General features: G+C 70.9%; 46 protein-coding genes and 1 riboswitch (1 of these 47 running past the window's edge). Of the genes, 12 read left to right on the top strand and 34 right to left on the bottom strand.

Going from position 1 to position 57,671, the window contains the following annotated elements:
* The 6 genes from ADX84_RS02060 to ADX84_RS02040 form a co-directional block, all read right to left on the bottom strand.
* Positions 1 to 287, bottom strand: partial view of a diacylglycerol kinase family protein gene (locus tag ADX84_RS02060; RefSeq protein WP_049566459.1) — the beginning only. 610 nt of this gene lie to the left of the window's left edge; the window shows 287 of its 897 coding nt (coding positions 1–287); its start codon is at positions 285 to 287; its stop codon lies off the left edge, out of view.
* Between the two features lie 95 nt (positions 288 to 382).
* Positions 383 to 808 carry a DUF397 domain-containing protein gene (locus ADX84_RS02055; RefSeq protein ID WP_026129308.1) on the bottom strand — a complete coding sequence of 142 codons (426 nt, stop codon included), beginning with the start codon at positions 806 to 808 and terminating at the stop codon, positions 383 to 385.
* A gap of 148 nt (positions 809 to 956) precedes the next feature.
* Positions 957 to 1,808, bottom strand: coding sequence for a twin-arginine translocase subunit TatC (gene tatC, locus ADX84_RS02050; RefSeq protein ID WP_049566455.1), 852 nt, complete (start codon positions 1,806 to 1,808; stop codon positions 957 to 959).
* Positions 1,809 to 1,957: 149 nt separating this feature from the next.
* A complete protein-coding gene (tatA, locus tag ADX84_RS02045; RefSeq protein ID WP_049566451.1) occupies positions 1,958 to 2,302 on the bottom strand; it encodes a Sec-independent protein translocase subunit TatA in 345 nt (114 codons plus the stop codon).
* A gap of 66 nt (positions 2,303 to 2,368) precedes the next feature.
* Complete coding sequence (locus tag ADX84_RS25195; protein WP_082206250.1) at positions 2,369 to 2,554, bottom strand: hypothetical protein; 186 nt, start codon at positions 2,552 to 2,554, stop codon at positions 2,369 to 2,371.
* A 60-nt stretch (positions 2,555 to 2,614) separates the two neighbouring features.
* Complete coding sequence (locus ADX84_RS02040; RefSeq protein WP_049566448.1) at positions 2,615 to 4,666, bottom strand: YafY family protein; 2,052 nt, start codon at positions 4,664 to 4,666, stop codon at positions 2,615 to 2,617.
* Positions 4,667 to 4,774: 108 nt separating this feature from the next.
* On the opposite strand from ADX84_RS02040, the gene ADX84_RS02035 reads away from it, so the two are divergent.
* Complete coding sequence (locus tag ADX84_RS02035; RefSeq protein ID WP_049566445.1) at positions 4,775 to 5,869, top strand: DUF3866 family protein; 1,095 nt, start codon at positions 4,775 to 4,777, stop codon at positions 5,867 to 5,869.
* On the opposite strand, the gene ADX84_RS02030 is transcribed toward ADX84_RS02035, so the two are convergent.
* The 6 genes from ADX84_RS02030 to ADX84_RS02005 form a co-directional block, all read right to left on the bottom strand.
* Positions 5,856 to 6,929, bottom strand: coding sequence for a methionyl-tRNA formyltransferase (locus ADX84_RS02030; RefSeq protein WP_049566443.1), 1,074 nt, complete (start codon positions 6,927 to 6,929; stop codon positions 5,856 to 5,858). The genes ADX84_RS02035 and ADX84_RS02030 overlap by 14 nt on opposite strands.
* Positions 6,930 to 7,141: 212 nt before the next feature.
* Positions 7,142 to 8,245 carry an FKBP-type peptidyl-prolyl cis-trans isomerase gene (locus tag ADX84_RS02025; protein ID WP_049566440.1) on the bottom strand — a complete coding sequence of 368 codons (1,104 nt, stop codon included), beginning with the start codon at positions 8,243 to 8,245 and terminating at the stop codon, positions 7,142 to 7,144.
* Between the two features lie 214 nt (positions 8,246 to 8,459).
* Positions 8,460 to 9,818, bottom strand: coding sequence for a Pup--protein ligase (pafA, locus tag ADX84_RS02020; RefSeq protein ID WP_049566437.1), 1,359 nt, complete (start codon positions 9,816 to 9,818; stop codon positions 8,460 to 8,462).
* A gap of 108 nt (positions 9,819 to 9,926) precedes the next feature.
* Positions 9,927 to 10,652, bottom strand: coding sequence for a proteasome subunit alpha (gene prcA, locus ADX84_RS02015; protein WP_049566434.1), 726 nt, complete (start codon positions 10,650 to 10,652; stop codon positions 9,927 to 9,929).
* Positions 10,653 to 10,707: 55 nt separating this feature from the next.
* Positions 10,708 to 11,559, bottom strand: coding sequence for a proteasome subunit beta (gene prcB / locus ADX84_RS02010; protein ID WP_049566432.1), 852 nt, complete (start codon positions 11,557 to 11,559; stop codon positions 10,708 to 10,710).
* A 173-nt stretch (positions 11,560 to 11,732) separates the two neighbouring features.
* Positions 11,733 to 11,933, bottom strand: a complete 201-nt coding sequence (locus ADX84_RS02005; protein ID WP_017544817.1) for a ubiquitin-like protein Pup — start codon at positions 11,931 to 11,933, stop codon at positions 11,733 to 11,735.
* A 686-nt stretch (positions 11,934 to 12,619) separates the two neighbouring features.
* On the opposite strand from ADX84_RS02005, the gene ADX84_RS02000 reads away from it, so the two are divergent.
* On the top strand, positions 12,620 to 13,771 hold the full coding sequence (locus ADX84_RS02000) for a S1 family peptidase (protein WP_049566429.1): 1,152 nt from the start codon (positions 12,620 to 12,622) through the stop codon (positions 13,769 to 13,771).
* A 553-nt stretch (positions 13,772 to 14,324) separates the two neighbouring features.
* Positions 14,325 to 15,473: a S1 family peptidase gene (locus ADX84_RS01995; protein WP_049566419.1), complete on the top strand. Its 1,149-nt coding sequence runs from the start codon at positions 14,325 to 14,327 to the stop codon at positions 15,471 to 15,473.
* Positions 15,474 to 15,620: 147 nt separating this feature from the next.
* Here the strand turns inward: ADX84_RS01995 and ADX84_RS01990 are convergent, their stop codons facing one another.
* Together ADX84_RS01990 and ADX84_RS01985 are read right to left on the bottom strand one after the other, a co-directional pair.
* Positions 15,621 to 17,234 carry an amidohydrolase gene (locus tag ADX84_RS01990; protein WP_049566414.1) on the bottom strand — a complete coding sequence of 538 codons (1,614 nt, stop codon included), beginning with the start codon at positions 17,232 to 17,234 and terminating at the stop codon, positions 15,621 to 15,623.
* 82 nt (positions 17,235 to 17,316) lie between these two features.
* Positions 17,317 to 18,612: an MFS transporter gene (locus ADX84_RS01985; RefSeq protein WP_049566411.1), complete on the bottom strand. Its 1,296-nt coding sequence runs from the start codon at positions 18,610 to 18,612 to the stop codon at positions 17,317 to 17,319.
* Positions 18,613 to 18,782: 170 nt separating this feature from the next.
* Here ADX84_RS01985 and ADX84_RS01980 point away from each other — a divergent pair, with 170 nt between their 5' ends.
* Entirely contained in the window at positions 18,783 to 20,288 is a 1,506-nt protein-coding gene (locus ADX84_RS01980; protein ID WP_049566408.1) for a PucR family transcriptional regulator, read from the top strand.
* Between the two features lie 99 nt (positions 20,289 to 20,387).
* Here ADX84_RS01980 and dop read toward each other — a convergent pair whose 3' ends face one another.
* The 3 genes from dop to ADX84_RS01965 all read right to left on the bottom strand — a co-directional run bounded on the left by dop (position 20,388) and on the right by ADX84_RS01965 (position 25,241).
* Entirely contained in the window at positions 20,388 to 21,911 is a 1,524-nt protein-coding gene (gene dop / locus ADX84_RS01975; protein ID WP_049566404.1) for a depupylase/deamidase Dop, read from the bottom strand.
* A gap of 260 nt (positions 21,912 to 22,171) precedes the next feature.
* The gene (arc, locus tag ADX84_RS01970; RefSeq protein WP_082206249.1) at positions 22,172 to 23,941 is read right to left on the bottom strand and encodes a proteasome ATPase; all 1,770 of its coding nucleotides are present in this window, start codon (positions 23,939 to 23,941) and stop codon (positions 22,172 to 22,174) included.
* 301 nt (positions 23,942 to 24,242) lie between these two features.
* Positions 24,243 to 25,241 carry a tRNA (adenine-N1)-methyltransferase gene (locus ADX84_RS01965; protein ID WP_082206248.1) on the bottom strand — a complete coding sequence of 333 codons (999 nt, stop codon included), beginning with the start codon at positions 25,239 to 25,241 and terminating at the stop codon, positions 24,243 to 24,245.
* A gap of 197 nt (positions 25,242 to 25,438) precedes the next feature.
* Here ADX84_RS01965 and ppgK point away from each other — a divergent pair, with 197 nt between their 5' ends.
* On the top strand, positions 25,439 to 26,194 hold the full coding sequence (gene ppgK / locus ADX84_RS01960; protein WP_049566400.1) for a polyphosphate--glucose phosphotransferase: 756 nt from the start codon (positions 25,439 to 25,441) through the stop codon (positions 26,192 to 26,194).
* Between the two features lie 284 nt (positions 26,195 to 26,478).
* Here ppgK and ADX84_RS25895 read toward each other — a convergent pair whose 3' ends face one another.
* Positions 26,479 to 26,814, bottom strand: coding sequence for a hypothetical protein (locus tag ADX84_RS25895; protein ID WP_199776449.1), 336 nt, complete (start codon positions 26,812 to 26,814; stop codon positions 26,479 to 26,481).
* A 302-nt stretch (positions 26,815 to 27,116) separates the two neighbouring features.
* On the opposite strand from ADX84_RS25895, the gene ADX84_RS01950 reads away from it, so the two are divergent.
* Positions 27,117 to 28,472 (top strand): helix-turn-helix transcriptional regulator, encoded by a 1,356-nt coding sequence (locus tag ADX84_RS01950; RefSeq protein WP_082206255.1) that lies wholly within the window; start codon positions 27,117 to 27,119, stop codon positions 28,470 to 28,472.
* A 32-nt stretch (positions 28,473 to 28,504) separates the two neighbouring features.
* Positions 28,505 to 28,978 carry a hypothetical protein gene (locus ADX84_RS01945; protein ID WP_049566392.1) on the top strand — a complete coding sequence of 158 codons (474 nt, stop codon included), beginning with the start codon at positions 28,505 to 28,507 and terminating at the stop codon, positions 28,976 to 28,978.
* Positions 28,979 to 29,037: 59 nt separating this feature from the next.
* Here the strand turns inward: ADX84_RS01945 and ADX84_RS01940 are convergent, their stop codons facing one another.
* Positions 29,038 to 30,207, bottom strand: coding sequence for a site-2 protease family protein (locus ADX84_RS01940; protein WP_049566390.1), 1,170 nt, complete (start codon positions 30,205 to 30,207; stop codon positions 29,038 to 29,040).
* 121 nt (positions 30,208 to 30,328) lie between these two features.
* Here ADX84_RS01940 and ADX84_RS01935 point away from each other — a divergent pair, with 121 nt between their 5' ends.
* From ADX84_RS01935 to ADX84_RS01920, 4 genes are all read left to right on the top strand, one after another.
* Positions 30,329 to 31,165: a RecB family exonuclease gene (locus ADX84_RS01935; protein WP_049566387.1), complete on the top strand. Its 837-nt coding sequence runs from the start codon at positions 30,329 to 30,331 to the stop codon at positions 31,163 to 31,165.
* Positions 31,166 to 31,280: 115 nt separating this feature from the next.
* Positions 31,281 to 32,018, top strand: a complete 738-nt coding sequence (locus ADX84_RS01930) for a response regulator transcription factor (protein WP_082206247.1) — start codon at positions 31,281 to 31,283, stop codon at positions 32,016 to 32,018.
* Between the two features lie 217 nt (positions 32,019 to 32,235).
* Positions 32,236 to 33,666, top strand: coding sequence for a threonine/serine exporter ThrE family protein (locus ADX84_RS01925; protein WP_234003817.1), 1,431 nt, complete (start codon positions 32,236 to 32,238; stop codon positions 33,664 to 33,666).
* A gap of 228 nt (positions 33,667 to 33,894) precedes the next feature.
* The gene (locus ADX84_RS01920) at positions 33,895 to 34,083 is read left to right on the top strand and encodes a DUF5999 family protein (protein ID WP_017544800.1); all 189 of its coding nucleotides are present in this window, start codon (positions 33,895 to 33,897) and stop codon (positions 34,081 to 34,083) included.
* Between the two features lie 50 nt (positions 34,084 to 34,133).
* Here the strand turns inward: ADX84_RS01920 and ADX84_RS01915 are convergent, their stop codons facing one another.
* The 14 genes from ADX84_RS01915 to ADX84_RS01850 all read right to left on the bottom strand — a co-directional run bounded on the left by ADX84_RS01915 (position 34,134) and on the right by ADX84_RS01850 (position 53,982).
* Entirely contained in the window at positions 34,134 to 35,405 is a 1,272-nt protein-coding gene (locus tag ADX84_RS01915; protein ID WP_049566381.1) for a tetratricopeptide repeat protein, read from the bottom strand.
* A 273-nt stretch (positions 35,406 to 35,678) separates the two neighbouring features.
* The gene (gene gcvP, locus ADX84_RS01910; RefSeq protein WP_049566377.1) at positions 35,679 to 38,576 is read right to left on the bottom strand and encodes an aminomethyl-transferring glycine dehydrogenase; all 2,898 of its coding nucleotides are present in this window, start codon (positions 38,574 to 38,576) and stop codon (positions 35,679 to 35,681) included.
* A 97-nt stretch (positions 38,577 to 38,673) separates the two neighbouring features.
* A riboswitch (glycine riboswitch) is annotated at positions 38,674 to 38,764 on the bottom strand.
* 150 nt (positions 38,765 to 38,914) lie between these two features.
* Positions 38,915 to 39,415 (bottom strand): MerR family transcriptional regulator, encoded by a 501-nt coding sequence (locus ADX84_RS01905; protein WP_049566375.1) that lies wholly within the window; start codon positions 39,413 to 39,415, stop codon positions 38,915 to 38,917.
* 413 nt (positions 39,416 to 39,828) lie between these two features.
* Positions 39,829 to 40,302, bottom strand: coding sequence for a bifunctional nuclease family protein (locus ADX84_RS01900; protein ID WP_049566372.1), 474 nt, complete (start codon positions 40,300 to 40,302; stop codon positions 39,829 to 39,831).
* Positions 40,303 to 40,471: 169 nt separating this feature from the next.
* Positions 40,472 to 41,014 (bottom strand): FHA domain-containing protein, encoded by a 543-nt coding sequence (locus tag ADX84_RS01895; protein WP_049566369.1) that lies wholly within the window; start codon positions 41,012 to 41,014, stop codon positions 40,472 to 40,474.
* Positions 41,015 to 41,888: 874 nt separating this feature from the next.
* Positions 41,889 to 44,393 (bottom strand): mannose-1-phosphate guanyltransferase, encoded by a 2,505-nt coding sequence (locus tag ADX84_RS01890; protein WP_049566564.1) that lies wholly within the window; start codon positions 44,391 to 44,393, stop codon positions 41,889 to 41,891.
* A gap of 224 nt (positions 44,394 to 44,617) precedes the next feature.
* Positions 44,618 to 45,373: a CDP-alcohol phosphatidyltransferase family protein gene (locus ADX84_RS01885; RefSeq protein WP_049566366.1), complete on the bottom strand. Its 756-nt coding sequence runs from the start codon at positions 45,371 to 45,373 to the stop codon at positions 44,618 to 44,620.
* Positions 45,374 to 45,574: 201 nt separating this feature from the next.
* Complete coding sequence (locus ADX84_RS01880) at positions 45,575 to 46,975, bottom strand: NAD(P)/FAD-dependent oxidoreductase (protein WP_049566363.1); 1,401 nt, start codon at positions 46,973 to 46,975, stop codon at positions 45,575 to 45,577.
* A gap of 176 nt (positions 46,976 to 47,151) precedes the next feature.
* A complete protein-coding gene (locus tag ADX84_RS01875) occupies positions 47,152 to 47,634 on the bottom strand; it encodes an SRPBCC family protein (RefSeq protein WP_049566360.1) in 483 nt (160 codons plus the stop codon).
* A gap of 341 nt (positions 47,635 to 47,975) precedes the next feature.
* On the bottom strand, positions 47,976 to 49,160 hold the full coding sequence (locus tag ADX84_RS01870) for an amidohydrolase (RefSeq protein WP_049566357.1): 1,185 nt from the start codon (positions 49,158 to 49,160) through the stop codon (positions 47,976 to 47,978).
* 108 nt (positions 49,161 to 49,268) lie between these two features.
* Positions 49,269 to 50,198 carry a DUF2382 domain-containing protein gene (locus tag ADX84_RS01865; RefSeq protein WP_049566354.1) on the bottom strand — a complete coding sequence of 310 codons (930 nt, stop codon included), beginning with the start codon at positions 50,196 to 50,198 and terminating at the stop codon, positions 49,269 to 49,271.
* Between the two features lie 257 nt (positions 50,199 to 50,455).
* The gene (gene thyX / locus ADX84_RS01860) at positions 50,456 to 51,253 is read right to left on the bottom strand and encodes an FAD-dependent thymidylate synthase (protein WP_049566352.1); all 798 of its coding nucleotides are present in this window, start codon (positions 51,251 to 51,253) and stop codon (positions 50,456 to 50,458) included.
* A gap of 250 nt (positions 51,254 to 51,503) precedes the next feature.
* On the bottom strand, positions 51,504 to 51,644 hold the full coding sequence (locus tag ADX84_RS26220) for a GPGG-motif small membrane protein (protein WP_026129297.1): 141 nt from the start codon (positions 51,642 to 51,644) through the stop codon (positions 51,504 to 51,506).
* A 124-nt stretch (positions 51,645 to 51,768) separates the two neighbouring features.
* Entirely contained in the window at positions 51,769 to 53,982 is a 2,214-nt protein-coding gene (locus ADX84_RS01850; RefSeq protein ID WP_049566347.1) for an anthranilate synthase component I, read from the bottom strand.
* Positions 53,983 to 54,350: 368 nt separating this feature from the next.
* Here ADX84_RS01850 and ADX84_RS01845 point away from each other — a divergent pair, with 368 nt between their 5' ends.
* Complete coding sequence (locus ADX84_RS01845) at positions 54,351 to 56,636, top strand: ATP-binding domain-containing protein (RefSeq protein ID WP_049566344.1); 2,286 nt, start codon at positions 54,351 to 54,353, stop codon at positions 56,634 to 56,636.
* A gap of 48 nt (positions 56,637 to 56,684) precedes the next feature.
* On the opposite strand, the gene ADX84_RS01840 is transcribed toward ADX84_RS01845, so the two are convergent.
* On the bottom strand, positions 56,685 to 57,515 hold the full coding sequence (locus tag ADX84_RS01840; RefSeq protein WP_049566341.1) for a hypothetical protein: 831 nt from the start codon (positions 57,513 to 57,515) through the stop codon (positions 56,685 to 56,687).
* Positions 57,516 to 57,671 lie beyond the last annotated feature (156 nt).

Below are 57,671 nucleotides of genomic sequence, written 5' to 3'. Positions count from 1 at the left end.
ACGTCGTTGCCGCTGCCCGCCGGGATGACCGCGAGGGGTACGCCGCTGCCGACGACTCCCTGAAGAACCTGGTGTACCAGGCCGTCACCGCCCACCGCGACCAGTGCGTCGGGGCGGTCAGCGGCGGCCAACCTGGCCAGCCTGCGGCTGTCCGCGGCCGAACGGCCCGTGTAGACGTGAACGCGCGCGCCCTGGGCGCGCAGGGCCTCCTTCAGCCTCACCGCGATGACGGCGGCGCGACGACGGCCTGAGGCCGGGTTGACCAGAAGGGCGATATGAGGGGACATATGCCGGTCCTTAGCTACCCACATTTGGGAACGAAGGGTGTACGGGGTCAGGTGAGGAGCCCGTACACCCGCGCGCCCGGGTGTGGGTGCTCCGGTCAGTCGTCCTCGGTCGTGGACTTCCGCTCGGATTCCTCACGTTGGCGGCGATGGTACTCCTCCATCGCCTCCGGCGTGTTCAGTGGGGAGGGAACCCAGGTCGCCTCGACCTCGGTCTCGCCGCGCTGGATCGCGATCTCCTCCTCGGTGAGGTACTCCTCGGGGATGTCGAACTCACCGTCACGGGCGCCCAGGACGAACGCCTCCCACTCGGCGGGCGTGAAGAACAGGGTGCCCTTCTCCGGGGACTTGCCGTCCCGCACGGCGCGGAAGCCGTCGTCGAACTCGGCGACCTCCACGACCGCCTCGGACTCCTCCTTGGACAGGGAGGAACGCAACCACACGGCGTGCGTGGTGTCGTGCCACTTCTCGTTGCCCATGGCCTCGGGCGGCAGGTCCCTCTTGGCCTCAGTCTGCTCGCTCATCAGCACTTCCTAGTCCGGGAGCCCGTTCGGGGGAAGGCTCCTTGGTGTCCCAGCGGGAGACGGGTCGGTGTCGGACGGGCGGCGGCCGCGCCCGGCCCGGAAGGCGGCCGACGGCCCCCGGCCGAACCCTAGCGCGTCACCGAGCTGCTCAGGAACGCTTGCCGGAACCGCCGTCGGAGTCGGTCTCCTCGAGCGGGGTGGGAGAGTGGTCCAGCTCCGAGAGCTGGTCGTCCAGCTCGGAGATCTCGTCGTCGTCCAGCTCGCTGGTGGGGTCGCGGCGCTTCTTGCGACGGTCGTTGAAGTAGCAGAACACCTCGGCGATCTCGAAGAGGATCACGAGGGGGACGGCCAGGGCGAGCATGGAGATCGGCTCGGCCGGGGTGATGATCGCGGCGACCAGGAAGGCGCAGAAGATGATGACCCGGCGCCACTTCGCGATGGCCTCGTGGGTGACGATGCCGACGATGTTGAGCAGGACCACCAGCAGCGGCATGACGAAGCCCAGGCCGAACATGCTCATCATGATGAGCATGTAGCTGAGGTACTCGCCGATCGTGAGGTAGGGGTCGGCGTCGTCGGGCAGGAACCCGAAGAGCATCTGGAGCGCGAGCGCGGTGATCGAGTACGCGAGGGCCGCGCCGGAGACGAAGAGGATCCCGGCCAGCGGGGCGAAGATGTAGGCGTACTTCTTCTCGCTGCCGTGCAGGGCCGGGGCCACGAAGGCCCACAGCTGGTAGAGCCAGAGCGGGGCCGTGACCAGGGCACCGACGAAGATCCAGACCTTGAAGGCGACGAAGAAGGCGTCGAAGGGGCCGGTGACGATCAGGGAGCAGCCGCCGCCTTCGACCACCTGGGAGGCGGGAAGCGAGCAGTAGGGCCTGGTGAGGAAGTCCCAGATCTGGTCGTAGAAGACGAAGCCGACCACAGCTCCCAGGCACAGGATGAGCAGCGCCTTGGCCAGCCTGTTGCGCAGCTCGCGCATGTGGTCCATGAGCGGCATCCGGGCATCCGGGTTCGCCGACCGGCTTCGGGACCTCATCTTTCGGTCACTCTCTTCTCCTTGGGCCCGCCGCGGGGGCGGGCGCTCCCCGCTGGCGACAGCCGACCGGCGCGGCACCCGCCGGTACCACGCCGGTCCACCGGAACGGTCTAGTTGTTGTAGGTCTGGTTGGTCGGCTCACCGGACTCGTTGACGATGCGCTGACCGGGGGGCAGCTGCGGGTAACCCTGCTGCTGCGGCTGCTGCTGGTTCTGCTGCGGAGCCGGGTTCTGCTGGGCCTGCTGCTGCGGCTGCTGCTGGTTCTGCTGTGCCTGCTCGCCCTGCTGGCCCTCGGACTCCTTGTTCTCCTCGTCGACCAGGCCCTTGCTCTCGGCCTTGAGGATGCGAGCACTGCGCCCCAGGGAGCGGGCCAGGTCCGGAAGCTTCTTGGCTCCGAACAGCAGGATGGCCAGGATCACCAGGATGGCGATGGTAGGTCCGTTGAACGGTCCCATGGTTCTACCTCTCTGTGGGGCGCGACCAAGCGCCTCTGATGGTACGCGCGTTCGTCCGCGGGGCCGTCATGTCCCAGCACCGCCATGGCGCACGCGCTCACGCAGGTCAGCGCTGCTCGCGTGGTACCCGCCCGCCGCCCGTGTCACCCCTTCGGACAGCGCGGAGGCCGCGCGGCGCACCCTCAGTCCGAGGGCGCCGACGACGAGCACTCCTGCGCAGAAAACGCCGCAGAGGACAGCGAAGGCGATCACGAGTTCACCATATCCCTTCCGTCATGACCTGTACCCCACCCCCCGGTGAACGGGTACGCGTCACTCCGGAGACGAAGTGGTCTCGACCAATTCGGTTCGGTTTCGAACAGTACGGTAGTGCTCCAGAGCCCGCTCCGCCTCGGCACGGACGTCCTTGGCGAGGGCTGCCGGTGACACCACGCGCCCCTCCCGTCCCAGCGACAACGCCAGTCGGGCCACCCACGCGGGCGCCGGGGTGCGCAGGGTGGCCCGGGCCTCCCCGTCGGGCATCTCGGTCACCGACTCGCACACGTAGTCCTCGGTCACCCAGCGCGCGGAGGGCTCCAGTGCCAGCGTCACCAGGGCGTCGCGCTCGGAGCGCTGGAGCACCCCGGCGGACAGGTCGCGGCGGACCACCCCCTCGGGCACCTGGGCCGCGAAGGGCAGCACGGTCAGTTCCAGGACCCGGTCCAGGCGGAACAGCCGTACGTCCCCGCGCAGGTGGCAGTAGCCCTCCAGGAAGGTCTGGCCGTCCTGGACCACCAGGCCCATGGGATCGACGTCACGCTCGGTCACCTGGTCCAGGTACCCCGAAAGGTACCGCAGGTGCAGGCGCTGGCCGCCGCTGAGGGCGTCGGCGCAGCGCCGCTGGGTCATGGCCACCTGGTCGTCGACCTCGACCCGCACCTGCACGGCGTCGGCCAGGTCGCTCACGGCAGAACCCGCGGCCGTACGCAGTTTCTCCCCCACCCGCTTGAGCGCGCCGCCCTCGATCCCCTGCGCCTCGGGCAGTGCCTCCAGCAGGGACAGGCCCACGACCAGGCTGGCCGCCTCGTCGGCGGTCAGGCGCAGCGGCTGGGCCAGTGTGTCGGCGTTGGCGATGATGATCTCGCCGGTCTCGCGGGCGGCGTCGAGGTCGACGTCGATCAGGTCGCCGGGGGTGTACCCGGGCAGACCGCACATCCACAGCAGGCTCAGGTCGGAGACCACCTGCTTCTCGCTGAGTCCGAAGTGCCGGGCCACCTCCGGCACGCGCACGTCGCGACCGAGCGCGTAGGGCACCAGCATGAGGAGTCGGCGCAGCTGGTCGGCGGAGCGTGGACCGCGCGCCGGCGCGTCGGTGCCGTCCGTCCCCTCGGCGGTGTCGGCCTCCTCCGCCGCGATGGTGCCCTCGACCACCCCGGCCAGGTGGTCGGCCATCGCCGCGCGGACCGGCTCGGGTTCCACCACCATCGCGCGCGAGCCGTGAGAGGCCACCTTGCGCACCAGCCCCGTGGTGCTGGTGAAGGGCAGGGTGAGGGTGTCCCAGCCGTCGCCCGTACTGTCCCGCTCTCCCGGAACCACGCGCAGCGCGAGACGGCGCAGGTCGTGGGCGGCCTCGGTACGCACCCGCAGCGTGGCGGTGCGCTCGGGAACCGCGCTCTGCTGGGAGACCACCGAGCGCAGGTCCACCCCCTCGGGAACGACGACGTCCGGGCCGGTACGGACCACGGTGACACCGCCCCGCATCCGACCGAGACGGAACACCCGGCGGGCGTCGCGGAGCCGGTCGTGGCCGACCACGTACCAGTGGCCGCGCAGGTTGACGATGCCCCACGGCTCGACCTCGCGCCGCTGGGCCCCGTTGTCGCCGGGCTTGCGGTAGTCGAAGGAGATGGGACGGCGGTCCCGGATGGCCTGCCACACGGGACCGAAGGCCGGTTCGTCGGTGCGCATCGCGGGGGTCAGCCCCGGAGCGGCCTCGGTGTCCACCGGAACCCCGGCCGAGCGGAGCTTGAACAGGGCGTTGGCGGCGGCCTCGCCCAGGGAGGCGTGGCGCCAGGCGCGGGCGGCCAGACCCAGCACGACCGCTTCGTCGGGCAGGAGCTCGATCTCGGGCAGCTCGTAGTCGGAGGGGGAGATCCGGTAACCCTCCTCGCCGCTGAAGGCGTCCCCGGTGCCGACCTGGATGGGGATACCGCTGTCGCGCAGCTCCCGTTTGTCCCGCTCGAACATGCGCTTGAACGCCGACTCGGTGTCGGCCTCGGCGTACCCCTGGACCGTCGCCCTGATCTCCTGGGCGGTCAGGTGGCGCCGCGTGGACAGGAGGCAGATGACCAGGTTCAGTTGCCGTTCGGTCTTCCTGCGCGACATCGTCCGCACTCCCCTTGCCCGCTGTGTTGCACGCTGTGGTGGACCGGGCGGGGCCGCGAGGGCGCGTCCTCCCACCTTCGGTTCAGGTCCGACGGTACCGTGCCCAGCATGATCCGGTGGCGCCGCGGTGAAGTCCTACAGATCCTGCCCTCCTGGCCCGGGGTCCGCGTGTGTGCGGTCTCGGTACCGGTCAGAGGGAACGGAGCCGAAGAGACCGCGACCTGCACGGCCCTGGCCTACACCGACCTCGTGGGCGCCCCCGAGGTGGGGGATCTGGTCCTGCTCAACACCGGGGCGCTCGACCTGGGCCTGGGTACGGGCGGCTACGCCCTGGTGGTGGCGGTCCCCGACCGCCTGCCTGACGACCGCGAGGGCCCCGGACACCTGGTGAAGGCCCGCTACACGCCTCTCCAGGCCACCGTTCTGGGCGCGGACGAGCAGGGTTCTCCCCACCACGAGGCGCTGCGCGCGGCCGAGGGGATCGACGGGATGCCCGTGGTCGTGGCCGACCTCCACTCCGCTCTGCCCGCCGTCCTGGCCGGGGTGCGCGTCGAGCGCCCCGGGACGCGGGTGGTCAACGTGATGCTCGACGGCGGCGCACTGCCCGCCGCCTTCTCTCGGATCGTGGGCGCACTGAGGGAGGACGGCCTGCTCAGCGGGTGTGTGACCACCGGTCAGGCCTTCGGCGGTGACCTGGAGGCGGTCACGGTGCACTCGGGACTGCTCGCGGCCCGGCACGTGCTGGACGCTGAGGTCGCGGTGGTCTGCCAGGGCCCGGGCAACCTGGGCACCGGCACCCCGTGGGGGTTCTCCGGTGTGTCCTGCGGCGAAGCGGTCAACGCCGCCGCCGTCCTCGGTGGTCGTCCCGTGGCCAGCCTGAGGGTCAGCGAGGCCGACCCCCGCGAGCGGCACCGGGGGGTGTCCCACCACAGCCTGACCGCCTACGGGCGGGTGGCCCTGGCCCCGGCCGACGTGGTGGTGCCCCGGCTGCCGGGCTTCTTCGGCGAGCGCGTCCGCGACCAGGCCTGGAACCTGGGCGAGCGCCACACACTCGTGGAGGTGTCCGTGAGCGGTTTGGATGACGAGGTGCGCGCGCTTCCCGTGAAGGTGTCAACGATGGGGCGCGGGCTGGACGAGGACCGGGCGGCCTTCCTCAGCGCGGCCGCCGCCGGGCGCCACGCCGCGACGCTCATCGGTGGTTGAGGCCGCGCGGTTCGTCCTGACCGACCCGGTGGTCGGAGTCGTGGTCCCCGCGGTACTGGGCTCCCAGGAAGGGCAGTTCCGAGCCGGGGAGCGGGGTGCGGCGGGTCGCGGCCATCATGTGTTCGGAGGGTACGTCGAAGTACCGCCCGGGCCGGAACATGGCCAGGGAGGTCGGTTCGGCGCGCACGCCCTCGTCCACCCGGAGTGATTCGGGCACGAACACGCTTCCGTCCCCGCAGGTCACACCCCACTCACGACCCGGACCGGCGGAGACGATCTGCCCCGGGTCCCCGCCCACGGCCTCCTCGGAGAGTCGGCCTCCGCACAGGGTGATGCGCGCTCCGCCGAACATCGCGAAGGCTCCGGGGTAGGGATCGGCCAGGGCGCGCACCATCCGGTCCACGTCCCGCCCGGCCGCCGAGAGGTCGAGGTGCCCGTCGCTGGGGCGGCGCCGGGGCCACACCGAGCCGTGGCCCGCCTGGGGGCGCCGGGGGGCGCGTCCCGTCAGGAGGGCGTCCAGGTTGCGCACGAGGAGTTCGGACTGGAGTTGCCCGGTCCGCTCGTAGAGGCCGGTGGCGGTGACGTCCTCGGCCACGTCGAACCAGATTCGGTCGACTATGTCGCCTGAGAAGGCCTCGCGTGTCAGGTGGAAGAGGCTGACGGCGCTGGAGCGCATGTCACGCAGGATCGTCCACGGGATGGGCGCGCGGCCCTGGCCGACCGGGAGCGGGGAGGGGTGCAGGCCCACCCCGCCCAGCGGCAGCGAGGCCAGGACCTCGTCGTGCACCAGCTGCGACCAGCCAGCGACCACCATGAGGTCGATCCGGTGGGCGCGGAGGGCGTCGCGCACCTCGTCGGTGTTGATGTCGGCCGCCCGCAGGTGCGGCAGGCCGTGGCGACGGGTGAGCTCCTCGAAGTCCGTGTATCCGCAGCGGTGCGCCAGTTCCGCCGGGTAGGACACCACCAGGCTCGGTGGACGCCCCTGCGCGCAGAGCTCCTCCAGGGCCGGTACCCCCAGGCGCAGACCCGACACGTAGCAGTACCGCCGCTGGTCTGGCATGGTTCCCCCTCGCCCCATACGCACCGTGGGCAACCGACTCTACGCATGCCCGCCGCCGCTCCCCCGCAGCCCGGCCCCGCTCTGCGTGTCTCCTCCGCCGCCCGGACCGGCCTGCCGAGGCTGGGGACCGGACGGCCCCGGACACGAACGCACCGCCGCTCCCGCGGCTCGGGGCGCGGGGGCGACGGTGCGTGTCGTCTGTGGGGAGGTGACTACTCCTCGGACTCCTCCGGGTCTTCGGCGACCTCGTCGCCCCCGGCGTCCTCCGCGGTCTCCTCGGTCTGCTCCTGCTCGGGCGGCGGCGGGTTGTCGTAGGCGCCCAGCACGTCGACCACGAACACCAGGGTCCCCGCGGGGGCGCCCATGGCCTCCTCCTCGGACTCCCCGTAGGCCAGGCCACCGGGGACGACCAGCATGACGCGGCTGCCGACCTTCTGGCCGACGATGCCCTCGTCCCAGCCCTCGATGACCGCACCTGCGCCGATGGTGGTGTCGAAGGGGACGCCGCCCTGGTTCCACGAGGAGTCGAAGACCTCGTTCTCGCCGTTGTCGTCGGCCTCCCAGCGCACGCCCGTGTACTGGACGATGACCTGCTGGCCCTCCTCGACCTCGGCGCCCTCACCCTCGATGAGGGGGGTGACCTCGAGTTCGTCGGGAGCCTCGGCGTCGGGGACCTCGATCCGGGGCTGGCTGTGCCCTTCCTGCGTCACCGTGGGCAGGTCGCCGCCGCCGTCGTTGGTCTGCTCGCCCGGGACGACCGCACCCTTGCTGTACCGGTCGACCATGTCGATCACCAGGACGCTCGCGCCCTCGGGGGCGGGCTGCCCCATGGACTCGGCCTGGGCCTTCTCCTCCTCGGTCAGCGCCGGGAAGACGTAGACCGCGCGGCTGCCGATGGGCTGGCTGACCAGGGTCTCGGTGATGTACTCCGGCATCTGGTCCATGCGGATCAGGTCCGGGGCACCGTTCTCGTAGCTGGACTGGCCCTCGACCGGCTCGCCCTCTCCCGGAGCGGTCCACTGGTACTGGACGACGTTGGCGATGACCAGGTCGTCCGCCCCGACCAGGGCGTCCTCACCCGCACCCTTGCTCACGACACCGGAGATCTCCTCGTCCGGAGGCTCGATGTCGGGGAAGGCGATCTCGGGCTCCTCGCCGACGTCACCGGTGACCTGGGGCAACCGGGAGTCGAGCGTGTCGTCGTTCATGCGGAGGAAGGCGGGGGTACGCCAGTCCTCCGGGAGCGATGAGCAGCTGGAGACCGCCAAGGCGATGGCGGTCAGTGGCACCGCGAGGGCGGCAGCACGTCGGTGCATGGGTCACAACCTCTGATTTCCGGCTCAGGACAGGGTCACACTACCGAACAGTCGGAGTGTGGCCAGCCCCTGGGAGCAACCCGTTCCGGTTTTCGGCCCACGGGAAACCGGCACCGTCGGCCACCGAAAGCGAACGTGCAGGTGGGAGGGCAGCCGAAGGCCCCGGGGGTGGCCGTCTCCGGCCGACCTCCGGGGCCTTGGGTACCGGCCGGACTCACATCCCGGCGATCAGCTTCTCCACCCGTTCGTCCACCGACTTGAAGGGGTCCTTGCACAGCACGGTGCGCTGCGCCTGGTCGTTGAGCTTGAGGTGCACCCAGTCCACGGTGAAGTCGCGCCGCTGCTCCTGTGCCCGGCGGATGAACTCCCCGCGCAGCCGGGCACGCGTGGTCTGCGGGGGCACCGACTTGGACTCGAAGATCTTCAGGTCCCCCACCACACGGTCCATCTGACCGCGCTTCTGCATCAGGTAGAACAGGCCGCGCTCGCGGTGGATGTCGTGGTAGGTGAGGTCGAGCTGGGCCACCCGCGGAGAGGAGAGGGTGAGGTCGTGCTTCTCCCGGTAGCGCTCCAGCAGCATGTACTTGGCCACCCAGTCGATCTCGCGCTGGACCGTCTCCAGGTTCTGGGTCTCCACCGCCTCCAGGGTGCGCTGCCACAGGTCCAGGACGCGCTTGCCGACGGCGTCGGTGCCGTGCCGGTCGACGTAGCCCTGCACCTTCTCCAGGTACTCGCGCTGGATCTCCAGGGCGCTGGCCTCGCGGCCGTTGGCCAGGCGCACCTTGCGGCGGCCGGTCATGTCGTGGCTGATCTCGCGGATCGCCCGGATCGGGTTCTCCAGGGTGTAGTCGCGCATGACCACCCCGGCCTCGATCATCCGCAGAACGAGGTCGGTGGAGCCGAGCTTGAGCAGGGTGGTGGTCTCGCTCATGTTGGAGTCGCCCACGATCACGTGCAGGCGGCGGAACCGCTCGGCGTCCGCGTGGGGTTCGTCGCGGGTGTTGATGATGGGGCGTGAGCGGGTGGTCGCGGAGGAGACGCCCTCCCAGATGTGCTCGGCGCGCTGGCTGACGCAGAACAGTGCCCCTCTGGGCGTCTGGAGCACCTTGCCCGCACCGCAGATGATCTGCCGGGTGACCAGGAAGGGGATGAGCACGTCGGCCAGGCGGCCGAACTCCCCGTGACGGCCGACGAGGTAGTTCTCGTGACAGCCGTAGGAGTTGCCCGCCGAGTCGGTGTTGTTCTTGAACAGGTAGATGTCCCCGGCGATGCCCTCCTCGTGGAGGCGCTGCTCGGCGTCGACCTGCAGCCCCTCCAGGATGCGCTCACCGGCCTTGTCGTGGGCCACCAGGTCCACGAGGCTGTCGCACTCGGGGGTGGCGTACTCGGGGTGGCTGCCCACGTCCAGGTACAGGCGGGCGCCGTTGCGCAGGAACACGTTGCTGCTGCGCCCCCAGGAGACCACCCTCCGGAAGAGGTACCGGGCGACCTCGTCCGGCGACAGGCGGCGCTGCCCCCGGAAGGTGCACGTGACCCCGTACTCGTTCTCCAGCCCGAAGATCCGTCGTTCCACGCGGCCTCACCAACTTCCGTCACCGTGGCGTGGACGACGGGGCCGCGTCGCCCACACCAGCCCGGCCGGTGCGGCGCCCGGGTGGCGCCGCACCGTTGTGCTGTCAGATCACTCGTCGGCCTCGTCCCCGGTGGTGCCCCGTTTGCCCTGCTCGATGAGGGCGGTCAGGCGGTCACCGTGGATGCGGCGGAACTTGCGGTGCTCCCTGGAGCGTTCCAGGACGGCGACCTCCAGGTTGGCCGCCTCCAGTTCGCGCTCCTCGCCGTTCTCGTGCGCGAGGGCGTGGGTGGCCGCGTTCAGCGCCGCACTGAGCGGAGCGTTCGCGGCGAACCGGTCCTTGAGCTGGCTGGACACGTGCTCGGAGGAGCCGCCCACCGCGACGAAGCCCTGTTCGTCCACGATGGAGCCGTCGAAGGTGATGCGGTAGATCTCGTCCTCGGCCGCCGTGTCACCGACCTCGGCGACCACGATCTCGACCTCCCAGGGCTTGAGGCTCTCACTGAAGACGGTGCCCAGGGTCTGGGCGTAGATGTTGGCGAGCTGACGGCCGCTGACGTCACGGCGGTCGAACTGGTACCCGCGTACGTCGGCGAAGCGCACGCCCATCAGGCGCAGGTTCTCGAACTCGGGGTAACGCCCGACCGCGGCGAAGCCGATGCGGTCGTAGAGCTCGCTGATCTTGTGCAGTGTGCGGGACATGTTGTCCGCCACCAGCAGGATTCCGCCCTCGTACTGAAGGACGACGGCGCTGCGGCCGCGCGCGATGCCCTTGCGCGCGTAGTCCGCCTTGTCCTTCATCTGCTGCTCGGGGGCGACGTAGAACGGCATCGACACCGCGGATCGTTCCTTACCTAGTCGGGAGAGGTCTGGGGTGGAGGCCCGGGTGGCCTCAGCTCAGGCGGGCCTTCGGACCGTCGGGGTCGGCGGCTCGTCCTTCGACGACCTCCGTCGCCAGGCGGGCGACCTCGTCCGCGCCGATCCTCCGGTGCCCGTCCTCGGTGATGACGTCGACGAGGGGGAAGATCCTGCGGTGCAGGTCGGGGCCGCCGGTGGCGGAGTCGTCGTCCGCGGCGTCGTAGAGCGCCTCGAGCGCGACCCTGATCGCCGTGGTCTGGTCCAGGTCGTCCCGGTAGAGCTTCTTGATGGAGCCCTTGGCGTAGACCGACCCGGATCCGACCGAGTAGTAGCGCTGTTCCTCGTAGCGGCCGCCCACGGCGTCGTAGCTGAACACCCGCCCCTGTTCGGTGTTCTCGTCGAACCCGACCAGGAGGGGGACCACGACGAAGCCCTGCATGGCCATGCCGAGGTTGCCGCGCACCATCTGCGCCAGCTTGTTCGCCTTGCCCTCGAGCGAGAGGGAGCGCCCCTCAAGCTTCTCGTAATGTTCGAGCTCCACCTGGTAGAGCTTGGCGAGCTCGATGCCGATCCCCGCCGAACCGGCGATGGCCACCGCGGAGAACTCGTCCGTCCGGAACAGCTTGTCCATGTCCCGGTTGGCGATGACGTTGCCCTGGGTGGCGCGCCGGTCGCCGGCGAGCAGGACACCGCCGGGGAAGGTGAGCGCGACGATGGTCGTCGCGTCCGGGGTGAGGTGCTCGGCCGTGCCGGGGGCGCCGGCCGATCCGGTGTGGTGGGCGGGCAGCAGCTCGGGCTTGACCTCCCGGAGAAACTCGGTGAAGGACGAGGTCCCCGCACTCATGAAAGCGGCCGACATCCGTCCGCCCTCGAAGCCTTCGAACACGCGACTCCCTCCGCTCGCGCCCCACCCCGTCACGGGGGCGGGTGGGGCGCCTGTCGTCCGTCTGTCTGTCGTTCCCGTGGTGGCCGGGGGTGGTACCGGCCGATGGGATCGACCCTAGTCCCGTGCGCCCCGGGGCCGGTGACGGCCGGGTGCGCTGTCAGCGAACCGGTTGGTCACTGACCGCCCTTCTGTACGAACTGGCGCACGAAGTCCTCGGCGTTGCTCTCCAGCACGTCGTCGATCTCGTCGAGGATGTCGTCGACGTCCTCGTCCAGCTGTTCGTCGCGCTCCTGCGCCTCGGGCGCTGCCTCGGTCTCCTCGACCTCCTCGTCACGCCGCGAGGAGTGCTTCTGGCCGCCGTTGTCATTCGCCATCTGTCGTTACCTCCCGTTCGGGGCCCTCGCCCTTATCTTGGCCCAACGGTCCCCTCCTCAACCGTCTTCCACAGGCCCGATACTCGCTAGTTACCTCGAATCGTCCGGCCGGGGCGCGCGCGGCGCGGGCACGAGGATCGACTCCGCTCCGGGCGTGTCCTCGTCGGGAGGCGCCAGCGCGGCCCGGACCGCGCCCGTGACACTACGTCGCACCCTCGCTCCCACCTCAATGACGACATGCGCACACATGTTCACTTGTCGAACATGATCTTCACCCTCCGCGATGCCCTGACCATGCTGTGTACGTCTACGTAGCGCCGCCATCACGGATGGCACCCGGTTCCAGTGTCCGCATCCGGCCACTCAACTCCCCTTGTTCTACTGGCGGGTTTGTGATCCACGTACAGCCAGTCATCAAAACAGGAGGTCAGACACCACGCGACGCAGAGTGATGCCCCTATTGAGTCCAATGATCGGATGATCCTCTTGTCAGCTGAGTGAATTATCCATTTCATGGGCTTTCGCTGCCCAAGATGTTCACTTATGGTTTGGATTCGTTTACCGAGCGTCTCGGTAGACGAATGAGTTCTCCGGCTCGCCCGAAGGACTCACCCCGGGGACCGGTCTCGCCCTCAGGTGTGGCCGAGCCCCGACCCCCGTCAATTCCCCAAGGAGAGTAGGGATCAATGCGACCCTCCCCCGTCATCTCCGCGATCGGCACGGGAGCACTGGCCTTCGGGCTCGCGCTCTCGGTCGCGCCCGGCGCCTCCGCCGTCACCGCACCCACCGAGCCCGCGCCCCAGGGCGAGGCGGCCACCATGCAGGAAGCGCTTGAGAGGGACTTCGGCCTCACCCCGTTCGAGGCCGAAGACCTGCTCGAAGCCCAGAATGACGCTCTCGGGATCGACACGGCGGCGGCCAAGGCCGCCGGTGACGCCTACGCGGGCTCCGTGTTCGACACCGACACCCTGGAACTGACCGTCCTGCTCACGGACGCCGGAGCCGTGTCGGACGTCGAGGCCACCGGCGCCGGGACCGAACTGGTCTCGTACGGCACCGAGGGCCTGGCGGAGATCATGGACGAGCTCGACGCAGCCGGCGCCCAGCCGGGTGTCGTCGGCTGGTACCCGGACCTCGCCGGCGACACCGTCGTCATCGAGGCCACCGACACCTCCGAGGCCCAGAGCTTCGTCGAGGCCGCGGGCGTGGACTCCTCCGCCGTCCAGGTGGAGCAGACCGACGAGGCGCCGCAGCTGTACGCCGACATCGTCGGCGGTGACGCCTACTACATGGGCGGCGGGCGCTGCTCGGTCGGATTCGCGGTCACCGACAGTTCCGGCAACGACGGATTCGTGACGGCCGGCCACTGCGGCACGGTCGGCACCTCCGCCGACAGCGAGGACGGCAGCGGCTCCGGTGTGTTCGAGGAGTCCATCTTCCCGGGCAACGACGCGGCCTTCGTCAGTTCGACGTCCAACTGGACCGTCACCAACCTGGTCAACATGTACAGCTCGGGTGGCACCCAGTCCGTCGGCGGCTCCAGCCAGGCCCCGGTCGGCGCGGCCGTCTGCCGTTCCGGCTCCACCACGGGCTGGCACTGCGGGTCCATCGAGGCCCGCGGGCAGTCGGTGAGCTACCCGGAGGGCACCGTCACCGACATGACCCGTACCGACGTGTGCGCCGAGCCCGGCGACTCCGGCGGTTCGTTCATCGCCGACGACCAGGCCCAGGGCATGACCTCGGGCGGCTCCGGCAACTGCTCCTCCGGTGGTACCACGTACTACCAGGAGGTCGGCCCGGCGCTGAGCACCTGGAACCTCAGCCTCGTCACCAGCTAGGCCCGTTCGGGAACCGAGTGGTTCCCGCGCGACCGCGCCCTCGTCCGCCGTTCGGCGGGCGGGGGCGTTTGCCGTTCACGGACCTCTACACCCTCTTGCGCGTGGTCACGCCCGGTCGCCCGTCTGAGGCGCACGAGACCGCCGCCCGTCGAACAAGGGGGCGCTGTGCGCACGATCGGGAGGCCGCGAGCGAAGCCGTGACCACTGCTGTTACGCCTGTGTGTCCGAGTGGACACGGTTGGCACCCGGTACCGCTGTCCGCATGTGGCCAGAATGCCCCCCTTGCGACGCGAGGCCGGATTCGGTCGGTAGCGCATCGACTCCGACAACCGCGAGGTGGCCACTCGCGTCGCCACGTTCTGCGACGACCTCGTGACCGATCATCGGTTGACCCCACCGCGTTCTGAATGCTTCACCGTTCTGACGGTCTTTCCCTCACCAAAACGTGCACCTATGGTTAGGCGTTGTTTACCGAATGTCTCGGTGAACGACAGGGGTCGAAGTGATTTCGACCCCGATCCCCCGTTAATCCCCCCTGGAGAGTAGGGACCTCATGCGACCCTCCCCCGTTGTCTCCGCCATCGGAACGGGAGCCCTGGCCTTCGGCCTGGTGCTGTCCGCCGCCCCGGGAGCCTTCGCGGCCACCGGACCACTCCCCCAGTCACCCACCCCGGAGGCCGACGCCGTCTCCATGCAGGAGGCGCTCCAGCGCGACCTCGGCCTGACCCCGCTTGAGGCCGATGAACTGCTGGCCGCCCAGGACACCGCCTTCGAGGTCGACGAGGCCGCGGCCGCGGCCGCCGGGGACGCCTACGGCGGCTCCGTCTTCGACACCGAGACCCTGGAACTGACCGTCCTGGTCACCGACTCCGCCGCGGTCGAGGCGGTGGAGGCCACCGGCGCCGGGACCGAACTGGTCTCCTACGGCATCACGGGCCTCGACGAGATCGTCGAGGAGCTCAACGCCGCCGACGCCGTTCCCGGCGTGGTCGGCTGGTACCCGGACGTCGCGGGTGACACCGTCGTGCTGGAGGTCCTGGAGGGTTCCGGCGCCGACGTGGGCGGCCTGCTCGCCGACGCCGGCGTGGACGCCTCGGCGGTCGAGGTGACCACCACCGAGCAGCCCGAGCTGTACGCCGACATCATCGGCGGTCTGGCCTACACCATGGGCGGCCGCTGTTCGGTCGGCTTCGCGGCCACCAACGCCGCCGGTCAGCCCGGGTTCGTCACCGCCGGTCACTGTGGCCGCGTGGGCACCCAGGTGACCATCGGCAACGGCCGGGGCGTCTTCGAGCAGTCCATCTTCCCGGGCAACGACGCCGCCTTCGTCCGCGGAACGTCCAACTTCACGCTGACCAACCTGGTCAGCCGCTACAACACCGGCGGCTACGCCACCGTCGCCGGTCACAACCAGGCGCCCATCGGCTCCTCCGTCTGCCGCTCCGGCTCCACCACCGGTTGGCACTGCGGCACCATCCAGGCCCGCGGCCAGTCGGTGAGCTACCCCGAGGGCACCGTCACCAACATGACGCGGACCACCGTGTGCGCCGAGCCCGGCGACTCCGGCGGCTCCTACATCTCCGGCAACCAGGCCCAGGGCGTCACCTCCGGCGGCTCCGGCAACTGCCGCACCGGCGGGACCACCTTCTACCAGGAGGTCACCCCCATGGTGAACTCCTGGGGCGTCCGTCTGCGCACCTGATCCCCGTTGCCGGCGGACCACCGGTCCGCTGACCTGAGAAACCAGGCGTCCCCGTCCGCGTGCAGCGGGCGGGGACGCTCGCGTCCGCTCCGGGGAACCGGTCACCGGCCACGGCCCCACCCGTGACCGGCTCCGATCCCCCTCCCCTCAGGCCGCCCGGTGGACAACCTCGCCGTCCAGGACCGTCAGCCAGGCGTTCACCTCGCGCAGCCGGTCCTGCGGCAGGGACTCCACGTCCGCGTCGAGGACGACCAGGTCGGCGAGGTAGCCCGGGCGCAGCGCGCCCAGACGGTCCTCGACCCCCAGCGCGTGCGCGGCGTCCAGGGTGTGGGCGCGCAGCGCCTCGTACAGGGTGACGCCCTGCTCCCGACCGATGTCGGCCCCCTCCCGGGTGGTGCGGCACACCGCGTTGGCCACGGTGTCCATCGGACGCAGGCTGGAGACGAAGGAGTCGCTGGACAGCACCGGGCGCAGTCCCAGGTCGATCTCCTCGCGCATGGGCTGGAGCCGGTGCGCGCGGTCCCCCAAGCGGCGCAGGAAGTCGCCGCCGCTGTCGTACAGGAAGTTGGGCTGGTTGACCGGGATGACCCCGTGGTCGGTGAAGCGCTTGGCCTGCTCCACCGTCGGGTAGCCGCAGTGCTCGATCCGGGGGCGCGGGTCCGGGCCCGACACCCGCGCAGCCGAGGCGATGGCGTCCAGGGTGTGCTCCATCGCGGCGTCGCCCTGCGTGTGGATCGCGACCTGCCACCCCTCCTTGGCGGCCCTGGTCACCAGGTCCACCAGCTGGTCGGGGTGGTGGTAGAGGCTCCCGGGGAACTGGCCGTGCTCACCGTAGGGAACGCTGAACTTCGCGGTCCCGCCCAGGAGGGTGCCGTCCGAGTAGAACTTCATCCCGGTCAGTCGGAGCCAGTCGTCACCGAACGGGCTCGCGAGGCCGGCGTGGGTGAGGGAGTCGAGCTGGTGCGAGAGCGGCATGCCGAAGGTGCGCAGCGGCAGGGTTCCGGCGGCGCGCGCTGCCCGGTACACCCGCAGCTCGCGGGCGGAGACCTGCGGGTCGCACACCGTGGTCACACCCGCCGACAGGTACGGCTCGGCCGCGTCGGACAGCCAGCCGAGCAGGTGCTCGGTGGGCAGCGCCGTGTGGAAGTTGGGTCCGTGGCAGCCGATGTCCACGGCCAGCGGCAGCAGGAGTTCCATCGCCGCGTCCGTGACCATCCCGGTCAGCCGTCCGCCCTCGTCGCGGACGAAGGAGCCGCCGGCCGGGTCGGGCACGTCCTCGCCGATCCCGCTCCAGGCCAGCGCGGCGGAGTTCACCACGGCCTGGTGGCCGGAGACGTGGTAGACGATGACCGGGTGCTCCGTGGTGGCCTCGTCCAGGTGGCGACGGGTGGGCCGACCGCCCGGATACTTGGCGTCGTCCATGGAGAACGCGCGGATCCACTGGCCCGCCGGAGTGCGCTCGGCCTCGGCCGCGATCGCGGCGACCAGGTCGGCGGCGCTGCCCACCCGGGGGTAGCGCGCGTCCACCGCCGCCAGGGACTCGGCGGTGGAGAGCAGGTGGTTGTGCGGGTCGATGAAGCCGGGCAGGACGGTCCGTCCGCCCGCGTCCACTTCCACGGCTCCGGGTCCGGCCGCGGCCCGGGCAGCCTCGACGCCGCCGACCAGACGGACCCGGCCCTCACGTACGGCCACGGCGGGCGCGGTCGGGTTGGTGTCGTCCATCGTCAGGACGCGGGCGTTGTGGATGAGCAGACCGGTCACGGGTCGATCCTCCTCAGGAGTGGGTGGTACCGCCGTCCCGCGGGACGGCGGTACCGGGGCGGTTGGGGAGCGGGGGGACGGGTCAGGCCGAGGTGAGCAGGTCCGAGTCCTGGTAGCGGGGCGCGTGGGCCAGGCAGACCACGCTCAGCACCACCATGCCGATCAGGAGCCCGACCACGGAGAGGATGCTCCCGGTGGCGGCGAACAGGGCGGTGCAGGCCAGCGGGGCCAGACCGCCGAAGATCGCGCCCGCCGTCTGGTAGGCGATCGAGATGCTGGTGTAGCGGGCCTGGGGCGGGTACATCTGGGCGAGCACGCGGGCGATGGGACCGTAGACGGTGGCCATGGCGACGCGCATCACGCAGAGCATGAGGACGATGAGCAGCGTGCTGCCGGTCTCCAGGATCAGGAACTGCGGCAGGGCCAGCACGCCCACGCCCACCAGGCCGATGGTGACGACCCGGACGGTGCCGTAGCGGTCCCCCAGCCAGGAGACCCCGAGGGTGACCACCAGCTCCACGAAGGCCGCGATGCTCAGACCCGTGAGGATGACCTGTTCGCTGATCCCGACCTCGGTGACCCCGTAGGCCTGGAGGAACGTGGTGACGATGTAGTAGCCGCCCACAGCCACCGGCAGGACACCCACGCCAAGCAGGAGGGTGCGCCAGGAGGTGCGCAGGGCGTAGCCGAGCGGGAGGCCCCGGGGCTGGTCGTCCTGCACGGCGTCGAAGACCGGGGACTCCTCCACCTTGAAGCGGATGACCATGCCGACGACCACGAGCAGGACCGAGGCGAGGAAGGGCAGGCGCCATCCCCAGTCGTAGAGGATCTCGGTGTCCCAGGCGGCGATGAGGCCGAAGGAGCCGGTTGCCAGCAGCGCCCCCGCCGGGTTGCCGAGCTGGGCGAAGGCACCGTAGAAGGTCTTACGGTTCTCCGGGGCGTGCTCCACGGCCATGAGCACCGCGCCGCCCCATTCACCACCCACGGCGATGCCCTGCACGAACCGCAGCACCACCAGCAGCAGCGGGGCGAGGAACCCGACCTGTTCGTAGGTGGGCAGCAGGCCCACGCTGAACGTGGCCACGCCCATCATCAGCAGGGTGATGACCAGCGCCGACTTGCGGCCGAGCCGGTCACCGTAGTGGCCGAACAGGAGGCCGCCCAGCGGGCGGGCGAAGAAGCCCACCGAGAAGGTGGCGAAGGACGCCATCAACCCGACCATGGGGTCGATGTCGGCCGGGAAGAACAGGGTCGCGAAGACCAGGCTGGCCGCGGTCGCGTAGATGTAGAAGTCGAACCACTCGATGGTGGTGCCGACGAAGGCCGCCACAGCCGCACGTGCGGGGTGCGGTGACGTGGGGGCGGTCCGCTCTGACATGGGAACTCCGATGGCGCTTGGCGTGGTCGTCGGCGACCACGACCGATGTGATCCGGTGTGTTGTTGTGACCGTAGACACCCCCCGGCCACCGACGTCGGGTTGGTTCGCACAGGTTGTAACGTGACAAAAGTGCAGGTCGCACAGCAGGAGGGAAGGCGGGAGGCTGCCCGTGGCCATCACCGTTCGCGACATCACCGCGTCACCGCACCTGGAGGTCAGCGCCTCGGCCGGGCTCGCCGGGCTGGACCGCGTGGTGCGGTGGGCGCACGTGACGGAGCTGCCCGACCCGGTGCGCTGGCTCCGCGGCGGTGAACTCGTGCTGACGGCCGGGCTCGGTCTGGGCGGTGACGCCGCGGGGCACCGCGCCTACTTGCGGCGCCTCCACGGAGCCGGGTGCGCGGGCCTGGCGTTCGCCATCGACATCTGGCTGAGCGAGATCCCCTCCGAGGTCCTGGACGAGGGCGACCGGCTGGGCTTCCCGGTCCTGCGGGTCGAGGGCGAGACGTCGTTCGTCGCCGTGGTGGAGACCGTCGCCGACCACTACGCCGCCGAACGCACCCGTGAACAGGGCCGTGTCCTGGCGGCCCAGGACGCCATGGCGCGGGCGGCCCTGCGCTCGGGCCCGGCCGGGGTGATGCGCGAACTGGCGTCGGCCACCTCAGGTGAGTGCCTGCTGCTCGACCGCAACGCGATGACGAGTCGGGCGGTCCCCGAGCGCGAACCGGGCTGGCACTCGCTGGTGCGCTCCGAGGTGGTGGGGGCGGCCCCCACCCCGGGCATGCGGGTCCTGGCCGACGACGGGTCGTCGATCCTCCTCCAGACACTCGGCACCAGCGGGCGCACCCTCGGATGGGTGGCGCTGCGCTGCGACGATCCCTCGCCCAACGTCCGGGTGCTGGCCAACCACGCCGCGTCACTGCTGGCCGTGGACCTGCTGCACTCACGCGACGCTCGGCGGGCGATGTTCGGCGAACGCGCTCCGCTGCTGCGCGCGGCAGCGCTGGGGCAGACGGTGGGGGTACCGCTGACGCTGCCCTCCCCACCGTGGGAGGTCGTCTGCCTGCGTACCTCCGAGCCGCGTTCGCTGGACGACGCGGCCGACGCCCTGGTCGACGTGCTGGGTGACACTGAGGCGGCCAGGTCGAGCGGGCTGTGCCACCTCGGTGAGGTGCTGGTGGCGGTGCTTCCCGACACCGGCCGTCCGCACGCGGGTGAACGGTTGCTCTCCCTGGTCGAGGGCGTGTCCGCGGCGGGGGCGTGCCGTGCGCGGGGGCCGGGCGAACTCGCCTCTGCGGTGGCCCGGGCTCGCGGGGCCGTCCCGGCCGAGGGGTACCGGCACATGGACGAGGCCGACGCCTGGGCGCTGTTGCGGTCGTCCGTTCCCGAGAGCGGGTCGAGGGCGTTCACCGAGGCGGTGCTGGGACCCGTCGTGGAGCATGACGCGCGCAACGGGACGGAACTGGCGCACGCCCTGCGCCACTACCTGGACAGCAGTGCCCATGTGGAGGAGACGGCCCGGGAGCTCGGAGTGCACCGCAACACGCTGCGGGCCAGGCTACGCACAGCCGAGCGAGTGCTCGGCCGCGACCTGCGCGACCCCCGTACGCGGCTGGAGCTGTGGACGGCGCTGAGCCTGCGACCGATGCGCTGCGCGGACGGTACCTGGCACGACTGACGGACCGGGCGCCCGCACGACGGGTGCGGTGCCTCCGACGCCGTCACGCCGGGGCGCGGTGCCCGGCGCCGGAGGGGCAGCCGGGGCACCGCGCCGCGATCACTTCCTGCGGTTGCCCGCGAGGACGGCCACCAGCTCGGCGGCGGTGGCGGAGGCGTCCAGGAGCCCGCCCACGTGCTCCTTGGTTCCCCTGCGCGGCTCGAGGGTGGGCACGCGCTGGAGGGAGTCGTAGCCCGGCAGGTCGAAGATGACCGAGTCCCAGGAGGCGGCGGCCACCTCGTCGGCGTACTTCGCCAGGCACCGGCCCCGGAAGTAGGCGCGGGTGTCCTCCGGCGGTTCGGTGACGGCCCGGGCCACCTCGGTCTCCTCCACGAGGCGCCGCATCCGTCCCCGCGCGGCCAGGCGGTTGTAGATGCCCTTGTCCCCGCGCACGTCGGAGTACTGGAGGTCGACGAGCTGAAGCCTGGGGTGGGACCACTCCAGCCCGTCACGGGACCGGTACCCCTCCAGCACCTTGAGCTTGGCGACCCAGTCCAGCTCGGTGGCCAGGTCCATCGGGTCGGAGGCCAACCGCGACAGGACCGACTCCCAGCGGTCGAGGACGTCTGCGGTGTCGGGGTCCACGTCGGTGCCGAAGCGGTCCTCCACGTACTTGCGCGCCTGGTCCAGGTACTCACCCTGGAGCTCCAGCGCGGTCATCCGGCGCCCGTCCCGCAGCCGGACCCGGTGGGTCAGCCCCGGGTCGTGGGAGACCTCCCGCAGGTCCGCCACCGGAGTCTCCAGGGACAGGTCCGCGCTGAGGAAGCCGTCCTCGATCATCGACAGCACCAGCGCGGTGGTCCCCAGCTTGAGGTAGGTGGAGACCTCGCTCATGTTGGCGTCACCGATGATGACGTGCAGGCGCCGGTACTGGTCCGGGTCGGCGTGCGGTTCGTCCCGCGTATTGATGATGGGACGCTTCAGGGTGGTCTCCAGGCCCACCTCGACCTCGAAGAAGTCCGCCCGCTGGGAGATCTGGAAACCGCTGCCCTGGCCGTCGGAGCCGATCCCGACCTTGCCCGCGCCGCAGATCACCTGCCGCGAGACGAAGAACGGGATCAGGTGCCGGACGATGTCGCCGAAGGGCGTCGACCGGTTCATCAGGTAGTTCTCGTGGCACCCGTACGAGGCGCCCTTGTTGTCGGTGTTGTTCTTGTACAGCTGGATCGGCTCGATCCCCGGGGTGGCCCCGGCTCGGGCGGCCGCGTCGGCCATCACCCGCTCGCCCGCCTTGTCCCACAGCACCGCGTCGAGGGGGTTGGTGACCTCCGGCGCCGAGTACTCGGGGTGCGCGTGGTCCACGTAAAGGCGCGCGCCGTTGGTGAGGATGACGTTGGCCAGCCCCAGGTCCTCGTCGGTCAGCTGGGTGGGGTCGGCGACCTCGCGCGCCAGGTCGAACCCGCGGGCGTCGCGCAGCGGGTTCTCCTCCTCGAAGTCCCAGCGTGCCCTCCTGGCCCGTGCCGCCGAGGCGGCCAGGTAGGCGTTGACCACCTGTGTGGAGGTGACCATCGCGTTGGCTCCGGGGTTTCCCGGCACGGAGATCCCGTATTCGGTCTCGATACCCATAATCCGCCGCACACTCATGATGAGAGGTTATCCGCCACGGACCTGTCTTGAACGCTTCCGCGCCAATTGTGGCCTAAGCGCCGTCTTCCCGGGCGTTTCCACCGGGCTTCGACGGGCGTGTCATCGCAGTTCAGGCGGTTTCTCCCGGCTTCTCGAAAAATCAAACCGGATCCGGATCGGAGGTTCCCGGGCCACTCCCCCATTGTGTCCGGCAATCCCCCACCAACGGCGGAGCGGGACCCGCCGAATCGTGCGCGGGCCCCGCTCCGAACGATTTGCTACAGGTACTGGCCGGTGTTGGCGACGGTGTCGATGGACCGACCGGAGTCGGCCCCCTTCTTCCCGGTCACGAGAGTCCGGATGTAGACGATCCTCTCGCCCTTCTTGCCCGAGATCCGCGCCCAGTCGTCCGGGTTGGTGGTGTTGGGCAGGTCCTCGTTCTCGCTGAACTCGTCGACGCAGGCCTGGAGCAGGTGGGAGACGCGCAGCCCCTTGGACTGCTGGTCGATGTAGTCCTTGATAGCCATCTTCTTGGCGCGCGAGACGATGTTCTCGATCATCGCGCCGGAGTTGAAGTCCTTGAAGTACAGGACCTCCTTGTCACCGTTGGCGTAGGTGACCTCCAGGAAGCGGTTCTCCTCGCCCTCGGTGTACATCCGCTCCACGACCCGCTGGATCATGGCGTCCACCGTGGCCCGGGTCGAACCACCGTGTTCGACCAGGTCGTCCTCGTGCAGAGGGAGGTCCTCGGTCACGTACTTGCCGAAGATGTCCCGGGCTCCCTCGGCGTCGGGGCGCTCGACCTTGATCTTGACGTCCAGGCGGCCGGGCCGCAGGATCGCCGGGTCGATCATGTCCTCCCGGTTGGAGGCGCCGATGACGATGACGTTCTCCAGCCCCTCCACGCCGTCGATCTCGCTGAGCATCTGCGGGACGATGGTGTTCTCCACATCGGAGGACACACCCGAGCCGCGGACGCGGAAGATCGAGTCCATCTCGTCGAAGAAGACGATGACGGGGGTGCCCTCGGAGGCCTTCTCCCGTGCGCGCTGGAAGACCAGGCGGATGTGCCGCTCGGTCTCACCCACGTACTTGTTGAGCAGCTCCGGGCCCTTGATGTTCAGGAAGAAGCTCTTGCCGACGTCCTTGCCGGTGCGCTCGGCGACCCGCTTGGCCAGCGAGTTGGCGACCGCCTTGGCGATGAGCGTCTTTCCGCAGCCGGGCGGACCGTAGAGCAGGACACCCTTGGGCGGGGTGAGCTGGTGCTCGCGGAAGAGGTCCTTGTGGAGGAAGGGCAGCTCGACCGCGTCGCGGATCATCTCGATCTGACCGGTGAGGCCGCCGATGTCGGTGTAGGAGATGTCGGGGACCTCCTCGAGGATGAGCTCCTCGACCTCCGACTTGGGAATGCGCTCGTACACGTAGCCGGAACGGGGCTCCAGCAGCAGGGAGTCGCCCGGCCGGATCGGCTCGTCGCGCAGCGGTTCCGCCAGGCGGACGATCTTCTCGTCGTCGTGGTGCGAGATGACCAGCGCGCGCTCGCCGTCCTCAAGGAGCTCCTTGAGCATGACGACCTCGCCGACCGTCTCGAACGACTCCACCTCGACGACGTTGAACGCCTCGTTGAGCATGACCTCCTGGCCGGGACGCAGGTGGTCCAGGTCCACGGAGGGACTGACGTTCACCCGCATCTTGCGGCCGTTGGTGAAGATCTCGACGGTGTCGTCCTCGCGCGAGCCGAGGTAGACGCCGAAGCCCGACGGCGGCTGAGAGAGCCGGTCGACCTCCTCCTTGAGCGCGACGATCTGTTCGCGCGCCTCCTTCAACGTGGAGACGAGCCGTTCGTTCTGCCCGTTGGCGCCCGCGAGACTGGCCTGGGCCTCTCGCAGCCGCTCCTCCAGCAGACGAACATGTCGGGGTGAGTCGGCGAGCTTACGCCGGACCACGCCGAGTTCCTTCTCCATGTAGGCCACCTGGGCCGTGAGCTCAGCGACTTCACGGTCCCGATCGCCCTGACGCTCGTCCTCACGTTCGGCCACGTCCGCCACCTCCCTGTAGGAACTACTCGGGAACCTACCTACCCATGCCCGTTTCCTAACCTGTAACCCCGCACGAGTGTCGCGGACCTCATGTGGGGATCTTGCGTCCGTCCAGGTCACAGTGGTAGCGAAGGGCCCGACGTAATGAGAAAGTAACCTCCGAGGCGGGGTCGGGGCAAGCACCTTCCAGGGGTCGCGACCACCTCGGGCGACAGGGCGCCGCCCTTTCCGGACGCGCTCGAACACGCGGAAGGGGCCCGCCCGGATCGTCTCCGGACGGGCCCCTCCACACTCGGGTGCGGCGCGGTCCCTACTCGCCGCCCTCGGTCGCCTCGCCGGGCTCGTTCACCTTGCCGCCCTCGGTCACCTTGCCGGGCTCGGCGTCCGCCGTCGGGGCGGTCGCGGGCGCGGCCGCCCTCGCACCGGCGTCGGCGGCCGCCTTGGCGGCCTCGTAGTCCTTGCCGTAGGCGCCCTTGGCGGGACGGCGGCGGCGCTCGGGGGCCTCCACACCGTCGGCCAGACGGCGCGCGACCACGAGGAAGCCGGTGTGCCCGATCATCCGGTGGTCCGGACGCACGGCCAGACCCTCCACGTGCCAGGTGCGCAGCATGGTCTCCCAGGAGCGCGGCTCGTAGAAGCGGTCGTCCGCCCGCAGCTCCTCCACCACGCGGGACAGCTGGGTGGTCGTGGCCACGTAGCAGCACACCAGCCCGCCGGGGATCAGCGCCCCGGCGACAGCGTCCAGGCACTCCCAGGGCGCGAGCATGTCCAGGAAGACCCGGTCCACGTCGGTCTCGTCGAGCTCCTCGACCAGGTCGCCCACGGTGAGCTTCCACGCCGGGTGCGGTCCCCCGTAGAAGTTCTCGACGTTCTTGCGAGCGATCTTCGCGAAGTCCTCGCGGCGCTCGTAGGAGTGGACCATGCCCTGTTCCCCGACCGCGCGCAGCAGCCAGTTGGACATCGCGCCGGAACCGGCGCCCGCCTCCACCACCCGGGCGCCCGGGAAGATGTCGGCCTCGACCATGACCTGGGCGGCGTCCTTGGGATAGACGATGGTCGCGCCGCGCTTCATGGAGAGCGTGTAGTCGATGAGCAGGGGGCGCAGCGCCACGTAGGCCGTGCCGGTGTTGGAACGCACCACGCTGCCGTCGGGCTCACCGATGAGGTCGTCGTGTTCGACCTTGCCCTTGTGCGAGTGGAAGGTCCCACCCTCGCGCAGTGTGATGGTGTGCATGCGACCCTTCGGGTCGGTCAACTGCACGGTGTCGCCGTCGGTGAAGGGGCCGCGGCGGCCATGGATACCGGTCAACGTCGCTCTCGTCTTCCCACGTCGCGTTTGGTCTGGGCAGTCGCCCAGCGTATCGGCCCCCGAGCACCACGACGAACGGTCGGGGCCCACGGACCGGGTCGGGCGGGCGTGCGAAAAGCCCGCCCGTTGGGCAGTATCAGGCGTGTGGTCACGCACCACGCCCATCCGGAACACGAGGACCTCGGGAGACACGACCCATGTCACAGCAGACCACGGGCCTGGGAATCGACATCGGTGGCAGCGGGATCAAGGGCGCACCGGTCGACCTTGTCTCCGGCGAGTTCCTGCGGGACCGCCTGAAGATCCTCACCCCCGAGCACGCGGACCCCGCCACGGTGGCCGGGATCGTCGGCGAGATCGCCGCGCACTTTCCCGAGACCGAGGGAGCTCCCCTGGGCGTCACCTTTCCCGGGGTGGTCCAGGGCGGGGTGGTGCGTACCTCCGCGAACCTGGACAAGAGCTGGGTCGACACCGACGCCAGCGCCCTGTTCGCCGAGGCCGCGGGCCGCCCCGTGCGAGTGCTCAACGACGCCGACGCCGCCGCCCTGGCGGAGAACCGCTACGGCGCCGCCCGGGAGGTGAGCGGCACCGTCCTGCTCACCACCCTGGGCACCGGGATCGGCACCGCGCTGGTCGTGAACGGCCGCCTGGTCCCCAACACCGAGTTCGGCCACCTGGAGATCGACGGCCACGACGCGGAGTCGCGCGCCTCCTCCGGCGCCAAGGAGCGGGAGGGGCTCTCCTACCACGACTGGGCCAAGCACCGCCTCCAGCGCTACTACCGGACCATCGAGGACCTGGTGTGGCCGGACCTGATCGTCGTCGGCGGCGGGGTGAGCCGCAAGGCCGACAAGTTCCTCCACCACCTGCACATCCGCACACCGATCGTGCCCGCGGAACTGCGCAACACGGCCGGGATCGTCGGGGCGGCCCTGTCCGCCGCGGAGGTCTAGGGGTCCTCCGCGGCGGACCATCAGGGGGTGAGGGGCCCCGCCCCGGGGCAGAGGCCGGGCCCCTCAGGGGTGGACACAACCGCCCCCGCCGGGAGCACCGGCCGGGAGGCGTGACCAGCGGGGCGTTCCCGCTTCGGGTGTCGAAGGGGGCCGGGGCCCGCGCAGAGGGAGACTGGGGCACGGGCACACCCAGGACACCGTTCCGACACCCGGGACCGTGCGCGTGCACAGCCCGCTCTGGGGTCCGGATGCGGCGGCCGCTGCCGTGCATCCGGACGTGTCCGTCAGCCGCCCTCCGCCGTGGTGGTGAGGGCGCCGACGATCCTTCGGGCCGCGTCGGAGGTACGGGTCACCGGGGTGAGCGGAACCCCGCGCAGCTCAGAGGGGAGGCCGTCCTGGCAGGGCCAGCGCATCCACCACCAGAGGTCACCCCGGTGGGGGCGCAGGAGGGCGCGCTGCGGCCGCGTGGCCGGTCCGGCGTCGACCACGCCGAACACCCCGTCCTCACGGGCCTCGACCCCGCGCGCCCGCAGTTCGGCGGCCAGGCCGCGCAGGGCGAGGGTGGCCAGCTCCACCCGGTACACCGGATCGACCGGGGTGTGCGCGCCGAACACGCCCATGGGCGGGGTACCACGATGCTCCCGTCCACTCCCGGCCAGGCTCGGACTCCCCGCCGGTGGTGTCTCAACGGTCACGTGCGCTTCCCTGCCTTCCTCCCGGGTCCGGCGCGACACGTCGTACGCCGAACCAACGACCACACCAACTTTGCCGCACTCTGAGCCGGGACTGGCACCCGTATGCGGATCACGCATCACACTTTCTTTTTCACACATAGCCACCAAGCGCTCACGGAATCCCTAATCTAAGCTGCATGCCCCAACGAGACGGTGAACTGCCCCAGGACCTGTGGACCCGCCCGCGGATGGCCGCCGCCCTGGCCACCTGTGACATGCCGACGGTCATCGAGGGCGTGCGCTCGGCGCGAGGGTGGTCCCAGGGCGAGCTGGCGCAGGCCCTGACCTACTCGCAGAGCTGGGTCTCCCGTGTCGTCAACGGCCAGCAGTCCCTCACCGTCAGCCAGGTCCACGACCTCGCCCGGCGCCTGGACATCCCCCTCCACCTGCTGCGCTTCGGCGGGGCGGGGAGCGCAGGGACCTCGGGCGCCGTGCGCGGATCCGAGGCGCTGGACGGCGCGAGGGAACCGGACGACGTGGGGACTCGGGGGCTCGGTCTGGGAGAGCGGGAGGAGCCGCCGGGTACGGGGCGCAACCCCTCCAGACGCCGGGATCCGGCACGGAGCGTCACCATGGCCCCCTCCGGCATCACCGGCGGACGTCCCCCGGGCGGGTACGAGGGGTACCACGGCATCAACGAGACCACCGCCCCCGCGCTGCGCTCCATCACCGGCGGCCAGCGCCGTATGGACGCCACCTCCCCGGCACGGCACCTGCTGCCCGGCGCCGTCGCGCACGTCCATCTGGCCGAACAGATGCTCGGCAACGCGCGCGGGACCACCTTCCACACCGAGCTCAGCGCGGCCGCCAGCGAGGCCTCGGGGTTCGCCGCCTGGCTCAGCGCCGACCTGGGCGACATGGGTTCGGCGCGCATGCACTACCGGACCGCCGTGGTCCGCGCCCGCCAGGCCGGGATGCGTCTGCTGGACGTCTACATGCTCGGTTCCCTGGCCGCCTTCGAGATCGACGTCGCGGAGGACCCCGAGCTCGGCCTCGGACTGGTCCGGGAGGCCGAACACGTGCTGGGCCCCGCCGCCCACCCCACCGCCCGGGCCTGGCTGGCCTGCGTCGGGGCGCTCGCCCACGCGGGGCTGGGCGACCACGTCTCCGCCGCCCGGTCGATCCGACGCGCCGAGCGCGAGGTGGACAGCCCGGACAACGCCCAACCGCCCTGGCCGTGGGTGTTCGCCTTCGACCAGGCCAAGGTCGCCGGCTACCGCGCACTGGTGGGGGTCCGGCTGCGCAGCCCGCACGACGCCCGCGCCGCCTTCGCCGAGGCCGTGGCCCCGGCGCCTCGCAACGTCAAGCAGTCGGCGCTGCTCAAGGTGGAGCTGGCCTCCGCCCACGCCGAGGCCGGTGACGTGGACGAGGCCTTCCGGCTCGCCCAGGAGGCGCTGACCACCGGGGTGCGCTTCGACTCCGAACGCGTGGTGGGCCGGGTCCGCTCCTTCCGCAGACGCTATCGGGGGCCCCGGGCGCACTGCGTCGAGGACCTCGACGACAGGCTTTCCTCTCTGGTTACCGGTATCCCGATCAGTGGGTAGAAAGTCGGCGAAGCGAGCAGCAGGGAGGGCATGTGATTCGTATCGGGATCACCGGACACCGCAACCTGACCCCTGACGTCAGCGGCGCCGTCGCCGATCTGGTCAAGACTCACCTGGAACCGTACGGATGCGAGATGGTGGGCCTTTCCTGCCTCGCGGACGGCGCCGATGTCGTCTTCGCCGAGGCGGTCGTGGCCACGGGCGCCCCGCTGGAGGCGATCGTCCCCGCGACCGGCTACCGGGAGGCGCTGCCGGACGAGCACCACCCCGTGTACGACCGCCTCCTGGGGCAGGCCGTCCTGGTCCACGCCCTACCCCATGACGAGTCCGACCCCCGCGCCCACATGGCGGCGGGACGCCTCCTGGTCGAGCGGTGCGACCAGCTGGTCGCGGTCTGGGACGGGGAGCCCGCCCGCGGCCCCGGCGGCACGGCCGACGTGGTGGCCTACGCGCAACGGATCGGCCGCCCCGTCAGTGTCCTGTGGCCCGAGGGGGCCCGCCGCTGATCCCGGTCCCGGTCCTGGCGAACGACGCCCGGCCCCGGCGCGCCCCTGCGGCCCGCGTGTCACCGACCTCCCACGGCCCGTCCGGTCATCACCGCGTTGACGTCGGACGCGCGCAGCACGCCCAGCACCGCGCCGTCGTCCTCCCGCACCAGGTACTCGGGCAGCGGGAACCGGGTGAGCTCCGTCAGCAGCTCCTCGCCCTCAAGGTCCGCGGAGACCGTCGAGTGTTCCGTCAGCGCCCGCGCCACGTCCGACACCGGGACCCAGGCCCGGCGTGCGTCGGTGATCGCCTCGGCAGCCGCGGGGTGCACCACGGAGACGGGCGTACCGGCGCTGTCGGTGACCACGACCGTCTCCGCCCCCGCCTCCTCGGCCCGCAGGTCGGCCTGGGCCAGCGGCGTGTCGGCCGGGACGGTCACCGCGCGGCGGGTCAGCGAGCGTGCCCTCAGCCCGGGTACCCGGGCGCGGACGCGCGCGTTGTTGAGCGCCTCGGAGGCTCCCATCCACATGAACCCGGCCAGGACCAGTCCCCACACGATCGCCCACGGGCCCGGGGTGCTGCCCGCGCTCCAGGCGAAGAGGAACGGCAGCGCCGCCACGCCGAGGGCGAGCACGCGGCCGCCCCAGGCCGCGACCACGCTGCCGGTGTGCGGGCGCCCGGTCACCTTCCACACCCCGGCGCGCAGCAGGCGGCCACCGTCCAGCGGCAGCCCCGGAAGCAGGTTGAACACGCCGACGAGGAGGTTGGCGATCCACAGCTGGAAGAGCAGTTCACCGGGAACGCTGAACGGGTCGGCGAAGTGCGCGAGCACGAACGCCACCGCCGCCAGGACCAGCGACAGCAGCGGGCCGGAGAATGCGATCCAGAACTCCCGGCCCGGGGTGGGTGCCTCCCGGTCGATCTCCGAGACCCCGCCCAGCACGTACAGGACGATGCGGCGCACCGGCAGTCCGTACCAGCGGGCCACCAGCGAGTGCGCCAGTTCGTGCACGAGCACGGAGGCGTAGAGCAGGACCGCGAAGACGAACGCCAGGAGGTAGGCGGAGGGGCCCAGGGCCAGGCGCGCCTCGACGATCCCGCCGTAGACGAGGGTGATCAGTGCGGCGACGATCCACCACGACGCGGTGACGTAGACCGGGACTCCGAAGGGGCGGCCCAACAGTAACCCGGGGCTCTTCCGTTCACGCTCGTCGGGACGGGGTCGGGACTGGTCACTGCCTCTGCTCACGGCTCCACACTAGGGCCTGTCCCACCGGAGTCCCCGGCAGGTGGGGGCTGAGCCGTACCGCCCGGTACCCGTCGCCCTCGAACCGCTCCGGGCGGGTGCGCTCCTCTCATAGGCTCGGGGCATGACCACCGCGCACCTTCCGACCGCCCTCTCGCCCTCCCGGGCCTCGGACTTCCTCCAGTGCCCGTTGCTGTTCCGGTTCCGCACCATCGACCGCCTCCCCGAGGCGCCCAGCGCCGCGGCCCTGCGGGGGACCCTGGTGCACGCGTGTCTGGAGCGCCTGTACGAGCTGCCCGCCGACACCCGGACCCCGCGCACCGCGGTGAGCCTGGTGGAACCCCAGTGGGCCCGGATCCGGGAGGGCAAGCCCGAGGTCGCCGAACACCTCTTCCCCGGCGACGAGGGGCTGGCGGAGTGGTTGGAGTCGGCCCGGGCCCTGGTGCGGCGCTACTTCGATCTGGAGGACCCCGAGCGTCTGGAGCCCCGGGACCGCGAGATGCGCCTGGAGGTCTCGCTGCCCACCGGTCTGCGGCTGCGCGGCTACGTCGACCGGCTGGACGTGGCGCCCGACGGGCAGATGCGTGTGGTGGACTACAAGACCGGCAAGTCACCGCACCCGCGCTTCGAGGACAAGGCCAAGTTCCAGATCTTCTTCTACGCGGTGATGATCTGGCGCGACCTGGGTGTGGTGCCGGCCCGCCTCCAGCTCGTCTACCTGGGCGACGGCTCGGTGCGCTGGTACGACCCCACCGAGGAGGAGCTCGCCGCCGCAGAGGCGGAGATCGGGGACATCTGGGCGCGGATCGAGGCGGCCGGACGGTCGGGGACCTGGGAGCCCAGGCGCAGCAAACTGTGCGGGTGGTGCGAGCACCAGGCCCTGTGCCCGGAGTTCGGCGGTACCCCGCCGCCGCTGCCGATCCCCTCGGTTTCCGGAGCCGGTCACCCCGAACACGGGTAGACCAGTGGAGTGGGACCCCCGATCTCGGGTAGCGCGATGGAACCCCGACCCAGATCACGGGTGAGTCACAGCGTTTACGGCCCCGAGGACCGTCGACTTGGGGGAGAATCGGGCCGTGTCCGACTCCGTATCCGTCTCCGTCCTGCTCGCCGACGACCAACCGCTCGTCCGCACCGGCTTCCGCATGATCCTGGAGTCGTCCCCCCACCTGTCCGTGGTCAGCGAGGCCTCCGACGGCCGCGAGGCCGTCCGCTCGGCCCGCAGCCTGCTCCCGGACGTCGTCCTCATGGACGTCCGCATGCCCGGTATGGACGGCATCGAGGCCACCCGCCAGATCGTCGAGTGGGCCCGTCCCCTCGGCCACCGGGTGCACGTCCTCGCCCTGACCACCTTCGACCTGGACGAGTACGTCGTCGGGGTGCTCCGCGCGGGCGCCTCGGGGTTCCTCCTCAAGGACGCGCCCCCGACCGAACTCGTCTCGGCCGTCGAGGTGGTGGCCCGGGGCGCCTCAGTGGTCTCCCCCACCGTCCTGCACCGCCTCCTTGACCGCTTCGCCCCCCTCCTGCCCTCCCCCGTGGCCGACCCCGAACCGGACGAGGACCCCCTCACCGTCCGCGAACGGCAGGTGCTCAGGCTCATCGCCCGTGGCTGGTCCAACGGCGAGATCGCCGCACACCTGGTGGTCGGCGAGACCACCGTCAAGTCCCATGTGGGAAGCATTCTCACCAAGCTCGGCCTGCGCGACCGCGTGCAGGCCGTCGTGCACGCGTACGAGAGCGGCCTGGTCCGCCCCGGACAGCACACGGAACAGGACGGGGCGCGCGCGTCGCGGGCCCCGGGTCCTCCGTCCTGAACACCGTCACCGAACCCCGCGAGCGCCCGAGACCCGGCGCGTCGCCCACCATGACGAAGCACGCCGATTGACAGGATGATCCGGTGACCGAACTCACCGCCGCCACCGCGGCCGGGGGGCGAACCGCGCGCACGGGCGCGGCGTCCCCCTTGGGGTTGCCGAGGCAGTACGCCGATCATCAGGGGTGCGGGCGACGGGGAGGAAACGGAGTACAGCCATGCCAAGCAAGCGGGATCGCTCGGGACCACCGAGCGAGGAGTTCATGCTCAGTCGGATGCGCGACTGGCGCGCGGAGCACGAACGTGAGCTGACCCCGGACAACCTGGAGGACGACGAGGACGTCAACTTCCCGGACGCCCGGGCGATCAACCTCGTCCTGCGTGTGGGCGAGTTGATGCTGGCCAGCGGTGAGGGCACCGAGGCCGTCAGCGAGGCCATGCTGAGCCTGTCGGTCGCCTTCGACCTGCCCCGCTCGGAGGTGTCGGTCACCTTCACCACCATCTCCCTGTCCACCCACCCCGGCGGAGACAGCCCGCCGGTCACCGGGGAACGGGTGGTGCGCCGCCGTACCCTCGACTACTTCCGCGTCAACGAGCTGCACACCCTGGTGCAGCAGGCGGCACTGGGACTCCTGGAGCTGGAGGACGCCAACGCGCGCCTGGAGCAGATCCGCCGGGCCCGCATGCCCTACCCCAACTGGCTGATCGCCGTGGGCTTCGGTCTGATCGCCTCCAGCGCCAGCCTCATGGTGGGCGGTGGCCTGATCGTGGCCACCGTCGCCTTCCTCGCCACGGTGCTGGGCGACCGCACCTCGGTCTTCCTCGCCAACCGGGGGGTCGCCGAGTTCTACCAGATGACGGCGGCGGCCGTGGTGGCCTCCTCCATCGGTGTCGGACTGCTGTGGGCCAGCACCGAGCTGGACCTGGGCCTCCAGGCGGGCGCGATCATCACCGGCAACATCATGGCGCTGCTTCCCGGGCGTCCCCTGGTCTCCAGCCTCCAGGACGGGATCAGCGGCAGTTACGTGTCGGCGGCCGCGCGGCTGCTGGAGACCTTCTTCACCCTGGGCGCGATCGTGGCCGGGGTGGTCTCCGTGGCCTACACCGCCACCCGTCTGGGCATCGACCTGGACCTGGAGAACCTGCCCTCGGCCGGGACCGCCATGCACGTCCCGGTCCTGATCGGCGCGGCCGGGATCGCCATGGCCTTCGCGATCTCCCTCGCGGTGCCCCCGCGCATGCTGCCCACCATCGGTGCCCTGGGCGTGATGATCTGGCTGATCTACGCGGGGATGCGCCTGTGGTTGGAGGTGCCCGCGGTGGTGGGCACGATCGTGGGCGCGATGGCGGTGGGCGTGGTCGGGCACTGGTTGGCCCGGCGTACCCAACGGCCGGTTCTGCCCTATCTGATCCCGTCGATCGCGCCGCTGCTGCCCGGCAGCATCCTGTACCGGGGCCTGATAGAGATCACTCAGGGGACGGCGGTCTCGGGCCTGCTCAGCATCGCCGAGGCGGTCATGGTGGCGCTGGCGCTGGGTGCCGGGGTCAACCTCGGCGGGGAGCTGGTGCGCTCCTTCCAGCGCGGCGGTCTGGCGGGGGCCGGGATGCGCGGCCGTCCCGCGGCGCGCCGCACCAGAGGCGGCTACTGACGGGGCGCTTCCATGGGCCGCACCGGTCTTCGGGAACGGTGCGGCCGAAGCCTGACGGGACGAGATCACCTCGGACAGAACCGATCCGGGGTGGGGCGTGTCCCACTTGGTGAGGGTCAACAAAACACGCCGACGAACGTTGTCGGCCTAAACCGACAACATCATGTGATGTCAGCCACTATTGTTGGCCTCAGCTCAACGAGGAGCACCCCGACGAAAGGCTCTGACATGTGCAGCCATTCACCCGCCTGCCCTTCCTTCGAGGACACCGACCGCGAGGCCGCGCGGGTGGTCTCCAGTCACCCGGAGCAGGGCTGGAGTCTGCTCTGCAACGGTGTCGTCCTCTTCGACGACACAGGTGAGCTCCTCCCCGACGGCGCTGTCGTGGCCCCGCACCGCCCCCGGGTCGCCGCCTGACCCGACGCTCCCGAGAGCGCGTCACGCGGGCCCGGTCCGGGCCCGTCCTCTCAGCCTCCGTCCGGCCACTGCTCCGGCAGGACGTCCTCACCCATCGCCGCGCTGAGTCGGCGCCGGAAGTCGGCGTGCACGGAACTCCCCCACACGAGCTCGCTCGGTGTGCGCAGGGCCGTCTCCATGGCGGCGCGCAGGGCCGCCGGGCGGGACTCGCCCTCGACGACCGGGACGGCCAGCAGGGCGTGCATCTGCGTGATGACCGCGAACAGCTCCCCCGCCAACGCGGGCGCGCTGGATGTGGCGACCGCCTCCTCCAGGTAGACCTCCCACCACGGTTCGGGCTGTTCTCCACCGTCCTCCGGCGACTCCTGGGCGAAGGGGCTCCGCAGCCGAGCCCGTACGGCGTCGGCGGTGTCCCGGTCACGGTTGTCCAGCCCCAGGCGCCAGACCCGCTCCGCGACATCCGGCTCCCCTCTCAGGGAGAGCAGACCCGCGAGCAGCTCCACCGCCGCCCCCGAGGTGCGCGGTCGCGGACGCGTGCCCGCTTCCCCCTCGGTCGGTCCGGCGCCCACCACGCTGCCCACGTCCGCGATGGCCCTCTCCAGGTGGGTGGCGGCGCGCAGCATCCGCAGCCCGGGGTCGTCACCCACGCTCAGGCCGCGCTCGACCGCGACAGCGGCGGCATCCGGCCGCCCCCGTTCCAGAAGTCGGCCGGCCAGGTCACCAGCGGCCTCCACCACGGTGGCAGCGTGCAGTCGGCTGATCGCCGCGTCTGCGGGCGGTAGCTCCAGCGCCGCCTCCCAGTGCTCCTCCGCCTCGTCCTCCTCGCCGCGCAGCTCCGCCTCGCGTGCCAGTCCGTAGCGGGCCACGGCCGTGTAGGCGGGGCCGCCGAGGTCCAGCAGACGGTGCCAGACGCGGACGGCCTCGCCGTGCGCACCCTCCTGTTCCAGCGAGAGCGCCAGGTGGTAGGCGGCGCGAGGGGCGTAACGGGTGTCCCCGGTGGCCAGGGCGCGACGCGCGGCCTCCCTCGAGGCGGCCGGGTCCCCACGCTGGTCCTGCACCACGGCGAGACCGAGCAGCGCCCTGGCCTGGACCCGGGGCGGGGGGTTGGCAGAGACGGCCCGCTGGTAGAGCTTGGCGGCCCGTTTGAGGTGTCCGCTCTCGGCGAGGTCCTGAGCCTGGTCGCACAGGTCCGGGGCGCCCTCCGGAGAGGGCACGGAAGTACCCTCGGCGTCGTCGGGGTCCGTGGCCCGGGGTGCGGGGTCGGCGGGGTCTGCGGGGTCTGCGGGGCCAGAGCGCGCGGGAGGTCCGGACGTCGTGGTCATTCGTTCCGCTTTCCATGGGGGTGTCGGGCCCGCGCGACGGGGAGCGCGTGCCGCGGGCGTGACCGCGACCGGCCTCGGCGGCGGCTGTGCAAACTCTAACGCGCCCTCTCCCGGCCGTCGCGGGCTCCCGGTGGGGGTGTCGCCCTCGTCGGCGGTTCCCTGCCGCGTCCTGGCCCCGCGGGAGACACGCCAAGGGGCGCCCACCCTCTCGGGTGGACGCCCCTGACACGCTCAGGCGGGCACTCGGCTCCGTGCCCTCGTGAACCTCGCGGGCTACAGCTCGAAGGCCTCCGGCGGCGGGCAGGAGCAGACCAGGTTGCGGTCACCGTAGGCCTGGTCGATCCGGCCGACCGGCGGCCAGTACTTGTCCTGGCGCAGCGTCGACAGCGGGTAGACCGCCTCCGCCCGCGTGTAGGCGCGGCTCCACTCGTCGGCGGTGACCGCCTCGGCGGTGTGCGGGGCGCCCCGCAGCGGGTTGTCCTCGACGTCCCACTCACCCTTGACGACGCGGTCGATCTCGCCCCGGATGGAGATCATCGCCTGGACGAACCGCTCCAGCTCGGCGAGGTTCTCGCTCTCCGTGGGCTCCACCATGAGCGTGCCGTTGACCGGGAAGGACATGGTCGGCGCGTGGAAGCCGTAGTCCATCAGGCGCTTGGCGACGTCCTCGTTGCTGATGCCGCTGGCCTTCTGGAGGGGCCGGATGTCGATGATGCACTCGTGCGCGACCAACCCGTTGGCACCCGTGTAGAGCACCGGGTAGTACGGCTCCAGGCGCTTGGCCACGTAGTTGGCGGAGAGCACGGCGGTCTCTGTGGCGGCGCGCAGGCCGTCGCCACCCATCATGCGCACGTAGGCCCAGGAGATGGGCAGGATGCCCGCCGAGCCGAAGGGCGCGCCCGAGACCGGGCCGACACCGGTGTGCGGGCCCGCCTCGGGCTGGCCCGGGTGGTTGGGCAGGAAGCCCGCCAGGTGCGAGCGGACCGCGACCGGGCCCACGCCCGGACCGCCGCCGCCGTGCGGGATGCAGAAGGTCTTGTGCAGGTTGAGGTGGCTGACGTCGGCCCCGAACTCGCCCGGCTTGGCCCAGCCGACCAGAGCGTTCAGGTTGGCGCCGTCCACGTAGACCTGACCGCCCCCCTCGTGGACCAGGCGGCACACCTCGGTGATGGTGTCCTCGTACACACCGGCGGTGGAGGGGTAGGTGACCATGATGGCCGCCAGTTCGCCGCCGTGCTTGGCGATCTTGGCGCGCAGGTCGTCGAGGTCGACGTTGCCGTCCTCGGCGCAGGCCACGACGGCCACCCGCATGCCCGCCATGACCGCGCTCGCGGCGTTGGTGCCGTGCGCGGAGCTGGGGATGAGGCAGACGTCGCGGTGCTCGTCGCCGCGCGAGCGGTGGTAGCCGCGGATCGCCAGCAGGCCGGCGAGCTCGCCCTGGGAACCCGCGTTGGGCTGGAGGGAGACGGCGTCGTAGCCGGTGACCTCGGCCAGCCAGCCCTCCAGGTCGCGGATGAGCGACACGCTGCCGGCCGCCTGGTCGAGCGGGGCGAACGGGTGCAGGCCCGCGAACTCCGGCCAGGTAATGGACTCCATCTCGGCGGTCGCGTTGAGCTTCATGGTGCACGAGCCCAGCGGGATCATCGTGCGGTCCAGCGCGAGGTCGCGGTCGGACAGGCGGCGCATGTAGCGCAGCAGGGAGGTCTCGCTGCGGTGGGTGTTGAACACCTGGTGGGTGAGGTAGTCGACGCCGCGCGCGAGACCGGCGGGCAGGTGGTCGGCGTCGCCGTCCACGGTCACCGGGCCGCGTTCGGCGCCCCGGTCGGCCTCCCCGAAGGCGGCCAGGACCTTCTCCAGGTCGGCGACGGTGGTGGTCTCGTCCACGCTGAGGCCGACCGTGGTCTGGTCGACGCCCAGCAGGTTGACCCCGGCCTCCAGGGCACGCTCGACCACCCTGTCGGCGCTGGGCACGCGCACGCGCAGGGTGTCGAAGTAGGCCCCGTGGAGCACCTCGAACCCGCGCCGGGTGAGCGTGTCGGCCAGGGCTGCCGTGCGGGTGTGGACCTGGCGGGCGATCGCGCGCAGTCCGTCGGGGCCGTGGTAGACGGCGTACATCCCGGCCATGATGGCCAGGAGCACCTGCGCGGTGCAGATGTTGCTCGTGGCCTTCTCGCGGCGGATGTGCTGTTCACGGGTCTGGAGGGCCAGACGGTAGGCGGGCTTGCCCGCGTCGTCCACCGACACGCCGACCAGGCGGCCGGGCAGCTGGCGGCGGAGCTTCTCCCCCACCGACATGTATCCGGCGTGCGGGCCACCGAAGCCGAGCGGGACACCGAAGCGCTGGGTGGAGCCCACCGCGATGTCGGCCCCCAGGTCACCGGGGCTGCGCAGCAGGGTCAGGGCGAGGATGTCGGCGGCCACCACGGCCAGGGCGCCGCGCTCGTGCGCCTCGGCGATGACGGCGCTGGGGTCGCGCACCGCGCCGCTGGAGGCCGGGTACTGGACCAGGACACCGTAGACGTCGCCCTCGGGCAGGCCCCGGGTGAGGTCGGCGACGACGACCTCAATGCCGAGGGGCTCGGCGCGGGTGCGCAGGACCTGGAGGGTCTGCGGGAAGACGTCGGCGTCGACCACGAAGACGTCGCTCTTGACCTTGCTGACGCGGCGGGCCAGGGTCATGGCCTCGGCGGCGGCGGTGGACTCGTCCAGCAGGGACGCGCCCGTGATGGGCAGGCCCGTGAGGTCGGAGACCATGGTCTGGAAGTTGATGAGGGCCTCGAGGCGGCCCTGCGAGATCTCGGGCTGGTAGGGCGTGTACGCCGTGTACCAGGCCGGGTTCTCCATGATGTTGCGCAGGATGACGGGGGGCGTGAGCGTGCCGTAGTAGCCGCGGCCGATCATCGGCGTGGCGAGCCTGTTGCGCGAGGCCAGCTCGCGCAGTTCCGCCAGTGCCTCGGCCTCGCCGATCGCCTCGGGCAGGTCGAGCGTGGCGCTCTGCCCAGGGGAGCTGAGAATGGACGCGGGCACGGCGGCGTTCATGAGCTCGGCGGTGGAGCCGTAGCCGACCGTCTTGAGCATCTCGGCGGTCTCGGCGGGGGCGGGTCCGATGTGGCGGTCCGCGAACACCCGGGCGGGGGCGCCCGGGGTGGGGACGTTCGACGGGTCAGGCACGGAGACCTCCTGGTGACAGGGCCGATCGGGTCGGCGGTGTTCCTCACGGTCTCCCCCTCTGTCACCGGGCACGACCGCGCCCAGGCTTCAGAGCGGCCTCCTCCGCGCGGTCCATGGTGCCTGAGAGGTTACTGGGGAGTATTGCCCCGTCGGCGCCCCGTTGCCGAGGTCTCTCCCGCGCGGTATCAGCGGCCTGCTGACGCTCTGTATGTGTGTACAAGCAGGGCGAATGTCGGTTTTCATCCCTGTTGTGACTACGACCGTACTCGATCCGGGCCCGTGACACCGAGTCAGGGCACACCTTTCACCACGGCCGACTCACCAGTGTCGGCACGGGTTCACCCGGTGCGGCGCTCCCTGCGCCGCAGGGCCAGTTCGTCCACGGCCTGGGGCGCCGCGGCGGGAAGGTCGGCTCTCTCCTCGGCCGGGACCACTCCGAGCGCCTCCTCCAGTTCGCGGGAGACGTTGGCCAGCGCCAGACCGAACATGCCCTGGCCGCGTTGCATGAGATCGACGACCTCCTCGGGCGAGGTGCACTCGTAGACGCTGACGCCGTCGCTCATGAGGGTGATGCGGGACAGGTCGACGGCGGGACGGCCACGCAGGTGGTCCACCGCGGTGCGGATCTGCTGGAGCGATATCCCGGTGTCCAGGAGCCGCTTGGCCACCTTCAGCATCAGGATGTCAGGAAGGCTGTACAGCGGGGCGTTGTGGGCTCCCGTGCGCACGCTGGGCACCACCAGGTCGGTCCTGGCCCAGTAGTCCAGCTGTCGATAGGTGATCCCGGCGGCCGTACACGCCGCTGGACCCCGATACCCGACGTCCGTAGGCAGCGCCATCACGTCCTCTTCGCACAGTAGGCCCTGCTGCCCCGCTAGCCGCAGCGCGGACCGCCTGCCATGGTGATCCCGCTTGCCGCTCGCTACCGCCACGCCGACCTCCGGCTTCTCGTCCCACGGCGGCATCGACAGGGGAGTCCACTCAGGGAACGGGCGCGCCGTGGGTTTCACAGCACTGACGGTAGGACGACCGCAGGGCAGCGTCAACGAAGGCGCGCGGCGCGTCGCCAAGTGTGCACGCCAATGGAGCCGCGGTACCGGACCCCGCCGGGCCGAAACCCGCCGGACCGTTTTCGGCTACGCCCTCCACGACCATTCCGTTCACCTAATCTATCACCAGTGCGACCGACGAACCCGCAGGTCACGGCCGCGAGAAAGGCAGCGGGGCCCGCAAAGGGCGAGCCCCGACCGCCTCAGGCACCACGTTGCCCGAAATCCTCCGGCGAGATGTTGTCCAGAAACTCCCGAAACGCCTCGACCTGGTCCTCCTGCTCGTCCGGGATCGGCATCCCGGCCTCCTCGATCACGTCCTCGTGGGCGTAGATCGGGGTGCCGGTCCTCAGAGCCAGGGCAATGGAGTCCGAGGGCCTGGCACTGACCTCCACACCGTTGCTGAAGACCAGCTCGGCATAGAAGATGCCATCACTCAGGCCGGTGATGTTCACCGTCTCCAGCGCCGTGTCCAGCGCGTCCAGGACGTCGCGGAACAGGTCGTGGGTGAGCGGGCGCGCGGGCGAGACACCCTGCTGGGCGAGCGCGATCGCGGAGGCCTCCACCCCACCGATCCAGATCGGCAGGTAGCGGTCCCCCTCGGATTCCTTGAGCAGGACAATCGGTTGGTTCGAGGGCATCTCAACCCGGACGCCGACGACCTCCATGTGTTTCACAGCGGCTCCGTCCCACGAGTCGTCATGCCGGATGGGCGCTCGTCCCTGCTCCCCGTCGGATCAGGACCCGAGGGCGAAATCGGCACCCTTCGTTACAAAGCTGTCCGGAGGCGGGGGGCCGCAAACCTCATCGGCACACCCGCCCCCGTCGACCGTGGTCAGCGCACCGTCATCGGCGCGGCTTGGTCAGCAGAACCATCCGGAACTTGCCGATCTGGATCTCGTCCCCGCCACCCAGTTCGGCCTCGTCCACCGGCTCGCGGTTGACGTAGGTGCCGTTGAGGCTGCCGACGTCCCGGACCCCGAAGCCGTTGCCGCGGCGGAAGAACTCCACGTGGCGTCGGGAGACGGTGACGTCGTCGAGGAAGATGTCGCTGTTGGGGTGTCGGCCAGCGGTGGTCACGTCGCTGTCCAACAGGAACCGGCTCCCTGCGTTGGGGCCCCGCCGGACCACCAGCAAGGCTGTTCCGGGCGGAAGGGCGTCGGTGCTGGCGGGGTCGTCGCCGCCGAGTTCATCGCCCTGTTCCTCCTCCTCCAGCGCCTGTATACCGGAGATGGAGATGGTCGAGGTGACATCTCCCGCGGAGTCGCCGCCGGCGTTGGGCCGTGGACTCTGCTGTTCGGCCCTGCGGACGGGTGTTCCACAGTGGGAGCAGAAACGGGCATCATCCGCAACGGCGTGACCGCACTGCGTGCAGTAAACGCTCGACATAGGTCGGCTCGGCCTCCTACCGCACGGGGCGGTGCTTGATTCGGCTGATCGGTGGCGCGTTCCGGGCGTCGGGCGGGCCTGGGGCCCACTCACCGTCCGGAACACGGTGAGTCGGTCCACTGTCGCGGCAGTGGTCGCCTCACGCGGTCGGTCGCTAGGTCTCATCCCCCAAGTAGGACTCCTTGTCACCCCCGTTGGATGTCCGCCGTTGCCGGGATTCCCGTGGCGGGTGGTGACACGGTGCCTCAGGGAACACTCGACTTTAAACCATATCCCTGTCCAGACAGGGTTTCGCTCCCCCAGGCCCGCCGCGAACACCCCACTGGGGCGCCCGTGACGCGGGGTTCGGCCGCGTAGGAACCTGGGGCCCCGCCACGGCCGGTGACAGACCTCGTGGGAGACCGACACCTGTTCTGGAACAGATGCCCTTCCCGGGCGTTTGGTTCTCGGTCACCCGAGGTGGATTTCCGCGAACTTCACTCCCCTGCCCGGACCTGCGACTTCGTCCACTTTATCCCCGGACCCGACGAAGGACGCGAACACCCCGGGCCAGCGGGCGGACACACCGTGTGGGCGCGGACGTCCCTTCCGTCCGCGCCCACACACCCCGGGGACCGGGCCGCCAGGCCGTGTCCTTCGGATGATTCCTTCCCCGTCGCCCGCCACCGCCCTCAACGGGCGCCTGCGGCGCCGTGTCCCCGCGTTACCACCAGGCTGCCTCTCGCCGCGCCGATGAGGCTCGGAGAGTCGAACCCGGGTGGGGCCCCCGCTGCGCGAGAACGCGAAACTCGCGTAGCAGCGCACAGCGGGGGAAACGGCCGCTCGCATCGAGGCCGGCTCCGCCGCCACCGGCGAAGGCATCCGAGGACAAGCCCTAGCTCTCGGCCCGCTCCACCACCGCGGCCCACTCGTCGAGCAGGCGCTGCACCGTGTCCGAATCAGGACCTTCCGCCCAAAGATGGGTGACGGCCTCCGCCGTGTCCGGCAGGACCAGCGCCCAGCTGCCGTCGGATTCGATCACCCGCACCCCGTCCGTGGTGTCCAGCTCGCGCTCTCCGGCGGCCTCCACGACCGCGCGCATCACGCTCCCCTTGACCGCCCACGGGGTGGGTACCGAACGGCGCAGGAGGTGCGCCTGAGGGATCGCACGGTCGATCTGGCCGAGCGAGCGCCGGGTCCGGGCCACCAGACCGAGCAGCCGCACGAAGGCGGCGATCGCGTCACTGGTGGGACTGAACTCGGGGACGACGAAGCCGCCGCGGCCGTCTCCGGCGAAGACGATCTCCGCGCCCTCGGAACGCACCGCCTTGGTCAGCTCGTCCGTGGCGGTGGCCGTCCAGAGCACCTCGGCACCGTGGGAACGCGCCACCTTCTCCGCCACCCGGGTCGTGGTGACCGGCAGGGCCACCCGCCCGCCACCGCGTTCGGCGGCGACCAGGTCCAGGACCACCAGGAGCGCGCGGTCGCCGTCCACCAGCTCGCCGTTCTCGTCCACGATGGACAGCCGCTCGGCCACCGGGTCGAAGCGCACGCCGAAGTCGGCACCGGAGTTGGCGACCAGCTCGCCCAACCTCTCCAGGTCCCGCATCTTCTTCGCGACGGTGTCGGTGGGCGACGCCTCGTCCAGCCGGTTGTTGACCGTGAGCACGTCCACGCCGATCCTGCCCAGCAGGGAGGGCAGGATGAGCGATCCCGTCCCGCCCGCGCAGTCGACCACGACCTTGAGCTCGGCCTCGGCCACCCCTGAGGTGTCCACGGATCGCAGCAGCTCGTGGGAGTAGTTCTCCACGTTGCGCGACGGGAAGGACAGCTCGCCGATCTCCCCGGGGAAGGCCCGGCGGTACTCGGCCCGGGAGAAGACCCGGTCGAGCTTGCGCTGGGCCCCCGAGGAGAGGTCCGCGCCCTCTCCGTCCAGGAAGATGATGTCCACGGACTCGGGGTCCCCTGGACTGGTGCGCACGGTGATGCCGCCGCTGATCCCGCTCTGCGAGGTGTGGAAGCGCGCCACCGGAAGCGGGACCACCTCCAGGTCACGCACCTCGATGGCGGCCGCGGTGAGCGCGCTGATGACCGCCCGTTTGAGCGTGCGAGCCGCCCGTGAGACGTCACGGGAGGTCGTGACGATCGCGCCCTTCTTGAGCGTGGTGGCGTAGGCGTTGGCCAGCCGCACCGCGAGCTCCGGGGTGATCTCCACGTTGATCAGCCCGGACACGCCCCGGGGGCCGAACAGCGAGCGCTGCCCGCGCGACTCCCAGACGACGTTGGTGCTGACCACCGCGCCGGCCTCGATGGTCTTGAACGGGTAGACCTTGACGTCGTTGCTCACGTACGCCTCGGACTCGATGACGCAGTCCTCGCCGACGACCGCGCCCTCCTCGATCCGGGCGGCCGCCATCACGTCGGTGTTCTTGCCGATCACGGCGCCGCGCAGGTTGGCGCCCCGGCCGATGAAGACGTTGTCGTGCAGCACGGTGCGGTGGCAGAAAGCCTCCGCCCGCACGACCGTGTTGCTGCCGACGACGGTGTACTCGCGCAGCTCCGCCCCGGCCTCGACCTTGGCGTAGTCGCCGACGTACAGGGGACCCTTGAGCACGGCGCTGGCGTCGACCTCGGCGCCCTCGCCGATCCACACTCCGGGCGAGACCTCGAAGCCGTCGATCTCGACGTCGACCTTGCCCGAGAGCACGTCCGCCTGCGCGCTGAGGTAGCTCTCGTGGGTGCCCACGTCCTCCCAGTAGCCGTCGGCGACGTACCCGTACAGGGGTGCGCCCTCCTCCAGCAGTTCGGGGAAGACGTCACCGGACCAGTCGACCACCTCGCCCTCGGCGACGCGGTCGAGCACCTCCGGTTCCATGATGTAGATGCCGGTGTTGACGGTGTCGGAGAAGACCTGGCCCCAGGTGGGTTTCTCCAGGAAGCGCTGGATGCGCCCCTGCTCGTCGACGATGATGATCCCGAACTCCAGCGGGTTGGGCACCCGCTTGAGGGCGATCGTGACCTTGGCGCCGCGCTCCTTGTGGAACCGGACCATGTCGGTGAGGTCGATGTCGGTGAGCGCGTCACCGGAGATGACGATGAACGGTTCGCCGCGCAGGTGCTCCTCGGCGTTCTTGACGCTGCCCGCGGTGCCGAGCGGCACCTCCTCGGCGACGTAGTGGAGCTTCATGCCGAGCTCCTCGCCGTCACCGAAGTAGTTGCGGATGAGTGTGGCCAGGAACTGGACGGTGACCACGGTCTCGGTGAACCCGTGCTTGCGCAGCAGGCGAAGTACGTGCTCCATGATCGGTCGGTTGACGACCGGGAGGAGCGGTTTGGGCTGGTTGGCGGTCATCGGGCGCAGGCGTGTGCCCTCGCCCCCCGCCATCACCACGGCCTTCATGGGGGGTGCGGTGGGTGCGCCCTCGTTCGGGGGAACGGGCGCGGAGTCGGGTGCGGTCATCGCGCGCACCTCCGAACGGCGGGGCCGTCAGGAGACGCAGCGAAGGATGGTTTCTCGGAACGCGCACGGTCGTGCGCGGTGGGACATGTTCTCATTGCGGAGACGACACTCCCTTTCGATCCGACAGGACTCTGGTGAGCCGGTCCGCCGGTTCGTTCGGTGGATCAGGGCGCGGCCTGGCCCTGGTCCGGCAGGCCCGGTCCGTCCGGGCCCTCGGGTTCCGCACCGGGCGCGCCGTCAGCGGACGCCGGAGCGGACGGATCGGGACGGTCCACGCCGTTGCCGCGTGCGGGGTCGCTGTCCCGGGCACCCGTGGGGGAACCCGTGTGATCAGCGCGTTCGTCGCGGCGGGTCTGGTCGATCAGACGCAGTCCCTGTACGGCGTAGAGCAGTCCGGCCCACCAGTACAGAGCCGTTCCCCACAGCGCGAAGGCCCAACCTGTAATCCGGGCCACATCTCCGACGAGGGACGCGTATCCGGCGATGAACAGTAGAGGGAAGGAGTACAGCAGGCAGAGGGTGGCGGCCTTGCCCGCGAAGTTGACCGGCAGCGGCCCGTAGCCGAAGTGGCGCAGCAGCGGGAGCGCACCGAGGATGAGGACGTCGCGCAGCACCAGGATGCCCATCAGCCACCAGGGGATGATGCCGCGCAGGACCAGTCCGAGCAGGGCCGCGAAGATGTAGAGGCGGTCGGCGAGCGGGTCGAGGATCTGTCCGAGTTTGGTGGCCTGGTTCCAGGCCCGGGCGATCTTGCCGTCCAGCCAGTCGCTGAGCCCGGCCAGGGCGAGCACGAGCAGTGCCCACCAGTCGGCCTGGGGCACCAGGATGAGCCAGAGGAACAGCGGCACACCCAACAACCGGAGCATGCTCAACAGGTTGGGAACCGTCCAGATGCGGTCACTGACCACCGGGCTGGCCACGCTGCCCCCCGCCTCGTGTCTGCCTTCTTCGCCGGATCGCCCCATACCGCCAACGATAACGGGCGGGGCCGTCGTTGCCCGCCACCTCGTGCCCCACCGGAACCGGGTGCCCGGACGGACGGCCTCCCGCTGATCGTACCGTGTACGGACTTCGCCCGGGACCCGGGTGCGACCTGCGCGGACGCACGCTCCGGTGGTGGTTCAGCCGAGGTCGAGGATGCGGTCGGCCTCCCGTCGCCCGGAAAGCAGGGCGCCGTGCACGGTGGCGGTGTGCTCGATCTCGGTGGCCTCGCCCGCGAAGAAGAGGCGGTCGCCGACCGGGTCTCCCAGGGCAACGCGGTCCCCGTCCCCGGCGCCGACGGCGGTGAACGAGAACCCGCCCCGCGCGAAGGGGTCGTCCATCCAGTGCGTGAGGTAGTGGTCCACCGGGTCCGGGGCCTTCTTGAACATGCCGCGCAGGGAGGCCATGGCGTGTTCGACCACGTCCCCGTCTCCCATGCCCGAGAGGAACCGCGCCGCGTTGCCGCCGTTGCGGCTGACCAGGATGGGTTGGCCGTAGACGTTCTGACCGGCGTACCAGTGGAACCAGGTGCCCTCCTCGGTGCCCAGGTGGACCAGGACCTCGGCGTCACCCCAGAACACGTCGTCGAAGCGCAGGAACAGCTTCTCCAGCAGACCGTTGCCCAGCCGCGCCACGGCGTCGCGTTTGTCCTCCGGCAGTTCCGGGGTGAAGTCGACCTGGCCCGACTGGAGGACCCCGATGGGCAGGGTGACCAGGACCCGGTCCGCGGTCAGGGTCTCCTCGCCGTCGGGGGTGTCCACCCGCACGCCGACCCCCTCGTCGTCGTGGGACACCGCCAGGACCACGTGCTCCAGACGGACGTCCAGCCCACGGGCGAGGTGGTCGGTGAGCTGGCTCATGCCGTCGGGGAAGACCACGTCGTCGCCGCTGAACTCGTGCCGGGAGGCGACCGCCGCGAAGGCGACCTCCTCGGCGTCCGCCCCGTGGTCGGCCTCGGCGATCCGGTGGACGATCTCGGCGGCGTCCCTGGCCCGGGAGCGCACGAGGTTGGCGTCGTAGAGGGCGTGGTCGATGCCCTCCTCCATCGACTCCTCCGGGCTGGCGCCGACCGTCGCCCAGTACATGTGCTCGTGGAGGAGGTTGACGTCCTCCAGGTTGCGGCGGTGCCGGTCGAACAGGAGCCTGCGGCCCTTGGGGTCGTAGGCGGTCTCGGTGGAGCGGTTGAACACGGCGGTGCGCGCGCCCACCTCCTCCACGAGGCGGGAGAGCGGGTTGTTCTCCTCGCCGCGCATCCAGGAGGCCCCCACGTCCAGGGTCGCACCCTCCCAGGCGTTCAACGAGTGGATACGCCCCCCGGTGCGGTCCCTGGCCTCGACCACGGTGACGCGTTCGCCCTGCTCCGCGAGGCGGTCCGCGGCGGCCAGACCGGCCATTCCGGCGCCCACGACGATGGTGTGGCCCCGTCCGGGTGCGGCCTCGCGTCCGCGCGGTTCGGGCTCGGCGCGGGGGGCCTCCCCGTGCCCGTCCTCCGTGCCGGAGACCTCCTCCTCGGTGATCTCCGCGCCCACGTCCTCGCTCATCGCGTTCCCCCTCCGTGTCGGCGGCCGACAAGAGCGACCCTAAGCGCCCGGTCTGTCCCGACCAGGGAGGACACACCAGGGACCCCCGGCGCGGGTCACGCGCTGACACCCTCGAGGGCGCCCCTTCCTCACGGCGGGAACGTCCGGACCGGGCACGGGGCCGTGACGCGGACGGGTCAGGGTTCGACGTGCCCGGCGAGGTTGGCCAGTGACGAGGCCAGACCGACCTCGTGGTCCTCGGGCCGGATGCCCCGGGGCACGTCCGTCGCCTCGATGGTCACCCGTGTGCCCTCGGGGACGGGTTCCATCCGCCAGGCCATGACCATCGTCCCCAGGAAGGCGGGGTCGTCGGAGGTGAAGTCGACGGACTGCACGACCCTCTCCCCCGGCACGAGTTCGTCGAACCGCACCTCGGTGACGTCGGTGGTCTCCGAGGACTTGCCGTGTCCGGCGTCGGACTCGCCGTAGGTGAGCACCATGCGGAACCCGCCCCCGAGCCGGGGGTCGAAGTTCTCGATCCGGCCCCCCATGCCCTCCGGGGGCAGCCAGGCCTCCAGGGCCTCACCGTCGGTCAGCGCGCGGTAGACCGTGGCCGGCGGCGCCGCGACGACCCTCTCGGCCCGGTCGATCCGCTCGTTCCCCTGGCGGTCCTCGTTCATGGGGCCCTCCCTGGCTCCATCACGCCCGGACGCTCCGGGCGCGGGCCACGACCCTAGCTCGGGGCGGGGACAAAGTGAGGGAGGGCTGGCGGGACGGCGGTCGGCGCTCTTCCCACCCACCGCCGCCCCCACGTGCACGGGCCCGTCCCGTCCTGACCGGCCCGAACGAACGAGCGGTCCCGTCCTGACCGCTCCGGGGTACCCGGGTGGCAGAGCCCGGGTCCACGTCCTCACCGGGGGCTCATGGAGTCGTCACCGCCGCCCCGGTGTCCGTCAGTCAGGAAACCTAGTGCGCAAGGCTTTCAGATTTCTTCCGGCTTCCGCGCGGCAGAGGCGAGCCGTCAGAGGAGACCGCCCTCACGGGCCACGACACGGCCCGCGCGGACGACCGCGTGGCGCCGGGGCAGGTCCACCACAACCTGCGGCAGGCACTCGCCTTCCACCAGGAGGAAGTCGGCTGGGGCACCCGGCGCGAAGTCGGTCCGGGGCAGGTCGACCAGGGACGCCCCGTCGTGCGCGGCGGTCAGGAAGGCGTCCGAGAGCTGGTCGTCCGAACGCGCACGCAGCGCCCTGGCCAGCAGGTGGGCGCGGTGCAGCATGTCGGCGTCGCCGAACGGGCTCCAGGAGTCGCGGACCCCGTCCGAGCCGACGCCGACTCGCACGCCGTGTTCGCGCAGCCGTGCCACCGGCAGGACCCGGGACGGGTCCGGGGCCACGGTGGTGAGCGCGATCCCCGCCTCGCCGAGACCGGCGGCCACGGCCTCGAAGTCCTCGGCTGCCGGGGTCACCCCGAAGGCGTGGCTGACCGTGACACTGCCGCCCATGTCCAGCGCCCGGGTGCGTTCGATGATCGCCCACATGGTGCGAGAGCCCACGGAGCCGCTGTCGTGCAGGTGGATGTCGACACCCGCCCGGTACCGGTCGGCGAGCCCGAACACGAGGTCGAGCTGGCCGTCAAGGTCGTCGTCGAAGCCCTCGGGGTCGATCCCGCCGATCAGGTCGGCCGCGCCGGTGCGCAGCGCCTCCTCCAACAGGGCGTCCGTGCCGGGAGCGCGGCGGACCCCGTGCTGGGGGAAGGCGACGATCCGCACGTCCAGCGCGTGCGCCAGACGGCGGGCGGCCTCACGAACGCCGTGCAGACCGTCCAGCCCGTAGGCGGGGGCGACGTCCGCGTGCGCGCGCATCGCCCGGGTGCCGCGGGTGACGGCGTGGCCCATGAGGCGTTCGGCTCGGTCGGCCACGGGGCTGGGGCAGTTCCGGAAGAACTCGGCGTCCTGTTCTCCCAGCTCCGCGATCCCCCTTGCGGGGCGGCGCGAGTACCAGGGCTCACCCCAGGAGGTCTTGTCCGGGTGGATGTGCGCGTCGACCAGCGTGGGCAACGCGATGCGCCCGCCGCAGTCGACCACCTCGGCGTCCCCCGTGGGGAGGCGGTCGGACACCGCTCCTTCGACCACCACGAGGTCAACAGGGGCGCCGCCCATGGGGCGTACGTCGCGGAAGATCGTGGGGGGCTTCTGCTCGGTCATGACAGCCTTCCTGCTAGCGGTATACCAAAAATAGCGAGGAAGGGGGCACGCACGAGCAAGTGGCCCCTCCTGGAAGGGGCCACTCGGAGGTAGCGTGTACGCGCGTCGTCACGGAGCGCTGTCAGGACCCCTGGGCGGGATACCGTCCTCGTCCTCGAAGTCGATGCGCTCCTTGCGGAGTTCGCCCTCGATGTGCTCCTCGTGGGTGACGTCCCGCTTGCGGACGTGGACCTCCTCGACCGGCACCTCCTCCTTGGAGACGACCGGACGCTCCTCGTAGAGCGTGAAGGTCCGCTCGTCCTCCTCCATGTGCCCGGGATCGGGCACCTGCGACGGATCGGTGATGGGTCGCCGCTCCACCTCCAGCTCCTCGTGGTGCAGCGGGACCGTCTCCTCGAAGCGCTCGGTCTCGACGTGCCTGCGCATGCGCGCCTGCCCGCCCTCGCGGCGCTCGACCCCGATGTCCACCCGCTCCTCGTGACGGAGGACGGAGAGGTCGTCGGTGTCGCCCGCGCCGGGACCGCCCAACCGCTCGTCGGGCCGGAACCGCTCCAACGGGTCACCGGCCTGCGGCTCGTCTCCCCGGCCCTCACGCCGGTCCGCGAAGTCACCGTGGCTGCCGGTCCCCCCGGTCATGGCGGCGCCGGAAGCGGCCCCCTCCGCGGTCCCGGTGCCCGGGTCCGCCATTCGGGTGTCACCCTCCCCCTGGGCCTGCCGGGGGAACCCACCCTGCCTCGCGAAGTAGTCGCGGACGAGGGCCTCGTCCTCCGGGGTGATGTGCCGCTCGGCGTCGACCTGCGGGGCTTCCTTGACGACCGCCTTGTCGTAGGGGACCTGGATGTCCTCCTCCACGGGACGAGCCCCCTGGAGCGGCACGAGGGTCTCCCTCATGCCGAACATTCCGGTGTGGACCGACACCCAGGTCGCTTCCCCGGTGCTGTCGTCGAGGAACACCTGGTTGATCTTCCCCACGTGGGCGCCCTCGGCGTCGAGCACGCGGTGACCGACCAGGTTCTCTGGTACGAGTTCGCCTGTCACGGAGCATCCCCTCCTGGTTCACGGCAACGGGACGTGTGCCCCGTACTCGCCGGGGCCCTACCCCGTCACACAGCCCGCAAAGGCCTTTCGGTCACTCCCTGAACAAGGAAGTGCCGACCATAAAACCCCACTTGGCCTGCGGCGACTCCGATGAACCCCCGATGACGAGCCGTAGCACGGCCGTTGACGCGTGGCACACCCCGTGGACAACACGGCGCCCGCCCCTCGGCGAGGGACGGGCGCTCGGAGTGGAACGGTCAGACCTTGCGGTGCTGGGGCACCCACACACCGTCCTCGACGGTGTAGTCGCCGAAGAGAGCGGGGGCCTCCGCCTTCAGCGTCTCGCCGATGAGGTTGAACAGGAGACGGATCTCCTCCTCCGCGCCAGGAGCCGTACGGGCCTCCAGGGTGTGCCGCAGCGTGCGCACGTTGGCGGTCCACACCAGCCCGGTCGCCACGCCCTCGGGGGCGAAGCGGCGCATGAAGGAGGTCTTGTGCTTCTTCTCCGCGAACTTCACGCCGTCGTCGTCCAGGCCGAAGTGCTCGGCCATCCAGAACTGGAAGTCCTCCATCTGCTGGAGCATGGCGCTGGCGCGCTCCATCAGCTCCGGGTCCTCCTCGGCCCACTCGGGGAACCAGAAGGGCAGGTCGGTCAGGCGGACGAAGCGCAGCGACTCCTGCGAGACGGCCACGCCCGGCCGGTGGCGGATGAGTTCGTGGGTGAGCACCCGCGAGACGTTGTGCAGCACGAAGCTGAAGCTCACGTGCTCGAGGACCGAACCGTGCAGGCTCGCCAGGATGTTGCCCAGGTAGGCGTCCTGGTCCTTGCGCACCCGCGTGACGTTCGGGTTCAGGCCCGGCTCCCACGAGCGGTAGCACAGGCGCCCGGCGAACTCGGCGAGGTTCTGGGGGTCGTTGAGGTGGGCGTCCAGGTCACCCCGGTCGAACCGCTCCATCCACGCCTCGCCGCCGACCTCCTTGAGGTAGTCGGCGATCGCGTCGTAGTCCACCTGCGGACGTGCAACCAGGCGGACCTGGGGCTCGACCTTCTTCACGGCACCCTCTCCTAGCAACTCCCCCGCCCAGGGCACGCGTCATGGCCGCGACCAGGGATGTTCCGGAGCACGGGAGCGTGTGTGGGGCGGGGCCGATTGACCTCTCCCGAGGGTACACGTCCCGCTGGTCAGCCGTGTTCGGTCCGGTGTCGGGGGCCCAAGCCGAGGGGCCGGGTGACCGACACGCGGTTGAGCGTGGTCGGACACCCGGCCCCTCGCCGGTCCGGCGGGGGCGTACGCCCCCTGTGAGTCAGATCCCGTAGAAGTAGCCCGGCGCGACGAACAGGCCGATGACGATGGCGACGATGCCCCAGAGGAGCTGACCGCGCAGCACACCGAGGACGCCGGAGACGATGAGGACGATACCGAGGATCGTAAGCAAAATACCCATACGCCACCCCTGTCCGGTCACGATCCGATCAAACAGTATCCCTGAGATAATTGTTGTCGCGCGACATCGTTCCAGGTGAGCGGCGGTCACTGTGACACAGGTCGTACCGCCGCCACCACGGGTTTCACCCTCGGGCGAGCTCCAGGACACGGGCGACGACGCCCTCACCGACGCTGGCGGTGAGGATCGACTCCGGGTGGAACTGCACCGCGTACCAGCGCGCCACCGGGTCCTCGATCGCCATGACCACGGGCTCCTCCCCGGGCTCGCCGTCCAGGACCGCGGTGACCTCGAAGTGCTTCACCAGGTCCGGGGTGCTGTAGGTGGAGTGGTAGCGGGCGGCGGGGAAGGCGTCGTCCTCACCCAGGCCGGACAGCAGCCGCCCGCCGGACACCCGGACGCGGCCGGGCTTTCCGTGCACGGGCGCGGCCAGGGTGCGCAGCTCTCCCCCGGCGTGCTCGACCATCCCCTGAAGACCCAGGCACACCCCGAACACCGGCAGGCCGCGGGCGGCCAGGGTGTCCAGCAGGTCCGACATGGCGAAGTCCACCGGCAGACCGGGCCCGGGCGAGAGGACCACGAGGTCCGGGGCGAGCCGGTCGAGAAGATCGGGGGCGAACCCGTAGCGGACGGTGGTGACCTCCGCGCCGTGGCGGCGCACGTAGTCGGCGAGGGTGTTGACGAAGGAGTCCTCGTGGTCCACCAGCAACACCTTCATGCCCGCCCCGGGCTGCGGTGCGGTGACGGGCTCGGGGTGGACCTCCCGCGGGCCGTCAGCGAGCTCCTCCCCCAGGGCCAGGGTCTCCAGCAGCGCGCGGGCCTTGAGGAAGGTCTCCTTCTCCTCCGCCTCGGGGTCGGAGTCGTAGAGGAGCGTCGCTCCCACGCGCACGGCCGCCACGCCGTCGCGGATGTGGGCGGTGCGCAGGGTGAGGCCGGTGTTCATGGAGCCGTCGAAGTTGACCACCCCGACGGCACCGCCGTACCAGCGGCGGGGGCTGGTCTCGTGCTGCTCGATGAACCGCATCGCCCAGGTCTTGGGGGCCCCGGTGACGGTGACCGCCCACATGTGGGTGAGGAAGGCGTCCAGGGCGTCGAAGTCACGCCGCAGAGTGCCCTCGATGTGGTCGACGGTGTGGATGAGTCGTGAGTACATCTCGATCTGACGGCGGCCGATCACCTTGACGCTGCCCGGTTCGCACACGCGTGACTTGTCGTTGCGGTCCACGTCCGTGCACATGGTGAGCTCGGACTTCTCCTTGACCGAGGAGAGCAGCTCCTGGATGTTCTCGGCGTCGCCCAGGGCGTCCTCCCCTCGGCGGATGGTCCCGGAGATCGGACAGGTCTCCACCCTCTGGCCGGTACCGGGTTCGCCGGTGACCCGAACGAACATCTCCGGGGAGGCGCCGACGAGGTACTCGCCCTCGCCCAGGTTGAAGAAGAACTCGTAGGGCGCGGGGTTGCGCTCGCGCAGCAGTTCGTAGAAGCGCGCCGGGGACGTGCACCGGGCGTAGGTGCGGTGACCGGGGACCACCTCGAACAGGTCACCGCGACGGAACCGCTGCTTGGCCTCGGCCACCACCTGGGCGTAGGAGCCGGGCTGGGGGCCGGGCGGGACCTCGGCGGCGACCACGGGCGGGGTCGGGCCGGTCTCGCGGGGCAGCCCCTCCGTGGTGGCCTCCGCGCGCTCCTCGGTGGCGGGGACGGTGAACTCGTAGGTGTAGCGCACACACGTCTCGCGCTTGCGGTCGCGGACCACGACGGCGTCGGGCAGGTGCAGGACCAGGTCGCGGTCGGTGGGGTCACGGTCAATGTGTCGCTGGACCGGCTCGAACTGGAAGGCGAGGTCGTAACCGAAGGCTCCGTACAGGCCCAGGTTGGAGTCCTCCGGGCTGCGCAGGGCCGCGACGACGGCGCGCAGGGCTGTGAACACGCTCGGACGGCGGCTGCGCTCCTCCTCGGTGAAGAAGGCGTCGGGATCGGGATCGGGGACCGTGACGGCGACGTGGTCGGCGCTCTGCTCGCGGTCGCTCCTTCCTGGAACGGTGTCGAGCGCGTCGGCCAGGACGGGCAGCAGCACCCGGCCCCGGTCGTTGAGGGCGGTGGCGGTGACCCGGCGCCCCCGGGTGCTGATCTCCAGGCAGGGGTCCACGTACCCCAGGTGCCAGCGGTCGTAGCGGCCCGGGTACTCCATCCCCGAGGAGAGGACCCCGCCCCGGCGGTCCTCCAGGGAGGTGACGAGTCCGGTGAGGATCTCGGGGTCACAGGGGGTGGCGTTGCGTCGGACGGTCACGCCGCTCGGGGTGCGGTACGTGGTGGTCTGTGCGTCGCTGGGCTTCACGGCCGGGGTCCTTTGGCGCTCTGCGGTCGGTGGTCATCGCCGTCCGGGGCCGTTGGATACGACAAACGACCGCCGGTTGGGGGCGGTCGCTGCGGTGTTCGTGGAACGCGAACTGTCGGTGCGCCGCCTAGGAGCGGCGCCACCACTGTCCCTGGTTGGTCGGGCTGGTTCGCATGGGCCGAGTGTAGCGGGTACGCGGCGGCGGGTGGGCCCGAACACGAAAACCCCCACCCGGTTCCGGGGGAGGGTTCGGCCCTCGTCCGCGCGAGGGCGGACTGGCATGCGTGATGACGGTCTGCTAGGCTACGGCAGCCGTGCCTCTTCAACACACCATCACAGCACTTCCTAATCGCAAGGATAGCCACCAGATGGACTCCTGTCAATACGACCGTTCGACGCCCTCCGCTGAGGAGGCCGCGGTCACGGTCGAGCAGGCCCGCGTCAGCGCCATGTACGAACGCCTCGACGCCCTGCGCGCACGGACCGGCCAGCGGCTGGCCGACGCCCACCTCCAGGAACGCTCCGGGTACGCCGCCATCGTGGAACGCGAGACCCGTTCCTACGAGCACGCGCGCCGCAGTGCCCAGCTCGGTTCGGTCGAGGAGGGTCTGTGCTTCGGCCGGATCGACGTCTCCCACGGCCCCGGTGACACCGAGGCGCGCTACGTGGGACGGATCGGCCTGCGCGACGCCGAGTACGACACCATCCTCGTGGACTGGCGGGCCCCGGCCGCCCGCCCCTTCTACGCGGCCACACCCAGCGCCCCGGAGGGGATCACCCGGCGGCGTCACCTCAGGGTTCGCGGCAGGCGGGTCGTCGGGCTGGACGACGAGGTCTTCGACGCCGACGGCCTCACCGAGGGCGACCGCCGTCAGCTGGTCGGCGAGGCGGCCCTGCTCGCCTCCCTCCAGCGGGGCCGCACCGGACGCATGGCCGACATCGTCTCCACCATCCAGGCCGAGCAGGACCGGGTCATCCGCGCACAGTTGGCCGGAGTCCTGGTCGTCCAGGGCGGCCCGGGCACCGGAAAGACCGTCGCGGCCCTGCACCGCGCCGCCTACCTCCTCTACACGCACCGCCGGGTCCTGGAACGCCGAGGTGTCCTGGTGGTGGGCCCCAACCCGGCGTTCCTGCGCTACGTCGGCGACGTCCTGCCCTCCCTCGGGGAGACCGACGTGGTGATGCGCACGGTCGGCGAGCTGTTCCCCGGCGTGGAGGCCTCCGAGCACGACCCCCACGCGATCGCCGCGATCAAGGGATCCCCCCGGATGGTGGCGCTCCTGGGCGCTGCGGTGGCGGACCGGCAGCGCACACCCCGGTACGCCTTCGGTGAGGCGGACCTGCGCGTGGAGACCGACGCGGGCACCCTCGTCGTGCCCGCCCACGTGTGCGAACACGTGCTGGAGACCACCCGGAACCTGCCGCTGCCGCACAACACCGCCCGCAAGTACCTGGTGAACACGCTGCTCGGCGAGCTCGCGCGGGTCGAGTCCCAGGCGCTCAGCCGACCGGTCTCGGACGAGGACCTCCCGCACGTGGGAGCACGGCTCTGGCAGGAGGAACCCGTCCAGCGGGCGCTGGACGCCCTGTGGCCCGACCTCACCCCGGAACAGCTGCTACGCGACCTGTACGCCGACCCCGAGGCCCTGCTCAGGGTGGGGGCGCGGGCCGGGGTCGCGGAGGCCGAGCGCCTGGCGCGCCCGGCCGGGGCGCCCTGGACCGTCGAGGACGTACCGATGCTGGACGAGACGGCCGACCTCCTCGGCCGGGACGACAGCCGCCTGCGGGCCCGTCAACGGCGGGAGCACGCGGAGCACGAGGAGCGGGTCCGGTACGCGCAGGGCGTCCTGGACCTCACCGGACTGACCGAGGATCCGCAGGAGGGGCTGGACGCGCACCTGCTCGCCGACCGCCACCACGACTCCGGACCGGTCCTGAGCACCGCGGACCGGGCCGGCGCGGACCGCGACTGGGCCTACGGGCACGTGATCGTGGACGAGGCCCAGGAACTGTCCCCGATGGCCTGGCGCACGGTGATGCGCCGGGTGCCGACCCGGTCCCTGACCGTCGTCGGCGACGTCGCCCAGACCGGCAGCGCGGCGGGGACCGACTCGTGGGACGCCGCCCTGCAGTCGTACGCCCCGGGCAAGGTGCACGTGGAGCACCTGAGGGTCAACTACCGGACCCCCGCGCCGATCATGGCCGTCGCCGCCGACGTGCTGCGCGAGGCCGCCCCCGACCAGAAGGTCCCCGAGTCCGTTCGCGAGGAGGGCGACGCCCCCCGCGCCGCTCGGATCGCGGGCCTCGGCGACCTGCCCGCGCTGGTCGCCGAGGAGCGAAGGGCCGTCGGAGAGGGCCGCGTCGCGGTCGTCACCTCCGACGCCTCCCTCGCCGGGGTGAGGGAGGCTCTGCCGGGCGCGCTGCGCATGGACTCGGGCGCGCGCGACGCAGCGGGGGACGCCGTGGTGGTGCTGTCCGCGACGCAGTCCAAGGGGCTGGAGTTCGACTCCGTGATCGTGGTCCGCCCGGAGGAACTGCTGGCGCAGCCGCGGGGCGCCAACGACCTGTACGTGGCGGTGACCCGCGCGACCAGGCGCCTGACGGTCGCGCACGAGGCAGACCTTCCGGACCTCCTCAAGCGCCTGGCCGGATGACAACGCGTCCGTCGGGAGCCTCCCGGAAGGGGCCCCGACGGGCGCCGGTCAGGTGTCCCTGACGGACCCGCACCGCTCCAGGTCCCGTGAGGCCTCCAGGTCGTAGGCGTCCTCGACCGCCCCCTTGGGCTGATCCCCCTCGGGGTGGTCGTCCCCATAACTGGGGGTGAAGGTGTACTCCTCCACGCAGTGCACGGGCGCCACCGCGCGCGACCACATCGGCGCCGCCTCCAGCTCCTCCGCGCCCACGTCGTAGAAGCCGACCTCGCCGATGTGCGAGGTGACCAGGCGGGTGGAGGCCGATCCGCCGGGCCGGGCGACCGGGTGCACGATCGTGTACTCGGTGACCACCGAGAGGTAGTCCCACCCCTGGTCGTCCCGGGTCGCCTCCGCGCGCATCGCGCCGTCCACGCGCACCTCGTCCCCGATCGGCTCGGCGGTGCCGTGGGTGAGGTTGAAGGGCAGGTGGCGGCTGTTGAGTTCGTGGTCCTTGTTACCGAGGTTGTCCAGGTACCACTCCAGGGTCTGTCCGGTGAGGAGTCCGGTGAGTTCGCTGTTGTCCTCACCGAACACGGCGTCCTCGTTGAGGTAGACCGCCTCCAGCAGCTCCTGGGTGTGGGCGTAGGAGCGTTCGACCTGCTCCTGGGAGTAGGGACCGACCGCCTCGGCCTCGGGTACGGGGAAACCCAGCCCGTAGTCCTCGGCGGGGCTACCCGCGAAGGGGGCGTCCCGGTCCACCCGGTCGACGGGGTCCAGCTGGGTGAGAACGCCCGTTCCGGGCACGGCGCGGTCCAGGAGGTCCTGGGCCGGTGCGCAGCCGACGAGGGGCAGGAAGAGGAGGACCGTCGCCCAGGGGGCGGCGGCGATACGTGGGGGCATGACGCTGACTTTCGTTCTCTATGTGGCAAATGAGAACTTAGTCCGCCTTCTTCACTCCTGACGGCCCGGGATCGCCACACTTGCGTCACGATCCACCGCGGACCCAAAGGCTAGAAAGGGAGCATGACCCACACCCCGGACTCCCCCGCCCCGCAC

Origin of the sequence: Nocardiopsis sp. SBT366, assembly GCF_001083815.1 — a bacterium.
In the GTDB taxonomy this organism is placed as follows: domain Bacteria; phylum Actinomycetota; class Actinomycetes; order Streptosporangiales; family Streptosporangiaceae; genus Nocardiopsis; species Nocardiopsis prasina.
This window is presented reverse-complemented; position numbering and strand designations above follow the sequence as displayed.

What these genes read in the sequence shown, in the direction of transcription:
- ADX84_RS01925 (WP_234003817.1), top strand. Translation starts at nt 32,236, where the DNA reads ATGCCAAGCAAGCGGGATCGCTCGGGACCACCGAGCGAGGAGTTCATG.
- ADX84_RS02035 (WP_049566445.1), top strand. Translation starts at nt 4,775, where the DNA reads ATGATCCGGTGGCGCCGCGGTGAAGTCCTACAGATCCTGCCCTCCTGG.
- ppgK (WP_049566400.1), top strand. Translation starts at nt 25,439, where the DNA reads ATGTCACAGCAGACCACGGGCCTGGGAATCGACATCGGTGGCAGCGGG.
- tatA (WP_049566451.1), bottom strand. Translation starts at nt 2,302, where the DNA reads ATGGGACCGTTCAACGGACCTACCATCGCCATCCTGGTGATCCTGGCC.
- ADX84_RS01935 (WP_049566387.1), top strand. Translation starts at nt 30,329, where the DNA reads ATGACCACCGCGCACCTTCCGACCGCCCTCTCGCCCTCCCGGGCCTCG.
- ADX84_RS02040 (WP_049566448.1), bottom strand. Translation starts at nt 4,666, where the DNA reads ATGTCGCGCAGGAAGACCGAACGGCAACTGAACCTGGTCATCTGCCTC.
- ADX84_RS01895 (WP_049566369.1), bottom strand. Translation starts at nt 41,014, where the DNA reads ATGTCGAGCGTTTACTGCACGCAGTGCGGTCACGCCGTTGCGGATGAT.
- ADX84_RS01870 (WP_049566357.1), bottom strand. Translation starts at nt 49,160, where the DNA reads ATGACCGAGCAGAAGCCCCCCACGATCTTCCGCGACGTACGCCCCATG.
- ADX84_RS01880 (WP_049566363.1), bottom strand. Translation starts at nt 46,975, where the DNA reads ATGAGCGAGGACGTGGGCGCGGAGATCACCGAGGAGGAGGTCTCCGGC.
- ADX84_RS01950 (WP_082206255.1), top strand. Translation starts at nt 27,117, where the DNA reads ATGGCCGCCGCCCTGGCCACCTGTGACATGCCGACGGTCATCGAGGGC.
- ADX84_RS25895 (WP_199776449.1), bottom strand. Translation starts at nt 26,814, where the DNA reads ATGGGCGTGTTCGGCGCGCACACCCCGGTCGATCCGGTGTACCGGGTG.
- ADX84_RS01985 (WP_049566411.1), bottom strand. Translation starts at nt 18,612, where the DNA reads ATGTCAGAGCGGACCGCCCCCACGTCACCGCACCCCGCACGTGCGGCT.
- ADX84_RS01920 (WP_017544800.1), top strand. Translation starts at nt 33,895, where the DNA reads ATGTGCAGCCATTCACCCGCCTGCCCTTCCTTCGAGGACACCGACCGC.
- tatC (WP_049566455.1), bottom strand. Translation starts at nt 1,808, where the DNA reads ATGCCGCTCATGGACCACATGCGCGAGCTGCGCAACAGGCTGGCCAAG.
- ADX84_RS01915 (WP_049566381.1), bottom strand. Translation starts at nt 35,405, where the DNA reads ATGACCACGACGTCCGGACCTCCCGCGCGCTCTGGCCCCGCAGACCCC.
- ADX84_RS01890 (WP_049566564.1), bottom strand. Translation starts at nt 44,393, where the DNA reads ATGAAGGCCGTGGTGATGGCGGGGGGCGAGGGCACACGCCTGCGCCCG.
- ADX84_RS01840 (WP_049566341.1), bottom strand. Translation starts at nt 57,515, where the DNA reads ATGCCCCCACGTATCGCCGCCGCCCCCTGGGCGACGGTCCTCCTCTTC.
- ADX84_RS01845 (WP_049566344.1), top strand. Translation starts at nt 54,351, where the DNA reads ATGGACTCCTGTCAATACGACCGTTCGACGCCCTCCGCTGAGGAGGCC.
- ADX84_RS01875 (WP_049566360.1), bottom strand. Translation starts at nt 47,634, where the DNA reads ATGAACGAGGACCGCCAGGGGAACGAGCGGATCGACCGGGCCGAGAGG.
- ADX84_RS26220 (WP_026129297.1), bottom strand. Translation starts at nt 51,644, where the DNA reads ATGGGTATTTTGCTTACGATCCTCGGTATCGTCCTCATCGTCTCCGGC.
- ADX84_RS01905 (WP_049566375.1), bottom strand. Translation starts at nt 39,415, where the DNA reads ATGGCGCTGCCTACGGACGTCGGGTATCGGGGTCCAGCGGCGTGTACG.
- ADX84_RS02005 (WP_017544817.1), bottom strand. Translation starts at nt 11,933, where the DNA reads ATGGCGAATGACAACGGCGGCCAGAAGCACTCCTCGCGGCGTGACGAG.
- ADX84_RS02025 (WP_049566440.1), bottom strand. Translation starts at nt 8,245, where the DNA reads ATGCACCGACGTGCTGCCGCCCTCGCGGTGCCACTGACCGCCATCGCC.
- dop (WP_049566404.1), bottom strand. Translation starts at nt 21,911, where the DNA reads ATGAGTGTGCGGCGGATTATGGGTATCGAGACCGAATACGGGATCTCC.
- ADX84_RS02030 (WP_049566443.1), bottom strand. Translation starts at nt 6,929, where the DNA reads ATGCCAGACCAGCGGCGGTACTGCTACGTGTCGGGTCTGCGCCTGGGG.
- ADX84_RS02000 (WP_049566429.1), top strand. Translation starts at nt 12,620, where the DNA reads ATGCGACCCTCCCCCGTCATCTCCGCGATCGGCACGGGAGCACTGGCC.
- ADX84_RS01995 (WP_049566419.1), top strand. Translation starts at nt 14,325, where the DNA reads ATGCGACCCTCCCCCGTTGTCTCCGCCATCGGAACGGGAGCCCTGGCC.
- ADX84_RS02055 (WP_026129308.1), bottom strand. Translation starts at nt 808, where the DNA reads ATGAGCGAGCAGACTGAGGCCAAGAGGGACCTGCCGCCCGAGGCCATG.